Origin of the sequence: Streptomyces sp. NPDC089919 (assembly GCF_040684615.1) — a bacterium.
In the GTDB taxonomy this organism is placed as follows: Bacteria; Actinomycetota; Actinomycetes; order Streptomycetales; family Streptomycetaceae; genus Streptomyces.
The window spans coordinates 1-44,056 of record NZ_JBFBGK010000074.1 but is presented as its reverse complement, the minus strand read 5'-3'; the positions used below and the strand labels follow the sequence as shown (position 1 = coordinate 44,056).

38 protein-coding genes are annotated in these 44,056 nt (G+C 73.6%); 7 read left to right on the top strand and 31 right to left on the bottom strand.

What is annotated here, in order from left to right; genetic code table 11:
* Window positions 1-113: 113 nt before the first annotated feature.
* Window positions 114-1,490, bottom strand: coding sequence for an MFS transporter (locus AB0O40_RS25975; protein ID WP_365046359.1), 1,377 nt, complete (start codon window positions 1,488-1,490; stop codon window positions 114-116).
* A 146-nt stretch (window positions 1,491-1,636) separates the two neighbouring features.
* Between AB0O40_RS25975 and AB0O40_RS25970 the strand changes: the two genes are divergently transcribed.
* On the top strand, window positions 1,637-2,578 hold the full coding sequence (locus AB0O40_RS25970) for a LysR family transcriptional regulator (protein ID WP_365046356.1): 942 nt from the start codon (window positions 1,637-1,639) through the stop codon (window positions 2,576-2,578).
* 11 nt (window positions 2,579-2,589) lie between these two features.
* Here AB0O40_RS25970 and AB0O40_RS25965 read toward each other — a convergent pair whose 3' ends face one another.
* From AB0O40_RS25965 to AB0O40_RS25955, 3 genes are all read right to left on the bottom strand, one after another.
* Window positions 2,590-3,699, bottom strand: a complete 1,110-nt coding sequence (locus AB0O40_RS25965) for a hypothetical protein (RefSeq protein ID WP_365046353.1) — start codon at window positions 3,697-3,699, stop codon at window positions 2,590-2,592.
* Window positions 3,700-3,779: 80 nt separating this feature from the next.
* Window positions 3,780-4,439, bottom strand: a complete 660-nt coding sequence (locus tag AB0O40_RS25960) for a response regulator transcription factor (RefSeq protein ID WP_365046350.1) — start codon at window positions 4,437-4,439, stop codon at window positions 3,780-3,782.
* Entirely contained in the window at window positions 4,436-5,608 is a 1,173-nt protein-coding gene (locus tag AB0O40_RS25955; protein ID WP_365046347.1) for a histidine kinase, read from the bottom strand. Before AB0O40_RS25955 ends, AB0O40_RS25960 begins: the two co-directional genes overlap by 4 nt.
* A 351-nt stretch (window positions 5,609-5,959) precedes the next feature.
* Here AB0O40_RS25955 and AB0O40_RS25950 point away from each other — a divergent pair, with 351 nt between their 5' ends.
* Window positions 5,960-7,309 (top strand): hypothetical protein, encoded by a 1,350-nt coding sequence (locus AB0O40_RS25950; protein ID WP_365046345.1) that lies wholly within the window; start codon window positions 5,960-5,962, stop codon window positions 7,307-7,309.
* On the opposite strand, the gene AB0O40_RS25945 is transcribed toward AB0O40_RS25950, so the two are convergent.
* The gene (locus AB0O40_RS25945) at window positions 7,279-7,689 is read right to left on the bottom strand and encodes a Fur family transcriptional regulator (protein WP_365046342.1); all 411 of its coding nucleotides are present in this window, start codon (window positions 7,687-7,689) and stop codon (window positions 7,279-7,281) included. The two genes, AB0O40_RS25950 and AB0O40_RS25945, sit on opposite strands and share 31 nt — an antisense overlap.
* A 255-nt stretch (window positions 7,690-7,944) precedes the next feature.
* Here AB0O40_RS25945 and katG point away from each other — a divergent pair, with 255 nt between their 5' ends.
* Window positions 7,945-10,155, top strand: a complete 2,211-nt coding sequence (katG, locus tag AB0O40_RS25940; RefSeq protein WP_365046339.1) for a catalase/peroxidase HPI — start codon at window positions 7,945-7,947, stop codon at window positions 10,153-10,155.
* Window positions 10,156-10,252: 97 nt separating this feature from the next.
* Here katG and AB0O40_RS25935 read toward each other — a convergent pair whose 3' ends face one another.
* From AB0O40_RS25935 to ggt, 12 genes are all read right to left on the bottom strand, one after another.
* On the bottom strand, window positions 10,253-10,777 hold the full coding sequence (locus AB0O40_RS25935) for an O-acetyl-ADP-ribose deacetylase (protein WP_365046336.1): 525 nt from the start codon (window positions 10,775-10,777) through the stop codon (window positions 10,253-10,255).
* 30 nt (window positions 10,778-10,807) lie between these two features.
* Window positions 10,808-12,235: an NAD(P)/FAD-dependent oxidoreductase gene (locus AB0O40_RS25930; protein ID WP_365046334.1), complete on the bottom strand. Its 1,428-nt coding sequence runs from the start codon at window positions 12,233-12,235 to the stop codon at window positions 10,808-10,810.
* Window positions 12,236-12,360: 125 nt separating this feature from the next.
* Window positions 12,361-13,188 carry an inositol monophosphatase gene (locus AB0O40_RS25925; RefSeq protein WP_365046331.1) on the bottom strand — a complete coding sequence of 276 codons (828 nt, stop codon included), beginning with the start codon at window positions 13,186-13,188 and terminating at the stop codon, window positions 12,361-12,363.
* An 82-nt stretch (window positions 13,189-13,270) separates the two neighbouring features.
* Entirely contained in the window at window positions 13,271-14,785 is a 1,515-nt protein-coding gene (locus tag AB0O40_RS25920; RefSeq protein WP_365046328.1) for an NCS1 family nucleobase:cation symporter-1, read from the bottom strand.
* 99 nt (window positions 14,786-14,884) lie between these two features.
* Window positions 14,885-16,843, bottom strand: coding sequence for an AAA family ATPase (locus tag AB0O40_RS25915; protein ID WP_365046368.1), 1,959 nt, complete (start codon window positions 16,841-16,843; stop codon window positions 14,885-14,887).
* 330 nt (window positions 16,844-17,173) lie between these two features.
* On the bottom strand, window positions 17,174-18,172 hold the full coding sequence (locus tag AB0O40_RS25910) for a TIGR03842 family LLM class F420-dependent oxidoreductase (protein WP_365046325.1): 999 nt from the start codon (window positions 18,170-18,172) through the stop codon (window positions 17,174-17,176).
* Between the two features lie 23 nt (window positions 18,173-18,195).
* Window positions 18,196-19,596, bottom strand: coding sequence for a dihydropyrimidinase (gene hydA / locus AB0O40_RS25905; RefSeq protein WP_365046322.1), 1,401 nt, complete (start codon window positions 19,594-19,596; stop codon window positions 18,196-18,198).
* A gap of 39 nt (window positions 19,597-19,635) precedes the next feature.
* Complete coding sequence (locus AB0O40_RS25900) at window positions 19,636-20,928, bottom strand: aspartate aminotransferase family protein (RefSeq protein ID WP_365046319.1); 1,293 nt, start codon at window positions 20,926-20,928, stop codon at window positions 19,636-19,638.
* Entirely contained in the window at window positions 20,925-21,767 is an 843-nt protein-coding gene (locus AB0O40_RS25895; protein WP_365046316.1) for a nitrilase-related carbon-nitrogen hydrolase, read from the bottom strand. The genes AB0O40_RS25900 and AB0O40_RS25895 overlap by 4 nt, the downstream gene beginning before the upstream one ends.
* Window positions 21,768-21,933: 166 nt before the next feature.
* Entirely contained in the window at window positions 21,934-23,031 is a 1,098-nt protein-coding gene (locus AB0O40_RS25890) for a hypothetical protein (RefSeq protein WP_365046313.1), read from the bottom strand.
* Window positions 23,032-23,200: 169 nt separating this feature from the next.
* Window positions 23,201-24,424 carry an alginate lyase family protein gene (locus AB0O40_RS25885; protein ID WP_365046311.1) on the bottom strand — a complete coding sequence of 408 codons (1,224 nt, stop codon included), beginning with the start codon at window positions 24,422-24,424 and terminating at the stop codon, window positions 23,201-23,203.
* A gap of 142 nt (window positions 24,425-24,566) precedes the next feature.
* Window positions 24,567-26,417, bottom strand: coding sequence for a gamma-glutamyltransferase (ggt, locus tag AB0O40_RS25880; protein WP_365046308.1), 1,851 nt, complete (start codon window positions 26,415-26,417; stop codon window positions 24,567-24,569).
* A 112-nt stretch (window positions 26,418-26,529) separates the two neighbouring features.
* On the opposite strand from ggt, the gene AB0O40_RS25875 reads away from it, so the two are divergent.
* The gene (locus AB0O40_RS25875; protein WP_365046305.1) at window positions 26,530-27,255 is read left to right on the top strand and encodes a hypothetical protein; all 726 of its coding nucleotides are present in this window, start codon (window positions 26,530-26,532) and stop codon (window positions 27,253-27,255) included.
* On the opposite strand, the gene AB0O40_RS25870 is transcribed toward AB0O40_RS25875, so the two are convergent.
* The 6 genes from AB0O40_RS25870 to AB0O40_RS25845 form a co-directional block, all read right to left on the bottom strand.
* Complete coding sequence (locus AB0O40_RS25870; protein ID WP_365046302.1) at window positions 27,215-28,522, bottom strand: cytochrome P450; 1,308 nt, start codon at window positions 28,520-28,522, stop codon at window positions 27,215-27,217. The two genes, AB0O40_RS25875 and AB0O40_RS25870, sit on opposite strands and share 41 nt — an antisense overlap.
* 96 nt (window positions 28,523-28,618) lie before the next feature.
* Complete coding sequence (locus AB0O40_RS25865; protein ID WP_365046299.1) at window positions 28,619-29,131, bottom strand: hypothetical protein; 513 nt, start codon at window positions 29,129-29,131, stop codon at window positions 28,619-28,621.
* Entirely contained in the window at window positions 29,128-30,579 is a 1,452-nt protein-coding gene (locus AB0O40_RS25860) for a HAMP domain-containing sensor histidine kinase (protein ID WP_365046296.1), read from the bottom strand. Before AB0O40_RS25860 ends, AB0O40_RS25865 begins: the two co-directional genes overlap by 4 nt.
* Entirely contained in the window at window positions 30,576-31,256 is a 681-nt protein-coding gene (locus tag AB0O40_RS25855; RefSeq protein WP_365046293.1) for a response regulator transcription factor, read from the bottom strand. The genes AB0O40_RS25860 and AB0O40_RS25855 overlap by 4 nt, the downstream gene beginning before the upstream one ends.
* A gap of 40 nt (window positions 31,257-31,296) precedes the next feature.
* The gene (gene murJ, locus AB0O40_RS25850; RefSeq protein WP_365046290.1) at window positions 31,297-32,946 is read right to left on the bottom strand and encodes a murein biosynthesis integral membrane protein MurJ; all 1,650 of its coding nucleotides are present in this window, start codon (window positions 32,944-32,946) and stop codon (window positions 31,297-31,299) included.
* Window positions 32,943-34,109, bottom strand: coding sequence for a peptidoglycan bridge formation glycyltransferase FemA/FemB family protein (locus AB0O40_RS25845; RefSeq protein WP_365046287.1), 1,167 nt, complete (start codon window positions 34,107-34,109; stop codon window positions 32,943-32,945). Before AB0O40_RS25845 ends, murJ begins: the two co-directional genes overlap by 4 nt.
* Before the next feature lie 240 nt (window positions 34,110-34,349).
* Between AB0O40_RS25845 and AB0O40_RS25840 the strand changes: the two genes are divergently transcribed.
* The gene (locus tag AB0O40_RS25840) at window positions 34,350-35,549 is read left to right on the top strand and encodes an Ig-like domain-containing protein (protein WP_365046365.1); all 1,200 of its coding nucleotides are present in this window, start codon (window positions 34,350-34,352) and stop codon (window positions 35,547-35,549) included.
* A gap of 260 nt (window positions 35,550-35,809) precedes the next feature.
* On the opposite strand, the gene AB0O40_RS25835 is transcribed toward AB0O40_RS25840, so the two are convergent.
* The 8 genes from AB0O40_RS25835 to AB0O40_RS25800 all read right to left on the bottom strand — a co-directional run bounded on the left by AB0O40_RS25835 (window position 35,810) and on the right by AB0O40_RS25800 (window position 42,664).
* Complete coding sequence (locus tag AB0O40_RS25835; RefSeq protein WP_365046284.1) at window positions 35,810-36,250, bottom strand: DUF6278 family protein; 441 nt, start codon at window positions 36,248-36,250, stop codon at window positions 35,810-35,812.
* A 96-nt stretch (window positions 36,251-36,346) separates the two neighbouring features.
* Window positions 36,347-37,126: an exodeoxyribonuclease III gene (locus AB0O40_RS25830; protein WP_365046281.1), complete on the bottom strand. Its 780-nt coding sequence runs from the start codon at window positions 37,124-37,126 to the stop codon at window positions 36,347-36,349.
* An 80-nt stretch (window positions 37,127-37,206) separates the two neighbouring features.
* Window positions 37,207-37,839, bottom strand: coding sequence for an MBL fold metallo-hydrolase (locus AB0O40_RS25825; protein ID WP_365046278.1), 633 nt, complete (start codon window positions 37,837-37,839; stop codon window positions 37,207-37,209).
* Between the two features lie 54 nt (window positions 37,840-37,893).
* On the bottom strand, window positions 37,894-38,469 hold the full coding sequence (locus tag AB0O40_RS25820; protein WP_365046275.1) for a hypothetical protein: 576 nt from the start codon (window positions 38,467-38,469) through the stop codon (window positions 37,894-37,896).
* On the bottom strand, window positions 38,469-39,638 hold the full coding sequence (locus AB0O40_RS25815) for an ROK family glucokinase (protein ID WP_365046273.1): 1,170 nt from the start codon (window positions 39,636-39,638) through the stop codon (window positions 38,469-38,471). Before AB0O40_RS25815 ends, AB0O40_RS25820 begins: the two co-directional genes overlap by 1 nt.
* Before the next feature lie 100 nt (window positions 39,639-39,738).
* Window positions 39,739-40,626: an ATP-binding cassette domain-containing protein gene (locus AB0O40_RS25810; protein ID WP_365046270.1), complete on the bottom strand. Its 888-nt coding sequence runs from the start codon at window positions 40,624-40,626 to the stop codon at window positions 39,739-39,741.
* Window positions 40,623-41,654 (bottom strand): ABC transporter permease, encoded by a 1,032-nt coding sequence (locus AB0O40_RS25805; RefSeq protein ID WP_365046267.1) that lies wholly within the window; start codon window positions 41,652-41,654, stop codon window positions 40,623-40,625. The genes AB0O40_RS25810 and AB0O40_RS25805 overlap by 4 nt, the downstream gene beginning before the upstream one ends.
* The gene (locus AB0O40_RS25800) at window positions 41,651-42,664 is read right to left on the bottom strand and encodes a sugar ABC transporter substrate-binding protein (RefSeq protein WP_365046264.1); all 1,014 of its coding nucleotides are present in this window, start codon (window positions 42,662-42,664) and stop codon (window positions 41,651-41,653) included. The genes AB0O40_RS25805 and AB0O40_RS25800 overlap by 4 nt, the downstream gene beginning before the upstream one ends.
* Before the next feature lie 228 nt (window positions 42,665-42,892).
* Here AB0O40_RS25800 and AB0O40_RS25795 point away from each other — a divergent pair, with 228 nt between their 5' ends.
* Window positions 42,893-43,915, top strand: a complete 1,023-nt coding sequence (locus AB0O40_RS25795) for a Gfo/Idh/MocA family oxidoreductase (RefSeq protein WP_365046261.1) — start codon at window positions 42,893-42,895, stop codon at window positions 43,913-43,915.
* Between the two features lie 14 nt (window positions 43,916-43,929).
* Window positions 43,930-44,056: AMP-binding protein (locus AB0O40_RS25790; RefSeq protein WP_365046362.1), on the top strand; the 127-nt coding region annotated here is incomplete at its 3' end.

Sequence of the window (44,056 nt, the reverse complement as noted above, 5' to 3'; positions counted from 1 at the left end):
TGCTCGACCGGTTCGGCCTGACGGTGGAGGTCGCGGCCTCCCGGGAGCCGCGGCAGCGGGTCGAGGTGGTCCGCCGCCGGCTGGCGTACGAGGGCTGGATCTGGCGGGCCGGGTCAGGCCGGGGGGCGGGGGCGGTAGGCCGTGGCTACCAGGGCCGTGGCGAGCAGGAGGGCGGCAGCGGATGTGCGGAGGGCCAGGGACATGGCGGCGGTGAACTGGGGGGTGAAGGCAGGGGTGCCGACGGCCGCGTGCAGGCGGGAGGTCAGGACCGTGCCCACCACCGCCACCCCCAGCGCCGCCCCGATCTCCCGCGCCGCCGTGTTCAGCCCGGAGCCGAGCCCCGCCTGGTGCGCCGGCAGGGACGCGACCACCGAGACGGTCAGCGCGGGCGCGCACAGCCCGGTCCCGACCGAGAGCACGAAGAGGTAGCCCCCGTAGAGCGGGTACGGCGTGCCCGCGTCCGCCGTGGAGACCAGCAGCAGCCCGCCGGCGATCAGCAGCATGCCCGCGGCGACCGGGAGCCGCGGCCCGAACCGGTCCTGCAGCCTGGCACCGTACCGCGGCACCAGCGCCATGCCGATGGTCAGCGGGACGATCGCCAGCCCGGTCCGGGCGGGCCCGAAGCCCTTGACGTACTGGAGGTACTGGGCGTTGACGAAGAAGAGGGAGAAGAGGCCGAAGAACGCGGCGCCGATGCCGAGCGTGCCGGCCCGCAGCCGCGGCGAGGCGAAGACCCGCGGGTCGAAGAGCGGCCGGGCGGTGCGCAGCGCGTACCCGGTGAACGCCCCGAGCAGCAGCGCGCCCACGGCGAAGGCCCCCAGTACCCGTACCGAGCCCCAGCCCTCGGCAGGCCCTTCGATGATGCCGCGCACCACGGCCACCAGCGCGGCGGTGAGCAGTGCCGCCCCGAGCGGGTCGACGGAGGCCTCGGGGCGGCGCGGCACGACCGGGACGAGCCGCGCGGCAGCCGCGGCGAGCAGCCCGGCGAGCGGCACCACGATCCAGAACAGCGCCCGCCAGCCGAGGTATTGACCGGCCAGGCCGCCCCCGACGTTCCCGGCGAGCCCGCCCAGGCCGGCGGCCAGGGTCCAGGTGGCCAGCGCCTGGCTGCGCCGCTCGGGCGGGGTGAGGTGCAGCAGCACGGACATGGTGGCGGGCATGATCAGCGCGGCGCCCGCCCCGCACACCCCCCGGCCGGCGATGAGGACGGCCGAGGAGCCGGCGGTGGCGCTCAGCACCGCCCCGGTGGCGAAGAGCCCCAGGCCGGCGAGGAGCGCGCCCTTGCGCCCGTACCGGTCGCCGAGGGCGCCGGCCGGGATGAGCAGGGCCGCGAAGACGATCACGTACGCGTCCACGGCCCACAGGAGCTGGCCGGCGTCGGGGTGCAGCGAGGAGGCGGCGAGCAGCGGGATGAGCAGGTTCACGGCGGCGACCATGCCCTGGGCGACGAGCACACAGGCGCACAGGACCAGCAGTCCGGCCCGGCTCAACACCGCTGGGGAATCAGCCGACTTGGGTGGGTTCAGGACAGGAGCGGACACAGCTCTCCTCCGGGCGGGGAAGGGGTGGTGTGGGGACTTCCCTCACGGTAGGCGCGGCCCGTCCTGCTTTCCAATGCATCTTTTGCAGGGTATGAATGCGTGTGACGCATTCCAGGCTGGACCTGAACCTCCTGACCGCCCTCGACGTCCTGCTCGAGGAGTGCAGCGTCTCGGGGGCGGCCGAGCGGCTGCACCTGTCCGAGCCGGCGATGAGCCGCACCCTGGGCCGGATCCGCAAGGCCCTGGGGGATCCGGTGCTGGTCCGGGCCGGCCGGTCGATGGTCCCCACCCCGCACGCGCTGGCCCTGCACGCGGAGGTCCGCGAGGTGGTGGAGCGGGCCCGGGCCCTCTTCCTGTCCGGCGGCGAGGTGGACCTGCGGACGCTGAGCCGCACCTTCACGGTGCTGGGCCACGACTCCCTCGCGGCGTCCTTCGGCGCGGCCCTGATCGCCCGGACCGCCCGGGAGGCTCCCGGGGTGCGGCTGCGCTTCCTCGCGGAGAGCCATGTGGACGTACCGGCGCTCCGGGAGGGCACGGCGGACCTGGAGATCGGGGCGATCGACAGTCAGGGGCCGGAACTCCACGAGGAACTGCTCGGCGTGGACCGCATGGTGGGGGTGGCGCGGGCCGGGCATCCGCTGCTGTCCGGCCCGCTGACCGCGGAGCGGTTCGCGGCCGCGGACCACATCACCGTCTCGCGCCGGGGCCGGCTGTCCGGGCCGGTGGACCAGGCGCTGGCCCAACTGGGGCTGTCCCGGCGGGTGGTGGGGTCCATCGGATCCACCCCGGCCTCACTGTTCATCCTGCGCGACACCGATGTGGTGGGCCTGCTGGCCAGCCGGTCCCGCGACCTGGCCGAGAGCCTGGGGCTGGTCTGCTTCGAGGTGCCGCTGCCGCTCCCGCCGCTGCGCTTCGGCCTGGCCTGGCACCCGCGCCACGACGCGGACCCGGCCCACCGGTGGCTGCGCGCCTGCGTGCGGGAGTTGTTCGGCGCCACCCTGCCCGCCGGCCGCGGTGCGGCCGACGGGCCGGGGTGAGCACCGCCGGATCAGTGGCCGGTGGACGACCAGTGGTTCGGGTCCTTGGAGCCGTTGATGAAATGGATCACGCCGTAGGTCTTGGCCACCGCGATGAGCTTGGCGTTCATGGAGCTGCGGGGGCTGGTCGTGATCTTGACGAGGTCACCGTCCTTCTCGGCGATCGTGACGCCGCGCGCGGCCCACTTCATGTCCATGTCGACCGCGAGCCGGGGGGTGTGCAGGGTGTTGAGCGCCGGGGCCACCTTGTTCGTCCGCTTGAGGGCGAACGCCCCCACCAAGCGGTCAGCCGCCGCCCGGGACGCCTTGGCGTCGAACTTCCCGTCAGCGTCGGTGTGTTGCCAGCAGATTCCGACCTGCGACTGGCCCTTGGCCGGCTTGAAGGCCGGCACCTTGGCGGCCGAGATCTGGCCCTTCCAGACCATCCAGGCGTAGTGCATCATGTACGCGCGCTCCGCCGGCCGGTAGGTCGTGTGGACCGTCCGCTCGATCCCGGCGTCCCCCATGGCCGCGTAGAAGCCCTTGACCTTCTCGCGGAAGCCCGGGGCCAGTGCGTCCAGGGACGCGCTCGCCGGGAACTGCTTGGCCCACGCCGCCCCGCTCAGCGACTCCTTCGCACACGTCCGCGTGAAGCTCAGCGCCCCCGCGCCGCCGTAGCAGTCGCCGACGCTCACGGTGACCTCGTACGAGATGGCGTACTTCTTGGGCGCGAGGAAGGGCTTGGGCTTCTTGTACGTGTGGGGCGCGGGCTGCAGGACGGTGCCGTCGGCGCCACCCTTGAAGGTGACGTCGGTCTTCTCGCCGTCGCCCCAGTCGACCTTCAGACCGAAGGTGCAGGCGCTGGTGTCGCCCCGGCTGGTGATCGAGAAGTAGACGGCCGGGTCCGCGCTGGTGCAGTCCGGCATGGACTTCTTGAAGCAGGTGGTCGGGGTGGCGGCGGACCCCGGGGCCGAGTCGGACAGGACCGCCGAGCCGGGCCGGTCGGCGGCCGGCCGCACCTCTGCGGAGGCGGTCCCGGCGGCCAGGCACAGGACTCCGGCGGCGAGCAGGGCGACCCAGCGGCGGCGCGGTGCACCCGGCTCCCGGTGGTCGGCGCGGCCCAGCACTAAGCGAGCGTTCAAGGAATTCCCCCCAGTGGTGTGGTCGGAGGCACCCCCCGGTGCCTCCGTGTCGAGCGGTGACGGCTCGCCCCGACGAACCGTCAGGTCGGTCGGACGAGTCGGTTCTCGTACGCGAAGATAACGGCCTGTACCCGGTCCCGCAGCTCCAACTTGGCCAGGATTCGGCCGATATGTTTCTTCACGGTGGGCTCCGCGAGGCCCAAGGCGGCGGCGATCTCGGTGTTGGTCAGGCCCCGGGCCGTGTTGACCAACACCTCGTGTTCACGCGCGGTGAGCAGGCCCAACCTGCGGTCGCCCGCCAGCGCGGTGGCGGGGAGCTGGTGGGCGAACCGCTCCAGCAGCCGCCGGGTGACGCGGGTGGAGACCACCGCGTCCCCCCGGGCCACGTCGCGGATCGCCGTGAGCAGTTCCTCGGGCCTGGTGTTCTTGAGCAGGAAGCCGGAGGCCCCCGCGTGGAGCGCGTCGAAGGCGTACTCGTCCAGGTCGAAGGTCGTCAGGACGAGCACGCGGGTGCCCGGTACCTCCCGGACCAGCCGGCGGGTCGCCTCGATGCCGTCGGTGCCGGGCATCCGGATGTCCATCAGGACCACGTCCGGGCGCAGTTCACGGGCCAGCCGCAGGGCCTGCGCCCCGTCGGCGGCCTCGCCGACCGGCTCCATGCCCGGTTCGGCCCGCAGGATCATCGTGAAGGCCACCCGGAGCAGTTCCTCGTCGTCGGCCAGCAGCACGCGGATGCTCACCCGGCACCTCCCGGCACCAGGCGCGCCCGGACCCGCCAGCCGCCGCCGGGCAGCGGGCCGGCGTCCAGCGTCCCGCCGTAGGCGGCCGCGCGCTGCCGCATCCCGCTGATGCCGCGCCCGGCGGCGGGCGGCCGGCCCGCCGGGGCGGCGGGGCCGTCGTCGGTCACCTCGACGGTGACCGTCTCCCGGCGGCCGGAGACCCGCACCTCGGCGCGGGTGCCGGCGGGCGCGTGCTTGAGGGTGTTGGTCAGGGACTCCTGCACGATGCGGTACGCGGCGAGTTGGGCCGCGGCGGGGAGCCGGGCGGTGCCGGGGTCCAGCCGCAGCCGGGTGGGCATGCCGACCGCGCGCATCCGGTCGCAGAGCGGTTCGAGCTGGGCGAGGCCGGGCAGCGGACGGCGCCGGTCGTCCGGGTCCTCGGGTGGCCCGCCGTCCGGGGCGCCGTCGGCCCCCGGCTCCGCCGGGTCGTCCTCGAGGAGTCCCAGCGAACGCCGCATGTCGGTCAGCGCCTGCCGTCCGGTCTCGGCGATCCGTCCGGTCACGGCGGGCGCGTCGTCCGGCCGGGCGTACCGGACCGCGTCCGCGAGGGCGATCATCACGGACAGGTTGTGCGTGACGCTGTCGTGCAACTCCCGCGCGATGCTCGAGCGTTCGGCGGACACCGCGAGCCGCTGGCGCTGCTCGCGGTCCCGTTCGAGGTGGGCCAGCCGCTCCAGGTGCGCGGTGCGCCGGATCCGGACGTTCGCACCGAGCAGCGCGCTCACGGCGATCGCGGTGGTCAGGACGGCCGCGGCGGCGGCGAACCGCCCCTCGGGCGCCCAGCGGGCCGCCGACATCAGGGCGCCGGCCTCCAGCACGGCCCCGGCCACCAGCGCCGGCCGCCACGGCGACCGCGCGGCCACCGTGGCGAGGGCGACCAGCAGGGCCGCGTCGGCGGGCAGTTGGAGGCCCAGGAACCACTGCACCAGGGCGACGGCGCAGATCACCCAGAACACCGCCAGGGGTGCCCGGCGCCGCCACACCAGCGGCAGCACGAGCGCCGCCTGCAGGGCCGCTCCGGGGACGCCCTCCGAGCGGCCCGGGCCGAAGGCCAGCGCGAAGAGCGCCGCAGCCAGCGCCGCGTCCTGCGCCGGCGGCGGCACGACCGCGGTGCGCACGGCTTCGGCCATCGGGTCCGTCCTCGGGTCGGGTGCAGGAGGTCTTCCGTCCGATGCCTCCAACAGGCTTCCACCGGGCGGATGTTGTCAGGCTAGGGCGACGGGCGGCCCCGGCACCTCACCCCACAGGCGGACACCGGCGTACGCCTCGGGTATCCCCCGGAGCCGGCCGCGGGGGCACCCGGATCCCCCGCGGGTCGCTCCGGAGCAGGTCGCCCCGGCCGGGCGCCGCCGGAAGGCTGGTGGCACCGCGGTCCGCACCCCGCCGCACCCCACCCCACCCCCCACTGCGCACCCCATCCCGCACCGCGGTCCGCGCCACGGCCCGCACCGCTGTCGCACCCCGCCCCCAGGAGCCGCCCCATGCCACGACCGCACCCCGCGCATCCCGGCCGCCGAGCCCTGCTCGCCGCCGGCGCCCTCCTCGCCGCGGCCGCCTGCACACCGTCGGGTACCCCTCGCGCCTCCGGCGCCGATCGGACCTCCGAGACCCCTCGCACCGCCGGCGCCCCACCGGTCGCCACCGGCCGTGCGGTCGTCCTGCCCGCGCCCACCGGGCCGCTCCCGGTCGGCACCGTCGAGCTGCACCTGGTCGACCGGAGCCGTCCCGCACCGCTCCTGCCGTCGCGCCCGTACCAGGAGGTGATGGCCGGGGTCTGGTACCCGGCGGACCCGGGCCGGGAGGGCCCGGTCGCGCCCTGGCTCCCCGCGGCGGCCGCGGCCGACTGGGACCGGCACTCCGCGCCGGGTCTGACGGTCCCCGCCGGAGCCGTGGACTGGCGGGGCATCCGCACCCACGCCCGGACCGGTGCGCCGGTGGCCGGGCCGCCGGCGGACCCGCGCACCGGCGGCCGGCTGGGCCGCTTCCCGGTGCTGCTGTTCGCGCCCGGCGACGGCGGCCCCCGCGCCCTGGGCACCGCCCTGGTCGAGGAGTTGGCCTCGCACGGCTACGTCGTGGTCGCCGTCGACGCCCCGTACGAGGCCGACCAGGTCGAGTTCCCGGGCGGCCGGGTCGTCCGGGCCCTGCCGCTGCCCGCGAAGCTGACACCGGCGACCGTGGCGGCCCTCCTGGCGGAGCACGCCCGCGCCCGGCTGGCCGACGCCCGGTTCGTGCTGCGCGCCCTCGGGGCCCTGGCGCGCGGGCACAACCCCGACGCGGCGGGCAGGGACCTGCCGGCCGGGCTGGCGGAGGCCCTGGACCTCACCCGGGTCGGGGCGTTCGGGCAGTCCCTGGGCGGCTCCGTGGCGGCCGCGCTGACCCGGGCGGAGCCGCGCGTCCGCGCGGCCGCCGGCCTGGACGGGGCCTTCGTCGGCCCGGTGGCCCGTACCGGGGTCGCCGTACCGTTCCTGCTGATGCTCTCCGGCGCGCACTCCCTGGCGGACGACCCGAGCCGGCGCTCCTTCTGGGCCGCCTCGACCGGCCGGCGGCGGGCCCTGCGGATGCGCGGGGCCGGGCACGGCTCGTACACCGACCTCCAGGCGATCCTGCCGCAGCTGACGGGCCTGGTGGCGGCCGAGGCCCGCGCCGGGCTGATCGGCAGCGTCGACCCGGAGCGGTCCCTGGCGGCCCAGCGGGCCGCCCTGACGGCCTTCTTCGACCGGTACGTCAAGGGCCGGCCCGGCGCCCCCTTCGACTTCGACGCCCCGGGCCGCTCCGGGTACCCCGTCCTGGAGGCGGTGCGCTACGAGCAGGCCGGGCAGAGCCCTCGGTAGGTGATGTCCACCCCGGAGACGGTGAAGCCGAAACGATCCTCCGTCGGGAGGGCGGCGAGCGGGCTGCCGGCCGGGTGGACGTCCCGGATCAGCCCGCAGCCGGAGCAGACCAGGTGGTGGTGCGGCCGGTGGGCGTTGGGGTCGTACCGCTTGGCCCGGCCGTCGGTGGTGACCTCCACGACCTCGCCGAGGGCGACCAGCTCGCCCAGGGCGTTGTAGACGGTCGCCCGGGAGATCTCGGGCAGCCGGCCCGCGGCCCGGGCGTGCACCTCGTCCGCGGTGAGGTGGACGTGGTCCCCGTCAAGGACCTCCGCGACGACCCGGCGCTGGGACGTCAGCCGCCAGCCGCGGGCTCGCAGCCGCTCCAGCAGGTCGCTCATATCGGCTCACCTCATTCAGTTCCGGCGCAGGGACCCGGTGCGATCCAGCCAGTCCGGGATCCGATCCAATACGGGATTGGTGTGCTTCTTGACTTGGACTGTGTCCATCGTAGGATCGGATCCGTCGATAGCCAAGAGACCGGAAGAACTTCCCGGCCGACCCGGCCGGGGCCTTCCACCGGGGCCTGCACCCCCCGCCGCTCCACCGCCAGCAGTTCCACCGCACTGTGATCGCTTGGTCCGGAAGGATTTCCCATGTCTGAAAACCACGAGGCAGCCGCCGCCAACGAGGGCACCGGTTGCCCGGTCGCGCACGGCCGCGCGGCGCACCCGACGCAGGGCGGCGGGAACCGCCAGTGGTGGCCGGAGCGGCTCAACCTCAAGATCCTCGCCAAGAACCCGGCCGTGGCCAACCCGCTCGGTGCGGAGTTCGACTACGCCGCGGCCTTCGGCACCCTCGACCTGCCGGCCGTCAAGGCGGACATCGCCGAGGTCCTGACCGACTCGCAGGACTGGTGGCCCGCGGACTTCGGCCACTACGGCCCCTTCATGATCCGGATGGCCTGGCACAGCGCCGGCACCTACCGGATCAGCGACGGCCGCGGTGGCGCGGGCGCCGGTCAGCAGCGCTTCGCGCCGCTCAACAGCTGGCCGGACAACGGCAACCTCGACAAGGCGCGCCGCCTGCTGTGGCCCGTGAAGAAGAAGTACGGCCAGAGCCTGTCCTGGGCCGACCTGATGATCCTCGCCGGCAACGTCGCCCTGGAGTCCATGGGCTTCGAGACCTTCGGCTTCGCCGGCGGCCGCGCGGACGTCTGGGAGCCCGACGAGGACGTGTACTGGGGCCCCGAGACCACCTGGCTCGGCGACGAGCGCTACACGGGTGACCGCGAGCTGGAGAGCCCGCTCGGCGCGGTCCAGATGGGTCTGATCTACGTCAACCCCGAGGGCCCCAACGGCAACCCGGACCCGGTCGCCGCCGCCCGCGACATCCGCGAGACCTTCCGCCGGATGGCGATGAACGACGAGGAGACCGTCGCCCTCATCGCCGGTGGCCACACCTTCGGCAAGACCCACGGCGCCGGTCCGGCGGACCACGTCGGCGCGGACCCGGAGGCGGCCCCGCTGGAGGCGCAGGGCTTCGGCTGGCAGAGCTCGTACCGCAGCGGCAAGGGCGCGGACGCGATCACCTCGGGCCTGGAGGTCACCTGGACCACCACCCCGGCGCAGTGGGGACACGACTTCTTCAAGCACCTCTTCGGCTACGAGTACGAGCTCAGCTCGAGCCCGGCCGGCGCGCACCAGTGGGTGGCCAAGGACGCCGAGGCGGTCATCCCGGACGCCTACGACGCGTCGAAGAAGCACCTGCCCACCATGCTCACCACCGACCTGTCGCTGCGCTTCGACCCGGCGTACGAGCAGATCTCGCGCCGCTTCCTGGAGAACCCGGACCAGTTCGCGGACGCCTTCGCCCGCGCCTGGTACAAGCTGACGCACCGTGACCTCGGTCCGGTCGCCCGCTACCTGGGCCCGGAGGTGCCGTCCGAGGAGCTGCTGTGGCAGGACCCGCTGCCGGCGCTCGACCACGAGCTCGTCGACGCCGAGGACGTGGCCGCGCTCAAGGCGCAGGTCCTCGCCTCCGACCTGACGGTCTCCCAGCTGGTCTCGGCCGCCTGGGCCGCCGCCTCGTCCTTCCGCGGCAGCGACAAGCGCGGCGGTGCCAACGGCGGCCGCATCCGGCTGCAGCCGCAGAGCGGCTGGGAGGTCAACAACCCGGACCAGCTGGCCACCGTCCTGCGCGTCCTGACGGGCATTCAGGAGGGCTTCAACGCCGCCCAGAGCGGCGGGAAGCGCATCTCGATCGCCGACCTGGTGGTGCTGGCCGGTGCCGCCGCGGTGGAGCAGGCCGCCAAGGACGCGGGCACCCCCGTGTCCGTGCCCTTCACCCCGGGCCGGGTGGACGCCGCCCAGGAGCAGACGGACGTCGAGTCCTTCGCCGCGCTGGAGCCGGCGGCCGACGGCTTCCGCAACTACCAGGGCAAGGGCAACCGGCTGCCGGCCGAGTACCTGCTGATCGACCGGGCCAACCTGCTCAACCTGAGCGCTCCCGAACTGACCGTCCTGGTCGGCGGCCTGCGCGTGCTGGGCGCCAACTACGACGGCTCGAAGCTGGGTGTGCTCACCAACACCCCGGGCACGCTGACGAACGACTTCTTCGTCAACCTTCTGGAGCTGGGCACCGTCTGGACCCCCGTCTCCGAGGACGCCACCACCTTCGAGGGCCGGGACTCCTCCGGCACCGTGAAGTGGACCGGCTCCCGCGCCGACCTGGTCTTCGGCTCCAACTCCGAGCTCCGCGCCGTCGCCGAGGTCTACGCGAGCGACGACGCGAAGCAGAAGTTCACCGAGGACTTCGTCGCCGCCTGGGCCAAGGTCATGGACCTGGACCGCTTCGACCTCCGCTGATCCGCCCGGGCCGGGAGCGATCCCGGCCCGGTACCACGGAGTTCACACCACCGCCCGGACGCGCCCCGCGTCCGGGCGGTGGCGCGTCCGCGGGCGGTCACTCCTCCGGGGCCTCGGCCAGTGCGCTCTCGAAGGCCCGGTGGGCCCGCTCGTCGAAGACCACGAAACGGACCTCGTCCACCGCCGTGGCGGTGGCACGGACCGTCCGGACGGCCACGCGCGCGCCGTCGTCCAGCGGCCAGCCGTAGATGCCCGTGGAGACGGCCGGGAAGGCGACCGTACGCGCGCCCAGTTCGTCGGCGACCTCCAGGGACCGGCGGTAGCAGGAGGCCAGCAGCTCCGAGCGGTCCTCCTCGGCCAGGTAGCGGGGGCCGACCGTGTGGATCACCCAGCGGGCCGGGAGGTTCCCGGCCGGGGTGGCGACGGCCTGACCGGTGGGCAGGCCCTTGCCGTAGTGGGAGGCGCGCAGCGCGCGGCAGGCCGCAAGGACCTCCGGGCCGCCCTTGCGGTGGATGGCGCCGTCCACCCCGCCGCCGCCCAGCAGCGAGGAGTTGGCGGCGTTGACCACCGCGTCGACGGCTTGTTCGGTGATGTCGCCCCGGACCAGGGTCAGCCGGGTCATCGGGTCTCGCTCATGGGCGTCGGGTCTCCTTCACGGGCGTCGGGTCTCGCGCAGCCGGCGCCAGACGGCCTTGGCGGCGTTGTGGCCGGACATGCCGTGCACGCCCGGGCCCGGCGGGGTGGCGCTGGAACACAGGTAGACGGCCGGGTGCGGGGTGCCGTACGGGCGCAGCGACAGCTTGGGCCGCAGCAGCAGCTGGAGGCCCGAGGCGGCGCCGCAGGCGATGTCCCCGCCGACGTAGTTCGGGTTGCGGGCGGCCAGTTCGGCGGGGCCGGCGGTGGCCCGGGCCAGTACGCGGTCGCGGAAGCCGGGGGCGAAGCGCTCCACCTGCCGCTCCACGGCGTCCGTGAGGTCGCCCTGCCAGCCGTGCGGGACGTGTCCGTAGGCCCAGAAGACGTGCTTGCCCGCCGGGGCCCGGGAGGGGTCGACCAGGCTGGGCTGGGCGGTGATCAGGAAGGGCCGCTCGGGGGCGCCGGCACCGCACGAGGCGCTGCGCAGGGCGGTGGCGATGTCGGCGCTGCGCGGGCCGACCTGGACGGTGCCGGCCCGCCGGGCGGCCTCCGCGGTCCAGGGCACCGGCCCGTCCAGCGCATAGTCGATCTTGAAGGCGGCGGCGCCGTACCGGTACCCCTCGTAGGCCCGGCCGAGCCGGGCGATCCGGGCCAGCGCGGTCGGGGACGTGTCGAAGACGTACGCCCGGGCCGGCGGCAGGTCGTCCAGCCGCTTGACCTCGTACCCGGTGTGCACCACCCCGCCGAGGTCCTTCAGGTACCCGGCCAGCGCGTCCGAGATCGCCTGGGAGCCGCCGCGCGGCACCGGCCAGCCGCCCTCGTGGGCGGCGAGTGCGAAGACCAGTCCGACGGCCGAGGTGGCCACCCCGCCCAGCGGGGCGATCACATGGGCGACCAGCCCGGCGAAGAGCGCCCGGGCCCGCTCGTCGTGGAACCGCCGCATCAGCCAGGTGGACGGCGGCAGGCCGGTGAGGCCGAACCGGGCCAGCAGGGCCGGGTCCCGGGGCAGCGCGGTCGACGGCAGGGACATGAAGTCCCGTACCAGGGTGTCCCAGTGGCCGAGGTAGGGCGCGACCAGCCGCCGGTAGGCGCCCGCGTCCCGGGGGCCGAAGGACAGCGCCGTCTCCGCCACCGACCGGGAGAGCACCGCGGCGGTGCCGTCGTCGAAGGGGTGGGCCATCGGCAGCGGCGGGTGCAGCCACTGAAGTCCGTACCGGTCCAGCGGCATGGTCTTGAAGACGGGCGAGCCGGCGCCCAGCGGGTGCACGGCCGAGCAGGGGTCGTGGCGGAAGCCGGGCAGCGTCAGCTCCTCGGTCCGCGCCCCGCCGCCCACCGTCGTACCCGCCTCGAACACGGCCACGGAGAAGCCGCGCCGGGCCAGTTCCACCGCGGCCGTCAGGCCGTTGGGGCCGGCCCCCACGACGACCGCATCGAGAATCGACGCCACTTCGGCTCCTTCTGCCGTCCGGCGGCGACGCCCGGCACGGTCGTGCCCCGCATCGCCGTCATCGCCCCCAGGATATGCGGCGGCGGACGGGCCCAGGGCCCGCGCCGCCCGCCGGTCCCGGGCCGTTACTCCGTGCCGCGCAGCAGGTCCCGTACCCGGACCGCGGTGGCCTCGTCACGGGCGATCGCGAACGGCAGGGCGTTGTCCCGGTCCACCCGGAACGGCTCGCCCGTGACCGTGTACTGGGCCCCGCCGGCCTCCGCGACCAGCAGCAGGCCGGCCGCGTGGTCCCAGGCGGAGGGCCAGCTGAAGGCCAGCGCGTCCATCTCGCCCCGGGCCACCCGCAGGTACTCCAGACCGGCCGAACCGCACGGCCGGGCCGCCACCCCGGGCACGTCCAGCCGGGCCAGCACGGCCTTGTCCTCGGGGCTGGTGTAGAAGGGGTGCGCGGTGGCCACCCGCAGCTCGGCGCCCGGCTCGGGCGAACCGGCGCTCAGCCGCGTCCCGTTGAGGTACGCTCCCTGGCCGCGCACCGCCGTCGCCAGCTCGCCGAGGGCGGGGGCGTAGGTCCAGGAGGCCAGCAGCTCGCCGTGCTGGGCCAGCGCGACCAGGGTGCAGAAGGCCGGGTCGCCCTCCACGAACTGCCGGGTGCCGTCCACCGGGTCGACGATCCACACCGGCGCGTCCCCGCGCAGCGCCCCGTACACCGAGGGGTCGGCGTGCACCGCCTCCTCGCCGACGACCACCGAGCCGGGCAGCAGCTTGGTGAGGGCGGTAGTCAGGTGCTCCTCGGCGAGCCGGTCGGCGGTCGTGACCAGGTCGTGCGGGCCGTTCTTGGCCTCCACCTCGTGGTCCGCGAGCTGGCGGAAGCGCGGCGTGATCTCGGCGGCCGCCGCCTCCCGCACCGCCTGCTCGACGGCGTCCAGGTCATGGCTCAGAAAGTCATCGATCATGGGACCAGCAAAGCACGGACCGGCATCGGTCCCCACCCGCGGGCATGGACGGCGCGTGAAGAGCAGGGCTCCGCGGATGCGCTCAGGGGTTGCCGATGTCCCGCCCGGTCAGCAGCACGTACAGCACCAGCGCCGAGACCAGCCCGACCGCCCAGCCGTAGTCCGCGAGCGGCTTGAGGAAGGGGATCAGACCGCCGTCCGGGAAGGGGCCCTGCCCCTCGGCGGAGTGCGAGCCGCCGACCGCGAGGGTGCCCCCGACCAGGAACGCGGCGAGCGCCCGGGGGTTCCAGCCGCCCCGGTACCAGTAGGGCCCGCCGGCCCGGTACAGGTCGGGCAGCGAGAGGCGGGTGCGCCGGACGATCCAGTAGTCGGCGATCAGGATCCCGGCGACCGTGCCGAGCAGCCCGCCGACCAGCCCGAGCCAGGTGAAGATGTACAGCTCGGGGGTGGAGGTCAGCTTCCACGGCATGATCAGCACCCCGACCACGCCGGTGATCAGCGCGCCGGTCCGGAAGTCCACCCGCCGGGGTGCCAGGTTGGCCAGGTCGTAGGCGGGTGAGACGACATTGGCCGCGATGTTCACCGACAGGGTCGCGATCAGTACGGTGACCAGCGCGAAGAGCAGCCCGAAGACGCTGTCCGTCCGGGCCACCAGCAGGACCGGGTCCCAGATCGGGGCGCCGTAGACCGCCTGGGAGCCGGAGGTGACGAACACCGACAGCAGGGCGAAGAGGGTCATCGTGGTGGGCAGTCCGAGCGCCTGGCCGAGGACCTGGGCACGCTGTCCGGAGCCGAAGCGGGTGAAGTCGGGGATGTTCAGGGAGAGGGTGGACCAGAAGGCGATCATGCCCATCAGCGAGGGGAAGAACACCGGCCAGAAGTCGGCGCCCCAGCCGAGCCGGGACGGCTGGTCCAGCAGCGGCCCCACCCCGCCCGCCTTGGCCGCGATCCAGCCGAAGAGCACCAGCGCGCCGAGGATGACGAACGGCGCGGCCCAGTTCTCGAAGCGCCGCAGGGTCTCCATCCCCCGGTAGATGACGGCCAGTTCGAGGGCCCAGAAGAGCAGGAAGCACAGCCACAGCGTCCAGGGGTGGCCGGCGATCCGGCCGGCCTGGGCCCAGCCGCCGAAGACCTTGCCCAGCAGGACGAAGATCCCGGAGCCGCCGATCCAGGTCTGGATGCCGAACCACGCGCAGGCCACCCCGGCCCGGATCAGCGCCGGCAGGTTCGCCCCGCGGACACCGAAGGAGGCCCGGGCCAGCACCGGGAAGGGGATGCCGTACTTCGGCCCGGCGTGCCCGGTGAGCAGCATCGGCACCAGTACGACCAGGTTGGCCAGCGCGATGGTGAGGACCGCCTGCTTCCAGTCCATCCCGAGGGCCACCAGCCCGGAGGCGAGCATCCAGGAGGGGATGTTGTGCGCCATCCCCACCCACAGGGCGGCGAAGTTGTACGTGGTCCAGCGCCGCCGGTCGACCGGCACGGGCAGCAGGTCCGCGTTGGCGAACCGCCCGTCGGCGGGGATCTCCCCGGCGGACAGCCCGACCGGGCCGCCCCCGCTCCGTCTCCGGCCGGCCACCGTCGAACCGTCGGTCATCACGACACCTGCCTGTCCGTGGGGATAGGGAAAAGGGGAAAGGGGAGAGAGAAAACGGGAAAGGAACGCGGAGGTGGCGGTCGGGGGGAATGTTCCTCGTCAGGCGGGCCCAACGGTGCACAGGCGCTTGGTGGCCCGGGTCAGGGCCACGTACAAGTCCCTTTCCCCACCGGGACGGGTGGTGATGATTTCCCCGGGGTCCACCACCACGACCCCGTCGAATTCCAGGCCGCGCGCTTCGGAGGCCGGCACGATGCGCGCGTGTTCGGCGATGCCGTGGGCCGTCAGCTCGCCCACCCGGGTGTCCGCGCAGATCACTCCCAGCAACTCGTCCGGGTGCGCGGCGCGCTGGGCGGCGAGTTCCCGTACCACGCCGGCGGCCAGCCCGGCCGCGGGCGCGGTCACGGTGCGGGGAGGCTCGCCGCTGCGCAGGGACCGGGTGGGCTGCTGGTCCGGGGCGATCCGCGCGAGCAGGTCCCGGACGCTCTCCAGGATCTCCTGGGTGGTGCGGTAGCTGACCGTCAGGTCGTGCAGCCTGAACCGCGGCCCGAGGTGCGGGCCCAGGGCCTCCCGCCAGTCGCGTGCCGTCGCCACCGGGCCCGCCTGGGCGAAGTCCCCCACCAGCGTCATCGACCGGGCCGGGCAGCGGCGCACGATCATCCGCCACTGCATGGCGGTCAGTTCCTGCGCCTCGTCGACGACCACGTGTCCGTACGTCCGCGCCGGCGGGCCGTCGACCAGACCCGCCGCCTCGTCCAGCAGCGGCACGTCGGCGTCGGTCCACGGGTCCTGCGGGCCGCGGACCAGCAGGGACCGCTCCTGCGCGGTCAGGCCCGGCAGGAGCTCGGCGAGCGCGCCGGGGTCCGTCAGGAGCGCGTTCACCAGCCCGGCCGGGGCCAGCCGCGGCCACAGCTCCTCGACCGACCGGTCGAAGGCGTCGTCGTCGAGGAGGTCGTCCCGGAGGGCGTCCAGGTCCAGCTCGTGGACCGGACCCGGGCCGGCCGCGCCCTCGGCCCGGCGCTGCGCGGCTCCGGTGAACCGGTCGAGGTCGATGCCGGTCATCCGCTCGGAGTCGGCGTCGATCTGCTCGAGGACGTCGCCCATGTCCCGCTGCACCGCGTCGGTGACGGCGTCGGCCAGGAGTTCCTTGAACACCTGGCGGGCGGGATTGTGCCCCGGTACGGCCGCCCGGGCCGCGTCGCGGGCCGTCGCCACCTCCGCGGCGGACAGGTGGACCGGCTCCTGTCCGACCCGGACGGTGAACTCGCCGGCCGGGGCCTGGTGGACGCGCAGCAGGCCGGCCAGGGCCTCGGCGAGGGCGGTGCCGCCCTTGAGCCGGGCCGCGTCGAACGGGCCGGGGCCCCGTGCGGGCACTGCGGCCAGTTCCCGGCAGGTCGCCAGGACCACGTCGTTCTCGCCGAGCGAGGGCAGGACCTGGGCGATGTAGTCGAGGAAGCGGGCGTTGGGGCCCACCACCAGGACGCCCTCCGCCGCGGCGCGCGGGAAGGCGTACAGCACGTAGGCCGCCCGGTGCAGGGCGACCACCGTCTTGCCGGTGCCCGGGCCGCCCTGCACCACGGTCACCCCGCGGTGGGCGGAGCGGACGATCGCGTCCTGCTCGGCCTGCAGCGTCGCCACGGCCGCCTGCATCCGGCCGGTCCGCCGCGCCGACAGGGCCTCGGCCAGCGGCCCGTCCCCCACGACGTCGTCCTCGGTCGGGGCGCTGCCGTCCAGCAGTTCGTCGCTCACCGAGACGACCGTGCGCCCCTCGAGGCGCAGGTGCCGGCGGCGCCGCAGGCCCATCGGGTGGACCGGGGTCGCCTCGTAGAAGGACCGCGCCGCGTTCGCGCGCCAGTCCACCAGCAGGGGCAGCTCGTCCTCCTCCGTGTGCAGTCCGATCCGCCCGATGCGCAGGGCCGTGCCGTCCGCCCGGTCCACCCGGCCGAAGACCAGACCCCTCTCGGCGCCCTCCAGCCGACTGATGTCCCGGGCCAGGCGCTCGGCGGCGTTCTCCCGCTCGTACGCCTCGCCGGCGCTGCCCGCCGGGGTCTTCAGCACGCGCGCCCGGTCGGCCCGGGCCCGGGAGATCCGCTCGGTGAGCAACGCGTACAGGGAGGAGACGTAGTCCCGCTCCGCTGCGAGCGCATCCGGCTCGGGGTCGGCTATTTCGGAAAGGGCGAGCGGCGCGGTCATGAACACCTTCGAATATCGATCGGCCCGGACGTGACCGACTGGAATATAGGCAGCCCCCTCACCACTGTCAACATCGATCCATTCCACCGAAATCGTTGCGCCGGAAGGGTTCTTGTGCCTCCGCGGCATTTGCGATCGGCGCGGTTTTATGCCCTGCCAGAATTTCCGGCCGCCGGAATCGGCGCTCGAAAACCGCTATTGAAATGCCGGGATGATCTGCTGCCCGTAGGCGTCGATGGTCGCCTCGCGGGCGTCGTGCATGTCGTAGAGGGCGAACTGGTCGACGCCCAGGTCCCGCAGCGCCCGCAGCTTCTCGATGTGGGCCTCGGCCGGGCCCAGCAGGCAGAAGCGGTCGACGATCTCGTCCGGGACGAAGTCGGTGGAGGGGTTCCCGGCCCGGCCGTGGTGGCTGTAGTCGTAGCCCTGGCGGGACTTGATGTACTCGGTCAGCTCCTCGGGGACCATCGAGGAGTGCTCGCCATAGCGGCCGACCAGGTCCGCCACGTGGTTGCCGACCATGCCGCCGAACCAGCGGCACTGGTCGCGGGCGTGCCCGAGGTCGTCGCCGACGTACGCCGGGGCGGCCACGCAGATGGTGATGGAGGCGGGGTCGCGGCCGGCTTCCACGGCCGCTTGCCGGACCGCCTTGATCATCCACTCCGTGAGGTACAGGTCAGCGAGCTGCAAAATGAACCCGTCCGCCTTCTGCCCGGCGAGCGCGAGGGCCCTGGGCCCGTACGCCGCCATCCAGACGGGCAGCTTCCCGTCCCGGATCCACGGGATCTGGAGCGTCTTCCCGTCGACCTCGGCCTCGCGGCCCTCCGCCAGGTCCCGGATCGCCTCGATCGCCTCGCCGAGCCGGGCGAGGGTGTTGGGCTTGCGGCCGGCCACCCGCATCGCGGAGTCGCCGCGGCCGATGCCGCAGACCGTCCGGTTGCCGTACATGTCGTTGAGGGTGGCGAAGGTGGAGGCGGTGACCTCCCAGGTGCGGGTGCCGGGGTTGGTCACCATCGGGCCGACGTGCAGCTTCTGCGTGTTGGCCAGGATCTGGCTGTAGATGACGAAGGGTTCCTGCCACAGCACGGCCGAGTCGAAGGTCCAGCCGTAGCGGAAGCCGTTGCGTTCCGCGCGCTTCATCAGGCTGACCACCTGGGCGGCGGGCGGGTCGGTCTGCAGGACGAGGCCGAAGTCCATGGTCGGGCTGCTCCTTGGGGCGCTTACAGGTACTGGCAGGTGGAGCGGTGGACGAAGCCGCCGTGGCCGGCCCGTCCGGTGAACCGCCGGTCCTGGATGACGGGTTCACCACGGGAGAGCACGGTGTCGACCCGGCCGGTGAGCCGCTTGCCCTCGTAGGCCGAGTAGTCGACGTTCATGTGGTGGGTCTCGGCGGAGACCACCTGCTCGGCGTGCGGGTCGTAGAGGACGATGTCCGCGTCGGAGCCGGGGGCGATGGTGCCCTTCTGGGGGTACATGCCGAACATCCGGGCCGGGGTGGCGCAGGCGATCTCGATCCAGCGGCGGCGGCCGATGTGGCCCTCGACCACGGCCTGGTGCAGCAGGTCCATCCGGTTCTCCACGCCCGGCAGGCCGTTGGGGATCTTGGAGAAGTCCCCCCGGCCCAGCTCCTTCTGGCCGCGGAAGCAGAAGGGGCAGTGGTCGGTGGAGACCACCTGGAGGTCGTTGGTGCGCAGCCCCCGCCACAGGGCCGCCTGGTGCTCGCGCGGCCGCAGCGGTGTGGAGCAGACGTACTTGGCGCCCTGGAAGTCGGGCTCCGCGAGGTTGTCGGTGGAGAGGAAGAGGTACTGGGGGCAGGTCTCGCCGAAGACCGGCAGGCCCTTGTCCCGGGCCCCGGCCAGCTCGGCCACGGCCTCCTCGGCCGAGACGTGGACGACGTAGAGCGGGGCGCCAGCCACCCGGGCCAGCTGGATGGCGCGGTGGGTGGCCTCGGCCTCCAGGAGGACCTTGCGGACCTCGCCGTGGTGCCGGGGGTCGGTCTCGCCGCGGGCCAGCGCCTGCTCGATGAGCACGTCGATCGCGATGCCGTTCTCCGCGTGCATCATGATCAGGCCGCCGTTGTGGGAGGCGCGCTGCATGGCCCGCAGGATCTGGCCGTCGTCGCTGTAGAAGACCCCGGGGTAGGCCATGAACAGCTTGAAGGAGCTGATGCCCTCCTCGACGAGGTGGTCCATCTCCTTCAGGGTCTGTTCGTTGACGTCCGACACGATCATGTGGAAGCCGTAGTCGATCGCGCAGTTGCCGTCGGCCTTGGCGTACCAGGTGTCCAGTCCCTCGCGCAGCGGGCGGCCCACGCTCTGGACGGCGAAGTCCACGATCGTGGTGGTGCCGCCCCAGGCGGCGGCCCGGGTGCCGGTCTCGAAGGTGTCGGAGGCGGCGGTGCCGCCGAAGGGCAGCTCCATGTGGGTGTGGACGTCGACGCCGCCCGGGATGACGTACTTCCCGGTGGCGTCGAGGATCCGGTCGGCCGTCCAGGCCGCTGCGGCCGCGGAGCCGGTGGCGGCCAGGGCGGCGACCCGGCCGTCCTCGATCAGGACGTCCGCGTGGAGCTCGTCGGCGGCGGTGACGACCAGCCCGCCGCGGATCAGGGTGCGGTTGCTCACGAATCTCCTCCGGACTCTCGGGCGGCGGGCCGGCCCGGACTACACGGTGCGCAGGGCGCGTTCGATGATCTCGGCGCCCTCTTCCGCCTCCGCGACGGTCAGCGAGAGCGGCGGGGCGATCCGCAGCACGCTGGTGTTGTGGCCGCCGCCCTTGCCGAGCAGCAGGCCGTCGGCCCGGGCGGCCTCCAGGACCGCGGCGGCGGCTTCGGGCCAGGCCTGGTCGGTGCCGGGCCGGGTGAGCTCGATGCCGGCCATCAGGCCCCGGCCGCGCACCTCGCGCACGCAGGGGGTGCCGGCGGCGATCGCCTGGAGGCGCTGGAGCAGCAGGCCGCCGACCCGGCGGGCGTTGCCCTGCAGGTCGTGCTCCAGCAGGTAGTTCAGGTTGGCCACGCCCGCGGCCATGGTGACGGGCGAACCGCCGAAGGTGGAGATGGAGTTGGCGTCGAGACAGTTCATCACCTCGGCGCGGGCCACCACCCCGCCGATGGACATGCCGTTGCCGATGCCCTTGGCGAAGGTGAGGACGTCCGGCGGGCCGTTCTGGCCGTGCGCCTGCCAGCCCCAGAAGTGTTCGCCGGTGCGGCCCCAGCCGGTCTGCACCTCGTCGCTGATCCACAGGATGCCGTGCCGGTCCAGGACCCGGCGGAAGGCGGCGTACAGGCCGTCGGGCGGGGAGGTGAAGCCGCCGACGCCCTGGATGGGTTCGGCGATCAGGGCGGCCACTCCCCCGCGGGCCTGGCCGAGGACGTCCTCGAGGTCGGCGACGCAGGCCTCGATGAACCGCTCGTCGGTCAGCTGGGCGAAGGGCCCCCGGCCGCGCACCCCGCCGTGCACGTAGAGGGTCTGGAGCGGCGAGAGGCTGGTCGGCGACCAGCCGCGGTTGCCGGTGATGGAGACGGTGGAGAAGGACCGGCCGTGGTAGCTGTTGCGCATCGCGAGGATCTGGTTGGACCCGCGCAGGGTGGTGGCCAGCAGCAGCGCGGTGTCGTTGGCCTCGGTGCCCGAGGTGGTGAAGAAGACCCGGGCGTCGGGGATGCCGGAGAGGGCGGCGACCCGCTCGGCCAACTCGACCATGGGCCGGTTGAGGTAGAGCGTGGAGGAGTGGATGATCCGCCCGGCCTGGTCGGCCACGGCCTTGGTGACCTCGGGCAGCGCGTGCGCGGTCATCGTGGTGAGGATGCCGCCGAAGAAGTCGAGGTAGCGGTTGCCGTCCGCGTCCCAGACGTGCCGGCCCTCGCCGTGGGTCAGTTCGATGGGGCGGTCGTAGTAGAGGGCGAGCCAGTCGGGCAGCACGGCCCGGTGCCGCTGGTGCAGGGTCTGCGGGATCGTCACGGCTGTACCAGTCCTCCGTACGCGTCGGGCCTGCGGTCGCGGTAGAAGGCCCACTGGGTGCGGACCTCGTCGATCAGGTCGAAGTCGAGGTCCCGGACGAGGAGTTCCTCGTCCTTGTCGCTGGCCACCTCACCGACGAACTGACCGCGCGGGTCGACGAAGTAGCTGGTGCCGTAGAAGTCGTTGTCGCCGTACTCCTCCTGGCCGACCCGGTTGATCGCGGCGACGAAGTACTCGTTGGCCACGGCCGAGGCGGGCTGTTCCAGCTGCCACAGGTGGGCGGACAGGCCCCGGGAGGTGGCCGAGGGGTTGTAGACGATCTGGGCGCCGGCCAGGCCCAACTGCCGCCACCCTTCGGGGAAGTGGCGGTCGTAGCAGATGTAGACGCCGACCTTGCCGACCGCGGTGTCGAAGACCGGCCAGCCCAGGTTCCCGGGGCGGAAGTAGTACTTCTCCCAGAAGCCCTTGACCTGCGGGATGTGGTGCTTGCGGTACTTGCCGAGGTAGCTGCCGTCGGCGTCGATCACGGCCGCGGTGTTGTAGTAGAAGCCCTGGCTCTCCAGTTCGAAGACCGGTACGACGATCACCATGCCGGTCTCGCGGGCCAGTTCCTGCATCCGCCGGACGGTGGGGCCGTCCGGTACCGGTTCGGCCCAGCGGTAGTGCTCCGGCTCCTGGACCTGGCAGAAGTACGGGGCGTTGAAGACCTCTTGGAACCCGATGATCCGGGCGCCCTGGGCGGCGGCGGCGCGGGCGTGCTCCTCGTGTTTGGCGATCATCGATTCGGTGTCGCCGGTCCAGGTGGCCTGGACCAGTGCGGCGCGGACGACGTGGGCCATGAGCTGCTCCTTCGACAGACGTCAGAGCCTCTACGCACGTAGATGCAGTGCGTAGGTACGAGACCGTAAGCCCCGTCACACCGTGGGGCAAGACCACCACCCGCAACCGGCCGAGTCGATCATGTTTCGTATTTCGCCGGTCGATTTGCGACAGCCCGCGGACAGCTCAGGCCATCGGTACGCCGGCCACCCGCAGCGCGTGTACCAGGTCCCGGTGCCGGGAGTCCGAGACGCCCTTGGCCGCCGCGAGCAGCCGGGGCGCCAGCCGGGACGGGTCGGTCCGGGCCAGCCGCGCCGACTCCTCGGGCGCCCGCACCCGGACGAAGGCCCCGAGCAGCGCGCCCGCCTCCTGGTCCCGGCCGCCGGCGGTCAGGGCGAGGGCGGCGTCGGCGATCTCCGCGGCCGGCCGGGACACCCCCTCGCGCAGCAGCCGGCCGCCGTCGGCCGGCCGGCCCGCCGCGGCCAGCGCCGCCGCCACCGCCGAGAGCCGGTCCGGCGGCAGCGAGGCGGCCTCCCAGAGCAGGGTGGCCCAGTCCGCGCCCAGCCCGGCCCGCTCCAGCTCCGCCGCCAGCGGCGGCAGCCGGTCCGGCGGCCAGAGCGCCGCCTCGCAGAGCAGGACGTGGGCCTCCCCCGAGCGGCCCGCCGCCCGCAGCCCGACCAGCTCCCCGACCAGGGCGGTCACCGAGCCGGCGGCCGGGGCGGCCGCCGGCAGACCGGCGCTCGAGGCGGTGGGCGACCCGGTCGGCCCGGGGCCGCCCGGCTCCGGGGCGGCGGCGGCCAGCCGCGCGCCGAACTCCGCGCACCGGGCCGCGGCGCGGGCGAAGTCGTCCTCCGCCCAGGAGAGCCGCCGGTGCAGCTCCTCCGTGCCGGCCGGATCCCGGGTGCCCCGCAACCGGGCGGACAGCTCCGCGAGCGCCTGCTCGGCCCCGGCCCGCTGCGCCTCGGCGGCGGCCAGCCGCGCGCGGAGTTCCGGGCGGACGCCCGGCTGCCGGTCGTGGGCGACCACCGCGTCGGCCCGCAGCCGGGCCAGCGTGCCGGTCCACTCCTGCGCCCACTCGTCGCCGCGCAGCACCGCCAGGTCCTGGAGCAGCGACTCCAGCACGTCCCAGGGCGGTATCGCCTCGCCCCGCAGGCAGCGGTCCAGACCGTCGGGGTCGCGGCGCCGGAACTCCGCGTACCAGCCGGCGGCCGGATCGAGATGGGCCACCAACTGGCTCAGGTAGTCGGCGAGTTGCTGTACGGCACGCTGTGCGCCCAGATCCATGGCGTGCATGGGATCACACCCGTGTTACGGGAGCGCTACGGGAGCCCCAAAGCTGGACGGCGATCCCGCCAAGCGGTCCGGACGCCCGCCGCCCGGAGGCCGCCGCCCGGACACCGCCGCCCGGGCGCGGATGCGTCCGGGCGGCTGGGGTCGGGTGGGTCGGGTCCGGTCAGGCGGGGCCGGACTTGGCCGCGTGGGTCAGCGTCTCCCAGGCCACGAACAGGTCGTCGGTGCCGGCCGGCCGCTGCTGGTCGACCAGCTTGCGGGTCAGCGGCAGCTTGGCGCCGGTACGGCCCTCGTAGTGGCCGAGGGCCACCTCCAGGTCGGGCCCCATGCTCCGCTCGATCTTCCCGCCGCACAGCCAGGCCGGCGGGGTCTTGCCGAGCTGGTAGGCCGCGTGGAACTCCAGTGCGGCCTTGAGCCGGTCGGCCTGCTCGCCGTACAGGTCGATGCCCTGGTGCCAGGCGGTCTCGGCGATGTGTGCGGAGGCGGCCAGCGAGTAGCCGACGTGCCGCAGGTTGCGGCAGGTCTCCTGGCCCAGCCCGTCCACGTACCGGCCCTGGTTGAACCAGTACGTCTTCATCTTGGCGGGGGTGTCGATGGTGGTGTGCGCGGGGGTGCGCGGCCGGGGGCCGTCGGAGGCCAGGTAGAAGTAGGCCGGGACGCGGGCCCGGAACCGCTCGACGGACTCGCCGAAGACGGCGTGGTCCTCCAGGAAGACCGCGATCGAGATCGAGGCGTCGGTCATGGCCAGTTCCCAGTTGCCGTTGAAGGCGGGGACCTGGTGGGTGACGGCCGGCAGGTAGGCCTTGCGCAGCATCCACTTGAACCGCTGCACCTGGGGGCCGGACCAGACCGGGAAGCCGGCGTGCACGATCTCGCCGGCCCGCGCCCAGGTGGAGCCGGCCCAGGCGGCCTGGAGTCCGGCGTTGTCCTGGGTGTGGCCCTTCATGACGGCCGACCAGGCGTCCATGATCTCCACGGACTTGCGGGCGTAGGCGGTCCGGCCGGTCACCGACCACAGCAGGGCCTGGGTGTAGGCGGCGACCGCGTCCTGGCGCTCGGCCAGGCAGGAGGGCGGCCCGGCGTTGAACGGGCAGGGCACCACCTCGGCCGGGTGCGGGACGTAGTCCAGGGAGGCGTAGGGGCTCTTGAGCATGGCCTCGTACGCGGAGTTCCACGGCTCCTCGCCCAGCTTGACCATGGCCTTGGCCTGGTCGAGCTGGGTCTTGCCGACCACCACGCCCGGATGGTGGAAGACCACGTCCGTGGCGGCCGTGCCGGGGTGGTCCCGGCCGTCCGGCGCCGCGCAGGCGGCGAGCAGCAGCCCGGCGGCGAGCAGCGCGCCGAGGAGGCCGAGGCCGAGTCGCTTGGTTGCGTTCTGTGCAGACACGCATCCACGGTCACCCGCCGCGCGGCGCGGCGCGCGCCGCGTTGCGCCGAACGGACGCGTGCGCCGCCCGGCGCCCCGGACGGGCGTCTGTGACACCCGTCCAGGACGTACGGCCGTACGAGACGTACGTACTAGACGGCCGTCAGGGTGTGCCCGCCGGGCGGACCACCATGGCCGAGCCGCCGCCGCGGCGGGTCTTCTCCGCCGCGGCCAGCCAGCGGCCGTCGGGCAGCCGCTGCACCCCGGTGGCCGCGCCGATCTCCGGGTTCAGGCGGAAGCCGTGGCCCAGCGCCGCCAGCTGGCCGCGCAGCGGGCTGTCCCACAGCGCCGGCTCCAGCTCGGTCGTGGTCTGGTTGCGCTGGCTGGCCCGCGGCGCGGCGATCGCCTCGACCAGCGGCAGCCCCCGGTCCAGGTGCCCGATCAGCGTCTGCAGCACGGTGGTGATGATGGACGCGCCGCCCGGGGAACCGACGGCCAGCACCGGCTCGCCGTCCTCCAGCACGATCGTCGGGGAGATCGACGAGCGCGGCCGCTTGCCGGGGCCCGGCAGGTTCGGGTCGTGCACCGCCGGGTTGGCCGGGCTGAAGGAGAAGTCGGTCAGCTCGTTGTTGAGCAGGAAGCCCCGGCCGGGCACGGTCAGCCCGCTGCCGCCGGTCTGCTCGAGGGTCAGGGTGTAGGCGACCACGTTGCCCCAGCGGTCGGCGACCGTGAGGTGGGTGGTGTTCTCCCCCTCGTACGTGGTCGGGGCGGCGGGGGCCGCGGCCTTGCAGTCGGCCGGGTCCTCCGGGTCGCCGGGGGCCAGCGGGCTGGTGAGCACCGCGTCGTCCTTGATCAGGCAGGCCCGGGAGTCGGCGAAGTCCTGCGAGAGCAGGCCCCGGGTGGGCACGTCCTCGGCCTCGGGGTCGCCGACCCAGCGGCCCCGGTCGGCGAAGGCGATCCGGGAGGCCTCGATGAAGCGGTGCAGGTACTGGGCCTGGCTGAGGCTGCCCAGGTCCGTGCGTTCGAGGATGTTCAGCGCCTCGCCGACGGTGGTGCCGCCGGAGGACGAGGGGGCCATGCCGTAGACGTCCAGGCCCCGGTAGCGGACGTGGGTCGGGGCCTGCCGCCGGGTCGCGTAGTCGTCGAAGTCGTCCAGGGTCTGGTCGCCGGCCCGGACCCGGCGGGTGGCGGCCGGGTCGACCGGGGGCTTGCGGACGGTGTTGACGATGTCCCGGGCCAGCCGGCCGTGGTAGAGCGCGTCGATGCCCTTGCGGCCCAGTTCGGCGTACGTGTCGGCCAGGTCGGGGTTCTTGAAGGTGCTGCCGACCACCGGGAGTTGGCCGCCGGGCAGGAAGAGGGCAGCGGTGTCGGGGAAGTCCCGGAAGCGGCTCTCGTTGCCCGCGGTCTGGGCGCGGAAGGTGGCGTCCACGGTGAAGCCGCCCCGGGCCAGTTGCTCGGCCGGGGCCAGCAGGGTGCGCAGCGGGCGGCTGCCCCAGGCCCGCAGGGCGGTGTCCCAGGTGGCGGGGGTGCCGGGGACGCCGACGCCCAGGCCGCTGGTGACGGCCTCGTCGAAGGGGATGGGGACGCCGTTCTCCTGGAAGAGGTGGGAGTCGGCGCTGGCCGGGGCGGTCTCCCGGCCGTCGATGGTCTGCACTCTGCCGCGCCGGGCGTCGTAGTACACGAAGTACCCGCCGCCGCCGATGCCGGCGGAGTAGGGCTCGGTGACGCCCAGGGCGGCCGCGGTGGCGACGGCCGCGTCGACCGCGTTGCCGCCGGCCCGCAGCACGGCGATGCCGGCCGCGGAGGCGTCGGCGTCCACACTGGCCACGGCGCCGCCGTAGCCGACCGCCACCGGTTCCTTCACGGCGGTGCCGGCCGGCCGGTGTTTCGCCGCCTTCGCCGCGGCCCCGGGTCCCGAGCCCGCCATCCCGGCCGGGGCGCCCGCGGCCCCGGCCGTGGTCAGCGATCCGGCGAGGGCGACGAGGGCTAGTGTCCGTGCGGTGGACCGGCGCATTCCGTACCTCCACTCAACAGGGTTTCGCGCAGGGTAACTTCACGGTGGCCTCCGCGTCAGGACGGCATCCCGCCAGGGTGCGCCCCGGCCGGCAGGCCGTACGATCCCGCGCATGAACGACGACGTGCGCAACATCGTGCTCGGGGTGCTCGCCACCGGCGTCAGCGGCGGGTTCGGCTGGTTCACCCGTACCTATGTATGGCGGCGCCGGCTGCGCCGCAAGCAGGCCTTCCTCGGGCTGCCGACCGGCTCGGACTGCCTGTTCATCGTCAACCGGCAGATGGGCGGCAGCGAGAACTCCGTGCACCGCAACGACGCGCTCGCCCTGCTGGAGATATCCGCCCTGATCAAGGACTGCGGGGCGAGCGTCCAGATCGTGGCCCACGACACGGCCCGTCAGGGCTTCGGCGAGCGCGCGGAGTTCTGCGTCGGCGGCCCGATCTCCAACGTCCGTACCACCGCGCACCTGGAGTCGCTGCTGCCCGGGGTGCGGGTGGACCAGAGCCGTGAGGCGGGCCCGGACCGGGGAGCCATCCAGGTCGGCGGCGAAGTGTACCGCTGGCGGCCGGGGGCGGTGGAGTACGTCGTGCTGGCCCGGCTGACGGTGGCGGAGGGCACCCGGCCGGTGTTCCTGATCAGCGGTCAGACCGCGGTCAGCAACCAGGCCGGGGCCCGCTACCTGGCCCGGCACCACGAGCGGCTGGCCCACCGGTACGGCGACCGGACCTTCTGCCTGGTGCTGAAGGTGGTCAACTCCCAGGCGTACGGGCCGGACGTGACGGAGCTGGCCGCGGACGTCACCGAGGCGGCCCGGACACCCGAAGCGGCAGCTGTTTGAGCCCGTTGATGAAGTTGGACACCAGGCGCCGTGGTTCGCCCGCCAGTTCGGGGGCCGGCAGGCCGGCGGCCCGCCACTCCTCGTGCAGGGTGCGCAGCTGGAGCCGGGCGAAGCGGGCCCCGAGGCAGACGTGCGGACCGTCGCCGAAGGAGACGTGCGGGTTGGGGCGGCGGGCCGGGTCCAGCCGGTGCGGGTCCGCGAAGACCCGCTCGTCGTGGTTGGCCGAGGCGTGGAAGACCACCACCTTCTGGCCCGCCCGGATGCGGGTGCCGGCCAGTTCGGTGTCGACGGCGGCGGTGCGCCGGAAGCTCAGGACCGGCGGGTGCACCCGGAGCAGTTCCTCCACCGCCGTGGCCGGATCCGCCTCCCCCGCGCGCAGCCGGGCGTAGGCGTCGGGCTGCCGGGCCAGCGCCAGCAGGCCGCCGGGGGCGGCGCTGCGGACCGTGTCGTTGCCCGCGACGGTGAGCAGGAAGAAGAACATCTCCAGCTCCCCCTCGGCCAGGTCCGCCTGGGCGAGGGCGGTCATCAGGTCGTCAGCGGGGTGCGCGAGCTTGTGGGCGGCCAGCTCGCGGGCGTAGTCGAACATCTCGCCCAGCAGGGCCGGCGAGCGGGGGTTGAGCGGCGTGCCGTCCGGCCCGGTGACCGGGGCGGGGGCGTCGTCGGGGTCCTGGTAGCCGATGACCCGGACCGTCCAGTCCAGCAGCAGCCCGCGGTCCCCGGCCGGGACTCCCATCAGGTCGGCGAGGTTCAGCAGCGCGTACTCGTCGGTGACGGCGGTGACCAGGTCGGCGACCCCGTCCTCGGCGTCCTCCCGGGCCCGGCGCAGCAAGGCGGCGGCCCGCTGCCGCACCCGGTCGCCGAAGGCGTCGACCCGGCCCGGGGTGAAGGCCCGGGAGACCAGCCGGCGCAGCCGCCCGTGGTCCGTGGGGGTCTCCCCGGGACCGCACGGCCCGGGGAAGGGGTCCTGGTTGAGCATGGTGCGCCGGATGAAGGGCAGGTCGGCCGGGTCCGGGTCGCGGATCTGGGTGGCGCCGAGGTACGAGGAGTAGGTGCGGGAGTCGCGCAGGACCCGGACCACGTCCGCGTGCCGGGTCACGGCCCAGAAGCCGGGCCCGGCGGGCCAGCCCAGGACCGGGGGCTCGGGCTGCCAGGCCACCGGATGGTGCGTGCGCAGGGTCCGGTAGGCCTCGTGCGGCGGGCCGGCGGCGTAGATCCGCGGGTCGAAGACGTCCGGGACCACGGTGGGCGGGGTGGCGGCAGGGGGCACGCGGGCTCCGTTCCTCGGTGCGGGCCACCACCGTGGCCGCGGGCACCGGTCCCCGGCAAGAGGGCGGGGCCGCCGCGTCCTGACCCGCGTCCCGCCTCAGCCCCGCGGGATCTCGCAGTCCGCCGGGGCGAGGGCGCCGTCGCTGCCCGTCAGCTCCACCCGGGACTCCTGGTCGGGCGGCTGGGTCGCCTCGACCGTGCACACCACCTGCTGCCGGGCCCGGGCGCTCAGCGACCGGACCGGGCCGCCCAGCTGGACCCGCACCACGCCGTTGCCGAACTCGACCCCCACCAGCTCCGGCCGCTCGCGCGCCGGGACTTCGGTGCGCAGGCCGGCAGCCCGCTCACGGTCGTTCGGCCCGCCCAGCAGCATCCTGACCATGGCGCTGGGCGCGACCGTGTACCCGGCCGGGAAGCCCTGGCCGCGCACCACCGGCGCGAGCTCGCCGTCGGGGGTGACCAGGTACATCAGGGCCCGGCTCCGCTCGGTGCTGCTGGGGACGGCCACCTTGGCCGGGCCGCCCGCCTCGATCACGTCGCTGCCCTGGATCCCGCAGCCGGCCGCCAGCAGACCGGCCACCAGTACGGCCGCCGTGGTGCGTGCCCTCACGCCTTCGCCTCCAGCGGCATCTCGACCCTGAACACGGCCCCGCCGGCCGGCCCGTTGCCGGCCCGTACGGTGCCGCCGTGCAACCGTACGTTCTCCAGGGTGATGGCCAGACCTAGTCCGCTGCCGGCCGAGCGGGTACGGGCCGCGTCCGCCTTGTAGAAGCGGTCGAAGATGTGCGGCAGCACCTCGGGGGCGATCCCGGGCCCGCTGTCCGAGACCTCGGTGACCAACCATTCCACGCCCTCCCGGACCTCGGCGTGGGCCCGCACCCGCACGGGCGCCCCGCCGTGCCGCAGGGCGTTGCCGACCAGGTTGGCGAGGACCACGTCGAAGCGCCGGGGGTCGAGCCGGGCCCGCACGCCGGGCGCCAGGTCGGTGGTCACCTGGCGGGGGTCGGTCCAGTGCCGGCGCTGGAGGGTGGCCCGGACCGCCTCCCCGAGGTCGACCTCGTCGAGGTTGAGCTCGGCGGCGCGCGCGTCGAAGCGGGATATCTCCATCAGGTCCTCGACGAGCACGGCGAGCTTGCCGGTCTCGGCGCTGACCAGCCGGACCGCGGCCGCGGTGTCGGGGTCGAGGTGTTCGGCGTCCTCGTCCAGCACCTCGGTCACCGCGAGCATCCCGGCCAGCGGGGTGCGCAGCTCGTGCGAGACGTCGGCGGCGAACCGGCGGGCCCGGGCCTCGGCCCGCTGGAGGTCTTCCACGGAGCGTTCGAGTTCGACCGCGGTCTCGTTGAAGGTGTGGGCGAGGTCGGCCAGTTCGTCGGAGCCCTTGACCTCCAGCCGGGTGTCCAGCCGGCCCCGGCCCAGCTGCCGGGCGGCCCGCCGCAGGTCCCGTACCGGCCGCAGTACGCCCCGGGCCGCGAGCAGCGCGGGGACCACGGCGATGGCGAGGGCGGGCACGGCGCCGGAGCGGGCGGCGTCCAGCATGGCGTCCACCGTGCCCTGTTCGTCGGTCAGGGGCATGCTGGCGTAGAAGACCAGCCCGGTGGGTTCGTTGCCGACGCCGCCGACGTCGTAGACGGTGGGCATGGCCATGGCGAGGTAGGGGAGCCCGCTGCGGGTGACCCGCTGGAAGGCGCCGTGCGGGTGCGTGCGGACCTGGGTGCGCAGCTCGGCGGTGACCACCGTCGAGGGCTTGCCGTCGCCGTTGCTGGAGACCACGAGGCTGCCGTACTCGGCGAACACGTTCCAGGTGTGCGGCTGGCCCTTGTAGGCGATGGCGCCCACGATGGACTGGAGTTCGTCGCGGGCCGGCGGCAGCTGGATCGTCAGGGACTCGATCTGGTCCCGGAAGGTCGCCACCGCGGTGTCCTGCGCCTGCTTGAGGACGGCGGTCCGGGCCTCGCGGTAGGTGAGGGCGGCGGTGGTCCCGGCGCTGATCGCCGCCACCAGCAGGAAGGCCGCGATCAGCCGGGTGCGCAGGCCCAGCCGGCCGGTCAGGGCTCTCACAGGGGTCCGAAGCGGTAGCCGAAGCCGCGCACGGTCTGGATGTAGCGGGGGCTCTTGGAGGCGTCCTCGATCTTGGTGCGCAGCCGCCGGACGCAGGCGTCCACCAGCCGGGCGTCGGCGTGGTAGCTGTGGTCCCAGACGTACTCGAGGAGCTGCTGGCGGCTGAAGACCTGCTCGGGCGAGGCCGCCAGGTGCAGCAGGAGCTTGAGCTCGCTGGGCGCGAGGGCCAGGCGTTCGCCGTTCTTGGCCACGGTCAGCCCGGAGCGGTCGATGGCGAGCTCGGCGAAGAACTCCACCTCGGGCTTGCCGGTCGGCTCGGTGAGCCGGCGCAGCACGGCCTTGATGCGGGCCTCGATCACCTCGGTGCGGGCCGGCTTGACGATGTAGTCGTCGGCGCCCGCCTCCAGGCCCACGACCACGTCGAAGTCGTCGCCGCGCGCGGTCAGCATGATGATCGGCAGTTGGCTGGTCTCCCGGATCCGGCGGCAGACCTGTACGCCGTTCATCCCGGGCAGCATCAGGTCCAGCAGGACCAGGTCGGGCCGGAACTCGGCGAGCGCGGCCAGGCCCCCCTCGCCGGTCTCGGCGGCGCGTACCTCGTGTCCGCGGCGGCGCAGGCCCAGGCCCACGCCCTCGCGGATGGACGGGTCGTCCTCGATCAGCAGTACGCGTGGCATGGCGTCAGTATCCCAGGGGTCTTCGGGGGCCGGCCTCCGCCTATCGGCGGAGGCGGCGGCGCAGGGTGTCGATGAGGTCGGTGAGCTGGGTCACGCGCAGCGGGCGGGCCAGCAGGACGAGGGCGAGGAGCATCGCCAGGGTGCCGGCGGCCGCGGCGGCGAGGTTGCCCAGCGGGTCGGCGGCCCGGGCGGCCAGCAGCCCGGCGCCCGCGGCCGGCACCGAGGCCGCCAGCAGGCGCAGGTGCGCGCCGAGGGCCGGTGAGCGCAGCACCGCCCCGCCGCCGAGGCGCCGGTTGAGGGTGTACGCGGTGACGGCGCAGCCGGCGAACAGCGCGAGGGCGTACGCCCCGGCCATGCCGGTGACCGCCCAGCGGGCCGGCAGCAGCAGGTACGCGGTCAGGGACAGGCCCGCGTTGAGGCCGGCGATGACCAAGTTGAGGAAGAACGGGGTCCGGGTGTCGGAGAGGGCGTAGAAGCCCCGGGAGAGCACGTACTGGCCGGAGAAGGCGATCAGGCCGGGGGCGAAGGCCGCCATCATGCCGGCCATCAGCTCGATGTCCGCGGGGCCGGTCCTGCCGTGCTCGAAGACGCTGCCCATCACCCAGGGTGCCAGGGCCGCCAGCAGGCAGGCCGCCGGGACGATGAAGGCGGCGCTGGAGCGCAGCGCGTAGGACACGTCGCGGCGGACCGCGGCGAGGTCGCCCTCGGCCGCGGCGGAGCTCATCCGCGGCATCAGGGCGGTGACCAGGGAGACGGTGACGATGCCCTGCGGGACCATCCACAGCAGGTAGGCGTTGCTGTAGGCGGTGTAGCCGGCGCCGCCGGCCACGCCCTCGGCGACGGCCGCGGAGCCGGTGGTGGTGGCCAGCCGGGTGGTGACCCAGTAGGCGAGCTGGTTGGTGAGGACCAGCATGACCAGCCAGCCGGCGCTGCGCAGCGGGCGGGTCAGCCCGCTGCCGCGCCAGTCGAAGCGGGGCCGCCAGCGGAAGCCGGCCGCGCGCAGGGACGGGATCAGGGCCAGGGCCTGGACGACGATGCCGGCGGTGGTGCCCCAGCCCAGCAGCCGGGCGTCGCCGTCGGACAGGCCGCCCGCGGAGTCGTGGGCCACGGCGAGGTAGAGCGCGAAGACGGCCACCACGACGACGTTGTTGAGGACCGGGGTCCACATCATCGCGCCGAACTTCCCGCGGGCGTTCAGCACCTGCCCGAGCAGGGTGAACAGACCGTAGAAGAAGATCTGCGGCAGGCAGTAGCGGGCCAGCGCGACGGTCAGCTCGGCCTGTGCCCCGGTGTAGTCGGTGTACGCGGCGACCAGGGCCGGGGCGGCCAGCACGGCGCCGGCGGTGAGCAGCACCAGGGCGACCGTGCAGACGGTCAGCAGCCGGTCGGTGTAGGCGGTGCCCCCGTCGGCGTGCTCCTTGGCGGCGCGCACCAGCTCGGGCACGAAGACGGCGTTGAGCGCCCCGCCGATGAGCAGGATGTAGACCATGTTGGGCACGGTGTTGGCCACCGCGTAGCCGTCGCCGAGCATGGTGGTGCCCAGGGCGGCGGTCACGATCGCGGAGCGGACGAAGCCGGTGGCGCGGGAGACCACGGAACCGGCCGCCATGAGCGCCCCGCTGCGCAGCAGCGAGTTCTTCCTGGGGGCGGCGTGGGCGGGTCCCCGGGTTCTGCTGACTGCGGTCGTCACCGGCGCGCCAGGTAGGCCTGGAAGGCGCGGTACAGCGCGTGGTTGGCGGTGCCGGGCATCGGGTGCTCCCACTCTCCGAGGGTCTCTGCGACGTGTCCCCCGGTGCCGAGCTTCCAGCGCAGCAGGCCGAAGGAACGGTCGTCGGGGTCGAGGGTGGAGGGTACCCCGCGCATGTCGTACTCGTGTGCGCCCATGGCGTGGGCGTCGCACATCATGCGCCACTGCAGGGCGTTGCTGGGCCGCACCTCGCGGCGGTGGTCGGCGGAGGCGCCGGTCTGGTACCAGACCCGGTTCCCGGCCACGATCATGGTGTGGGCGGCCAGGATCTCGCCCTGGTACTTGGCGAGGTACAGGCGCATCCGGCCGGGCTGTTCGGCGTTGAGGGCGGCGTACTGCTGCTCGTAGTAGCCGAGCGTGCGGCCGAGCCGGAAGCCGTCGCGCTCCTCGGTGATGCGCAGCAGCCGGTAGAACTCGGGCAGGTCGGCGGCGCCGCCGAGGACGGTCTCGACGCCGGCCTTGGCGGCCTTGCGGATGTTGCGGCGCCATTCCTGGTTCAGCCCGGCGAACAGCTCCTCGCGGGTGCGGCCGGCCAGCGGGACGCGGAAGACGTGGCGGGGCTGGGCGTCACCGTCGGACTCGCCGCCGCAGCGGGTCCAGCCGCGGCTGCGCAGCCGGTCGGCGACGGCCGCGCCGAGCGGGTCCACCTCGCTGGCCAGCAGGTCCGCGAGCTGCCGGCCGGGGCCGGTGGCGGCCTTGACGGCGGCGGCCTCCCAGCGGCGGTAGACGGGGGTGGGGCCGATCCGGACCGCGAAGGCGCCGGAGGCGCGCAGGTGCCGCAGCAGCGGGTCGAGCCAGCGGTCGATGTGCGGGTCGCTCCAGTCGGCGACCGGCCCCTCGGGGAGGTAGGCGAAGTATTTGCGGGTGCCGGGGAACTGCCGGTAGAGGACGAGGGCGGCGCCGGCCATCTCACCGGAGGGCAAGTGCCATCCGACCCTTTCGGAACGCCATTGGTCCTTCACCTCGGCCCAGGACGGGTACTGGAGGAAGCTCGCCTCGCGGTGGGCGGCGAGGAACCACTGGTACTCGCTCACGGACAGGCTCCGGACCCGCAGTTCGCGGTCCTGTTCCTGCTGGGCGGCGGGGGTCACGAGCAGTGCGCACACGGCAAGTCCTTCCTGTACGTCCGTGGTGGGATGCACAGGACTCTCACAGGGGCCCGTGACCGGACCGCGCGGCGAATGTGACGGAACGATGACCGTTCTGCTGCGGTCCACGTCACAACCGAAATGCCGATTCTTTCCGCGGAATCCGCAACCTATCGTCGCCTTGTTCGCTCCTAGATTGCAGAAGTCACGGATTTTTCGGAGGGGTTTTCGTTGAGCCGCACACGCCGTACCGCCACCCTGTCGCGCCGCCAGGCCATCCGGGTCCGCAGCCGCCGGGCGGCCGTTGCGGGCACCGCGGTCCTCGCCGCCGCCCTGACCGCCTGTTCGGGCGGCTCGGACGCCGGTTCGGGCAAGGCTGCGATGAAGCCCAAGCCGATGGCCATCTCGGTGAACCTCACCGGCGACAAGGCCAAGGCCGGCGAGCCGGTGACGGTGAAGGTGACCGAGGGCAAGCTGACTTCGGTGAAGGTGACCGACACCAAGGGCGGCGAGCTGTCCGGCCGGATATCCGCCGACGGCAAGAGCTGGACCTCCGAGCGGAAGTCCTCGCCGGGCACCTCCTACAAGGTCGAGGCGAAGAACGACGAGAGCGGCACCGCGACCGCGCAGTTCGCCACCGCGGCGGCCGACAAGGTCAACAAGATCACGATCATGCCCGGCAAGGGCGGCACCTACGGCGTCGCCCAGCCCATCTCGCTGGTCTTCGACAACCCGGTCAAGAACAAGGCCGAGGTCGAGAAGCAGCTGAAGGTCACCACCTCGAACAACACCGAGGGCTCCTGGGGCTGGATGAAGGACTACTCCGGCCAGGACCGGGTGGACTGGCGCCCCAAGGAGTACTGGAAGGCGGGCACCGAGGTGAAGCTCCAGATGAACCTCAACGGCGTCGACTCCGGCACCGGCGGCGGCTACTTCGTGCGCGACTACAACACGCACTTCTCCATCGGCAAGGACCAGCGGATCTCGGTCGACCTGGACAGCCACCAGCTGACCATGACCCGGGACGGCGCCGAGGTCCTGTCGATCCCGGTCTCCGCGGGCACTCCCGGCGGCAAGAAGGCCTCCTGGCTGGGCAAGATGGTCGTCATGGCCAAGGAGGGCACCATCCGGATGGACTCCCAGACGGTGGGCCTGGGCGACGCCTACGACAAGATGGTCGACTACTCGATGCGGCTGACCTGGTCCGGCATGTACGCCCACGCCGCGCCCTGGAACACCGCCAACTTCGGCCGGGCGAACACCTCTTCGGGCTGCGTCGGGATGAGCGACGCCAACGCCTCGAAGCTGTTCGCCGCCACCCAGCCGGGCGACCCCTTCGAGACGAAGGGCTCCGGCTCCAAGGGCAAGCCCGAGATCGGCAACGGCTTCGGCGAGTGGAACGACTCCTGGGAGCAGTGGCAGGCCCGCAGCGCGCTGGCCGGCGGCCAGGGCAACTGACGGCACTCCCGGCGGCACGGCCGCCGGCACCGCCGGACCCGGCCCCGCCGGCGGGCAGCTGACCTCCTCCTCGTCCGCGACCGATCCCTCGTACGTCTCGGTCCCGGGTGCGAGAAGTGATCTTCGGCTGCCGCCGGCACGGGTCGGTGGAACGCCGCTCCGCCCTCCCCACCTGTTCGGTCCGCCCGGGCCAGCGCAAACTATCCGGGCGGGCACGGCACTTCACCTCGACACGCATAAGAACGGGATAAACCCGCCGGTCAGCCCTCCGAGGCTTCGGCGTAGACCTGCGAGAGCTCCGGGGAGCCGGCCATCGCCCAGGCGATCCCGGACTCGACGACGTTCAGCTCGCGGCCGGAGGCCAGCCGGATCACCGGCTGCCCGCTGGGCCAGACGTGCCAGCCCGCCCCGGGCACCGACCGGATGATCACGGTGCCGAGGTAGAGGCCCGCGTCGTTGCCCAGCCAGGGAACGGCCTCGGGATCCCGGCGCCAGCGCGGCATCAGCTGGTCCAGGGCCTCCAACGAGGCGGGGCTCTCGTCGAGTTCGAGGCCCGCGGCCCCCGCCTGGTGGCGCAGCAGCTCGCACTCCGAGAAGAGTTCGATCACCCCTTCCGGATCCTCCGCGAGGGCCGTGGCCAGCGCCCGCCCGTGTCCGGTTTCATGCCGCTTTCGCCAGATGTCCAGGAAGGGGATGTTCATCCGTCCAGACTCGCACTCCTGCCCGCCCGGGCGCCATAGGCGCGCCTGGACGGGCAGGAGTCGGGCGACGGGCGGACGGGGCCGGCCCGGCGGTGCTCACACCTCGAGGTCGACGACCACCGGAGCGTGGTCGGAGGCGCCCTTGCCCTTGCGCTCCTCGCGGTCGACGTACGAGTCGGTGACCGCCTTGGCGAAGGGGGCGTTGCCGTACACCAGGTCGATCCGCATGCCCTTGTTCTTCGGGAAGGCGAGCTGCCGGTAGTCCCAGTAGGTGTACGGGTGGTCGTACTTGAGCGGGCGGGGCACCACGTCGGACAGGCCGGCGGCACGCAGTGCCGTCAGGGCCGCGCGCTCCTCGGCCGAGACGTGGGTGGCGCCGACGAAGACCGCCGGGTCCCACACGTCCACGTCCTCCGGAGCGATGTTGAAGTCGCCCAGCACCGCGAACGGCCGCTCCCCCGAGGCGTCTTGGGCCACCGCCTCGCGCAGCGCACCGAGCCACTGGAGCTTGTAGCCGTAGTGGTCGTGCAGCAGCTCGCGGCCGTTGGGGACGTAGACCGACCACAGGCGGACGCCGCCGCAGGTGGCGGAGATGGCCCGGGGCTCCTGGGCGCCCTCGTACTCCGGGCCGCCGGGCAGCCCCGCGACGACCTCCTCCAGGCCCACCCGGGAGACCAGGGCGACGCCGTTCCACCGGCCGGTGGCGTTGACCGCGGAGGTGTAGCCCAGCTCGCGGAGCTCGTCGTGCGGGAACTGCTCGGCGGAGCACTTGGTCTCCTGGATGCACAGCACGTCGGTGCCGGTGCTCTCCAGCCAGGCCAGCAGCCGGGGCAGCCGGGCGGTGATCGAGTTGAGGTTCCAGGTGGCGATACGCATGGAAGCCAACCTACCGCCCGGGTGTGACAGCCACCCTCCGGCCGCTCCGGGGCCGGGCCGGGCCCGCCCGGGGGGCCGGGTCAGAGCTGCGTGGTCTCCCCCGGGGTCAGCCGGGAGTGCGCCGCGCCGCCCAGCGCGCCGATCTGGCCGTCGTAGATCGGCCGGGCCAGGTCGGCGAGGTAGGCGTCGTGGATGTCGACGGCCTGCCGCGGGGCGACCTCGCGGACGTAGTCGATCACCTCGGAGATCTTGTTCCAGGGGGCGTGCACCGGCAGCATCAGGGTGTCCACCGGGCGGCCCGGCAGGGTCAGCGCGTCGCCCGGGTGGAAGAGCGAACCGTCCACCAGGAAGCCGACGTTGGTGATCTGCGGGATGTCGGGGTGGATCACCGCGTGCAGCTCGCCGTGCACCTCCACCTCGAAGCCTGCGGCGCTGAAGGCGTCGCCGTGGCCGACGGTGTGCACCCGGCCCGGGTAGGCCGGGGCCAGCCGCTCGGCCACCGAGCGCAGGGTCCACAGGCCCGCCGCGGGGTTGGCGTCCAGGGCGGCCCGCAGCCGGCCCTCCTCGAAGTGGTCCGGGTGCTCGTGGGTGACCAGCAGGGCGTCGGCGCCCAGCCCGGCGTCCGCCTCGGAGAAGGCACCGGGGTCGATGACGAGCGTCCGCCCCTCGCGCTCCAGACGGACACAGGAGTGGCGCAGCTTGGTGAGCTTCATGACCACCATCTTGGCGCACCGCCGGACGCGGCGGGCCCGGGGCCGGCCCGGCGGCTACGGAGTGGCGGTGGAGACCACGTACACGTGCGGGGCGGCCGGGTTGGAGAGGTCGACGGTGACGTCCCGGGTGGGCCGCGGGTCGGGCTGCTCCAGCGTGACGGACTGCCAGGGCCGGCCCTTGACGAAGTTCCAGCCGGCCACGCCCGCGTCCCGGGCGCCCACCGAGACCCCGGGCTTCAGGGCCGCCCGGCTGCTGCCCATCGACGCCAGGAAGGCGTCCAGGTCGGCGGGGGTGACGGCGAACTGCACGTACAGCCGGCTGGTGCGCCAGTTGTTCGTCTCGTAGAAGCCCACCCCCCAGGCCTTGTCCGGCACCGGTACCTCGTAGATGCTGCGCTGCACCCGGGAGGGCCAGCCCGGCCGGACCTTGGTGGCGGTGGCGGTGGCGGCCTTGTCCTTGCCGCTGTTGCGGCTCTGGTTCGCGGAGATCGCCAGGTACCCGGCGGGCACCCCGATGAGCAGCACGATGATGACGGCGGTCAGCCAGCGGCGCCGGATCACGTGGCGGCGGTCCTCGGCGGGACCCTCCTCATGGGGGGCGGGGGCCTGGCGGGGGACGGTGGGGGTCATCACTGCGGGTCCTCGGGGGTGTCACTGGTGGTGCGGCCGGTCCACAGGCGGCCGGCCTGCGCATAGCGCTCGTACCGCTCCACCCGGCGCCGGTTGGCCCGCCGGAAGCGGCGGGCGACCAGCCGGGCGAGGTCGGCGGCGCCGACCATACCCGCCTCCGGGCCGAGCTGGGCCTTGGCGATGCGGGCCTCGGGCCGGTAGCCGCGGCCGGTCAGGTGCCGGCGGAAGGCGTCCCGGGCGGGGCCGATGAGCAGGTCGTCGGCGGCGCTGACACCGCCGCCGATCACGAAGCAGGAGGGGTCCAGGGCGGCGGCGAGGTTGGCGATGCCCACGCCCAGCCACTGGCCGATGTCCTGGAGCAGTTCGACGCACATGGCGTCGCCCTCCCGGGCCAGCTCGGTGATGAGCGGTCCGGTGATGTCGGGGACGCTGCCCTTGACGCGTTCGATGATGTTGTAGGCCACCGGGGAGTCGGCGGCGGCCAGCTCCCGGGCCTCACGCACCAGCGCGTTCCCCGAGCTGTACTGCTCCCAGCAGCCGCGGTTGCCGCACGGGCAGCGGTGCCCGCCGGGCACCACCTGCATGTGGCCGAACTCGCCGGCCACCCCGAACTTGCCCCGCTTGACCTGGCCGTCCTCCAGGATCGCGCCGCCGATGCCGGTGCCGAGCGTGATCATGACCAGGTGGTCCTCGCCGCGGCCGGCGCCGAACCGCCACTCCGCCCAGGCGGCGGTGTTGGCGTCGTTGTCGACCATGACCGGGACCGCCAGCCGGGCCTGGAGGGCGTCCCGCAGCGGCTCGTCGCGCCAGGCCAGGTGCGGGGCGAAGAGCACCCGGGAGCGGTTGGCGTCCACCCAGCCGGCCGCCCCGATGCCGACCGCGTGCACGTCGTGCCGGTCGGAGAGGTCCAGGACCAGCTCGACGATGGTGTCCTCGACGACCTTGGGGCTCTTGGACTTGTCGGGCGTCTCGGTGCGCAGCTTCTCCAGGATCACCCCGTCGGCGTCCACCACCCCGGCCATGACCTTGGTGCCGCCGATGTCGATGCCGACGGTCGGGACCCGCGGGGCGGTCAGGTGGGATCGGCGTTCCCGGGACCCGACGGTCCGCAGGACGGTGCCCCGCGCCGCCCCGCGGTGGCTGAGGGTGAAGTCCCGGTAGGTGCTCATCGAGTCGTCGTGTCCCTCGTCGTCGGAGCCCCCGTCGTCGGGGCGGGTGGTCGGGATGCGCGGCCCGGTCCGGCGGGGACCGGGGGCCGGGGCGGGCCGGTCAGGCGCCGGCGGGGCCGTCGGCGGTCTTGTCGGTGGTGGGGGGCGTGGGGCCGCCGGGGTGTCCCGTGCCCGATTCTGCCACCCGGGCCAGTTCGTGGCTCAGTTCCTCTAGCTCGGATCCGCCCGCCATCTGGCGGGTCAGTTCGTCGAGTGTGATCGACTCCTTGGTGTGGCTGCCCGCCATGGCGCCCCTCTTGAGGAGCACGAAGCGGTCCCCGACCAGGTGGGCGTGGTGCGGGTTGTGCGTGATGAGGACCACGCCCAGGCCCGCGTCCCGGGCCGCCGCGACGTACTTGAGGACCACTCCGGACTGCTTCACGCCCAGCGCCGCGGTGGGCTCGTCCAGGACGAGGACCTTGGCGCCGAAGTAGACCGCCCGGGCGATGGCCACGCACTGCCGCTCGCCGCCGGAGAGGGTCCCGATCGGCTGGTCCACGTCCCGCAGGTCGATGCCCATCCGCAGCAGCTCCGTACGGGTGGTCTCGCGCATCAGCGCGGTGTCCAGCCGTCGCAGCGGGCCGCGGCCCTTGGTGGGCTCGGAGCCGAGGAAGAAGTTGCGCCACACGGGCATCAGCGGGACCACGGCCAGGTCCTGGTAGACGGTGGCGATGCCGCGGTCCAGGGCGGCCCGCGGGTTGGCCAGCCGGGTCTCCTCGCCCTCGATCCGGAAGCTGCCGGCGTCGTGCTGGTGCAGCCCGGCGATGATCTTGATGAGGGTGGACTTGCCGGCGCCGTTGTCGCCCAGCACGCAGGTGATCTCGCCGGCCGAGACCTCGAGCGAGACGCCCTCGAGGGCGCGGATGTTGCCGTAGTGCTTGCTGACGTCCACCAGCTCGACGAGCGGGGCGGCTCCCGGCGCGGCCGGGGACTTTGTCACGGTGGTCACGTGGTCGCCTCCGCACGCTTGCGCACCCAGTGGTTGAGCAGGGTGGCCAGAAGGAGCATGGCTCCGAGGAAGAACTTGAACCAGTCCGGATTCCACTGGGCGTAGACGATGCCGTTGCTGGTCATGCCGAAGATGAAGGCGCCGACCGCGGAGCCGATGGCCGAGCCGTAGCCGCCGGTCATCAGGCAGCCGCCGATCACCGCCGCGATGATGTACAGGAACTCGTTGCCCACGCCCTCGCCCGACTGGACCACGTCGAACGAGAAGAGGATGTGCTGGCCGGAGATCCAGGCGCACAGTGCGACGCCCATGTAGAGCCCGATCCGGGTCTTGACCACCGGCACGCCGACCGCCCGCGCGGCGTCCGAGGCACCGCCCACCGCGAAGATCCAGTTACCGGCCCGGGTGCGCAGCAGGATCCAGGTGGCCAGCGCCACCAGGGCGAACCACCACAGGATCGTCACCTTCAGGGTGACCCCGCCGACGGTCCACTGCGAGGCGAAGAGCGCCTTGGCGGAGGGGAAGCCCTCCATGTCGGCGATGGTCTTGGTGGAGACGGAACCGCTGATCAGCTTGGTGAAGCCGAGGTTCAGGCCGGTCAGCATCAGGAAGGTGCCGAGGGTGATGATGAAGCTCGGCAGCTTGGTGCGGGTCAGCATGAAGCCGTTGAAGAAGCCCAGAGCCAGCGTCACGGCCAGCGAGACCGCGACGCCCACCCAGACGTTCGCGGTCATCTGGTAGCTGAACATCGACGAGATCAGCGCGGAGCTGGTGACCATCACGCCCGCGGACAGGTCGAACTCGCCGCCGATCATCAGCAGCGCCACCGGCACGGCCATGATCCCGATGGTGGAGGCGGAGTACAGGACCGTGCTCAGGCTGCTGGCCCGCAGGAAGCTGTCGGCCGCGAAGGAGAAGAAGACGAAGACCGCGGCCGCGCCCACCACCGCGCCGAGCTCGGGGCGCCCGAGCAGCCGGCGGACGACGGAGACCGGCGCGAGCCGTTCGTCGGCGGTGGCGGCACTCATCGGGTGCCCCGCTCGATGTACTCGGTCAGCTTGGCGGCGTCGGCGCCGGTCACGATCTGCGGTCCGGTGAGCACCGGCCGGCCGCCGCCGAGCACGTCGGCGTTGTACCGGTAGAGCCAGAGCAGGTCGACCGCCTCGTAGCCCTGGAGGTAGGGCTGCTGGTCCACCGCGAAGCCGAGGGTGCCGTCCTTCAGGGAGCGGGCCACGGCCGGGTTGAGGTCGAAGGTGTCGATCTCGGCCTTGCTGCCGGCCGCCTCCTTCGCCTTGACGGCGGTGGGCGCGAAGGGCGCGCCCAGGGTGAGCACCGCGTCGATGGACGGGTCGGACTGGAGCTTGGCCTGGAGGGCCGCCTGGACGGAGGGCATGTTGGTGCCCTCGACGTACAGGTTCTCCATGGTGCCGCCGAAGGTCTTCTTGGCCCCGGCGCAGCGCTGCTCGTGGCCGACGTTGCCCTGCTCGTGCAGGACGCAGACGGCCTTCTTGCGGCCGCGCTTCGTCAGCTCGGTACCGACCGCCTCGCCGGCCACGGTCTCGTCCTGGCCGATGTGGGTCAGCGCGCCGTACTGCGCCGACTGGGCGGAGCCGGAGTTCACCGTGATCACCGGGATGCCGGCCTTGACGGCCTTGGCCACCACGTCCTTGAGCGCCTCGGGCTTGGCCAGCGAGACGATCAGGCCCTGGACCTTCTGGTCGATGGCGTTCTGGACGAACTGTGCCTGCTGCTGCGCCTGGTCGTCGTGGGCGTAGACGAAGTTGATGTTGTCCTTGGCGGCGGCTTCCTTGGCCCCCTTCTGGACGATGTCCCAGAAGGTGTCGCCATCGCCCGCATGGGTGACCATCGCGAAGGTCCAGCGCGGGGTGGACACGGCCGGCCGGCCCTGTTCGGCCGCCGCGCGCGCCCGGTCCTCGGCGCGCTTGCCGCCCGTACTGCTGCACCCCGCGAGGGAGGCCCCGAGGACCGCCGCGAGCACGGCGCCCACGACCCGTACCCCTGTCCGAACCCTAGCCACGTCGCCGCGCCCTTCCCTTCGCCCGTTCGAGATGTCGAAACCTACGGGTTCGCCCCGGCCGGCTCTCCGGCGGTGGTACGAATCCGGCCAGCGCCGAAAAGGTCAAACCGGTGCCAGCCGCCCAAGTATCCGCCACCGGGTGCCCCGGGGTGGTCATCGGGTCAGACCGGGTCGAACCCCTCCGGAGGAAACATTGACAGCCGGACCCGCCCGGGCCACGTTGAAACCATGCGTATCGGGCTGATCGGGACGGGCCGGATCGGGTCCTTCCATGCCGCGGCACTGAGCAGGCACCGCGATGCCGGTTCCCTGCTGCTGGCCGACGCCGACCCGGCCCGGGCCGCGGCCCTGGCCGACCGGCTGGGCGCCACCGCCGCGCCGACCGTGGACGCCGTCTTCACCTGGGGCGTCGACGCCGTGGTGATCACCTGCGCCACCGCGGGACACGCCGAGCTGATCGTCCGGGCGGCCCGCGCCGGGCTGCCGGTGTTCTGCGAGAAGCCGGTCGCCGGGGACCTGGCCGGGACGGTGGAGGCGCTGACCGCGGTGGCCGCCGCCGGCGGGGTGCTCCAGCTGGGCTTCATGCGCCGCTTCGACGCGGGCTGCCGCACCGCCCGGGAGCTGGTCCGCTCCGGGGCGCTGGGCCGGCTGCACACCGTACGCACCACCACCGCCGATCCGGCCCCGCCGCCGGAGGGATATCTGGCCACCTCGGGCGGGCTGTACCGGGACTGCCTGGTGCACGACTTCGACATGGTGCGCTGGGTCACCGGCCAGGAGGTGACCGAGGTGTACGCCACCGGCTCGGACGCCGGTCCGGCGCAGTTCGGGGCCGCCGGGGACGTGTCCACCGCGGCCGCGCTGCTCACCCTGAGCGACGGCACCCTGGCCTCCTGCACGGGCACCCGCTGCAACGGCGCCGGGTACGACGTGCGGATGGAGCTGGCCGGGGATCTGGACCAGGTCTCCACCGGGCTGGACGACCGCACGCCGATCGCCTCGACCGAACCGCTGGGCCCGCCCCCGGCCCGCAAGCCCTGGTCCGGCTTCCTGGAGAGGTTCGCCCCGGCCTACGAGGCCGAGCTGGCGGCCTTCGTCCGGCTGGTGCGGGGCGAGGGCGAGAACCCCTGTGACGGCCTGGAGGGGCTGGCGGCCCTGCGCGTCGCCGAGGCCTGCGAGCTGTCCCGCCGCGAGCACCGTCCGGTCTCCCTGCTGGAGATCCCGGCCGTGCCCGGCTCGGCGGCGGCCTGAAGCGGGGCCGGGATGTGCGGGTCCCCGGCGCTTGCGGGGGCGCGGCCCGCAGGCCTCCCCCAGCTACCGCTGTGTACACCTCCGGCACCACCGGCGCCCCCAAGGGCGTCATGGTCACCCACGCGTACGTCACCAACCTGG

Excerpts from the sequence above, each read along its gene's own strand:
- AB0O40_RS25970 (WP_365046356.1), top strand. The coding sequence starts at position 1,637 with ATGCGTGTGACGCATTCCAGGCTGGACCTGAACCTCCTGACCGCCCTC.
- AB0O40_RS25955 (WP_365046347.1), bottom strand. The coding sequence starts at position 5,608 with ATGGCCGAAGCCGTGCGCACCGCGGTCGTGCCGCCGCCGGCGCAGGAC.
- AB0O40_RS25950 (WP_365046345.1), top strand. The coding sequence starts at position 5,960 with ATGCCACGACCGCACCCCGCGCATCCCGGCCGCCGAGCCCTGCTCGCC.
- AB0O40_RS25945 (WP_365046342.1), bottom strand. The coding sequence starts at position 7,689 with ATGAGCGACCTGCTGGAGCGGCTGCGAGCCCGCGGCTGGCGGCTGACG.
- katG (WP_365046339.1), top strand. The coding sequence starts at position 7,945 with ATGTCTGAAAACCACGAGGCAGCCGCCGCCAACGAGGGCACCGGTTGC.
- AB0O40_RS25935 (WP_365046336.1), bottom strand. The coding sequence starts at position 10,777 with ATGACCCGGCTGACCCTGGTCCGGGGCGACATCACCGAACAAGCCGTC.
- AB0O40_RS25925 (WP_365046331.1), bottom strand. The coding sequence starts at position 13,188 with ATGATCGATGACTTTCTGAGCCATGACCTGGACGCCGTCGAGCAGGCG.
- AB0O40_RS25920 (WP_365046328.1), bottom strand. The coding sequence starts at position 14,785 with ATGACCGACGGTTCGACGGTGGCCGGCCGGAGACGGAGCGGGGGCGGC.
- AB0O40_RS25910 (WP_365046325.1), bottom strand. The coding sequence starts at position 18,172 with ATGGACTTCGGCCTCGTCCTGCAGACCGACCCGCCCGCCGCCCAGGTG.
- AB0O40_RS25895 (WP_365046316.1), bottom strand. The coding sequence starts at position 21,767 with ATGGCCCACGTCGTCCGCGCCGCACTGGTCCAGGCCACCTGGACCGGC.
- AB0O40_RS25890 (WP_365046313.1), bottom strand. The coding sequence starts at position 23,031 with ATGGATCTGGGCGCACAGCGTGCCGTACAGCAACTCGCCGACTACCTG.
- ggt (WP_365046308.1), bottom strand. The coding sequence starts at position 26,417 with ATGCGCCGGTCCACCGCACGGACACTAGCCCTCGTCGCCCTCGCCGGA.
- AB0O40_RS25875 (WP_365046305.1), top strand. The coding sequence starts at position 26,530 with ATGAACGACGACGTGCGCAACATCGTGCTCGGGGTGCTCGCCACCGGC.
- AB0O40_RS25855 (WP_365046293.1), bottom strand. The coding sequence starts at position 31,256 with ATGCCACGCGTACTGCTGATCGAGGACGACCCGTCCATCCGCGAGGGC.
- AB0O40_RS25835 (WP_365046284.1), bottom strand. The coding sequence starts at position 36,250 with ATGAACATCCCCTTCCTGGACATCTGGCGAAAGCGGCATGAAACCGGA.
- AB0O40_RS25830 (WP_365046281.1), bottom strand. The coding sequence starts at position 37,126 with ATGCGTATCGCCACCTGGAACCTCAACTCGATCACCGCCCGGCTGCCC.
- AB0O40_RS25825 (WP_365046278.1), bottom strand. The coding sequence starts at position 37,839 with ATGAAGCTCACCAAGCTGCGCCACTCCTGTGTCCGTCTGGAGCGCGAG.
- AB0O40_RS25820 (WP_365046275.1), bottom strand. The coding sequence starts at position 38,469 with ATGACCCCCACCGTCCCCCGCCAGGCCCCCGCCCCCCATGAGGAGGGT.
- AB0O40_RS25815 (WP_365046273.1), bottom strand. The coding sequence starts at position 39,638 with ATGAGCACCTACCGGGACTTCACCCTCAGCCACCGCGGGGCGGCGCGG.
- AB0O40_RS25805 (WP_365046267.1), bottom strand. The coding sequence starts at position 41,654 with ATGAGTGCCGCCACCGCCGACGAACGGCTCGCGCCGGTCTCCGTCGTC.
- AB0O40_RS25795 (WP_365046261.1), top strand. The coding sequence starts at position 42,893 with ATGCGTATCGGGCTGATCGGGACGGGCCGGATCGGGTCCTTCCATGCC.